Origin of the sequence: Mesorhizobium sp. CO1-1-8 (assembly GCF_020164875.1) — a bacterium.
In the GTDB taxonomy this organism is placed as follows: Bacteria; Pseudomonadota; Alphaproteobacteria; order Rhizobiales; family Rhizobiaceae; genus Mesorhizobium.
The window spans coordinates 112392-169115 of record NZ_JAIUGZ010000014.1 but is presented as its reverse complement, the minus strand read 5'-3'; the positions used below and the strand labels follow the sequence as shown (position 1 = coordinate 169115).

Sequence of the window (56724 nt, the reverse complement as noted above, 5' to 3'; positions counted from 1 at the left end):
GACCAAGACGGTGTGGATAGACACGGCCGGCAAGACCGCCAATCCCTTCGTGATCCGCTAGGGTAGGCTTCGGTGAGAGAATTATCCTTATCCGTGGCCAAGCTCGGCACACCGCTCCCTGAGACGGTGGTCGACTTACAATGATCGAGGGACTGGACATGAGACAGGCAGGCAAGGTGGCTGTTGTCACAGGCGCGGCGCGCGGCATCGGACGCGCTTGCGCGGTGCGCTTTCTGGCCGAAGGCGCGAAGCTCGTACTCGGCGATATCGATGCCGCGGGACTGAACAAATGTGCCGCTGAAATCGGCTTGGCCGACAGCGTCCTGGCCGTCGTTACGGATGTCAGCAAGAAGGACCAGGTCGATGCGTTGGTCGCGGCGGCGGTCGCCAGGTTCGGCCGTGTCGACATCATGGTCAACAATGCCGGCATCGCTCCGGTTCAAGACTTTCTCGACATCAGCGAGGCGGACTACGACAGGGTTCTCGCGGTCAATTTGAAGGGCGCGTTCATGGGCACCCAGGCAGCCGCCCGCCAGATGATCACGCAAGGTGGAGGCGGCGTCATCATCAACATGTCATCGATCAATTCGGGCCTCGCCAACCCGCGCGTTGCCACCTACGCGATCTCCAAGGGCGGCATGAATCAGGTCACCAGCACCGCGGCCGTCGCCTTCGCTCCGCACGGCATCCGTGTGGTCGGTGTCGGCCCGGGCACCATCGCCACGGACATGGTCATGGACGGGACATTCATCGATTCGGAGGAAATGCGACGCGCGGTTCTTTCGCGGACACCGCTCGGGCGCCTCGGCACGGCAGCCGAGATCGCCTCGGTCGTGGCGTTCCTGGCCAGCGACGACGCTTCCTACATCACCGGCGAGACGATCTACCCCGACGGGGGACGCCGTGTTTTGAACTATACGGTCCCGATCAAGGAGTGAGACATGGGTAATTTCGACAAGCTGCATCACATCTGCATCGTCGTGCGCGATATCGACAAGGCGCAGGCCTATTATGACTCCATCGGCATCGGCCCATGGGAGTCCTATCCGCCGCTGGCCGAATACGAAGAACTCCAGGTCCCAAGCCCGGAGGGTTTCAAGGCGATGCAATACCGGATTTGCAACCTGCCGAACACTCAACTGCAACTGTGCCAGCCGAACCACGATCCTTCACCGCAGCGGATTCATCTCGACACCAAGGGTGAAGGCGTCTTCCATATCGGCTTTGAGGTTCGTGATGCGGACGCAGCCGAAACCAAGGCGAAAACCGACGGGCTTGCCGTGCTGATGCGCGGTCGCCGGGAAAACCGTACCGGCTTCACCTATTACGACACAGCCGACAAGGCAGGGGTGATCCTGCTGACGCGGGCGACCAATCTGCCGGGCAAATGAACCAATCGCGTGAAGGGAAAGCCGATGCGGATCGAGTGGGAATGACTGGTCCGTTAGCTGCCCCGCAATTCCTGAAGCCGGTCGACCAGGAATTTGCCGCTGGTGATGATATGCATTTCCAAAAGGCCGACGGCGCGCAGCGTATCCTTGGCTTCGCACAGGTCGATGAGTTGCCAGTGGTCGCGGTCGGACTGGGCCTGGATCTCGGTGAGCGTCACCATCATGCGCGTGTAGCGTTCCAGCTGCTGGTAGATGCGCCCCACCAGTTCGATCGTCGCTTTGCGGGCGGACGGCGCGTAGAGCGCGGCGTGGAAGTTCCAGTTGAGCTGGTTCGAGTACTCGCCTGTCTTGCCCTGCTCCTGGTGCTGCTTTGCCCGTTCCCGGGCCAGAGCGAGGTCGGCCTCCGTCATCCTTGGAATGGCAAGGGCCAGTAGCCATGTTTCGATCCGGGCCCGGAGTTCGTAGAGCTCGAGGATCTCGTCCAGGGAAATGGAGGTGACGACGGCGCCCTTGTGGGAAACCAGCGTGACGAAGCCTTCCGAATGAAGCTGATGCAGCGCCTCTCGTACCGGAATTCGGCTGACGCCGAACTCGGTGGCCAGATGCTCCTGCCGCAGCTGGAAGTTGGCCTCGTATTCGCCGATCAGGATCTTCTGCCTGATGGCATCGGCGACCTGGGTCGAGATGGTTTTCTTCTGTACGAGCATGAATCAGCCTGGGGCGGCCGCCTTGTTTGTCGACTGGCGCCGTTTTGATTGAAGAAGTGGACGCATAGCACCGTTGTCACCGCGATGCCATGTCGCCCGTTTCGCTTCAGTAGACATGTTCCTCGATGGGCTGGTTGCCAGCGATCCGTTCGTAGCGGAAGGCCGACAGATCGACAGAGCGGTACTCGCCATAGGCAATGAGATCGCTGACGCCCGACCCGGTCGCCGCCGCATGCATCATGCCGTGGCCGCTAAAGCCGGTGGCCAGGACAAGGTTCGAGATCTCGGGATGCCGGCCGATGATGCCGCTGTGGTCGAAGGTGTTGTACTCGTAGAGCCCCGCCCAGGCGCGCAGCATGCGCAATTGTTCGAAGCCGGGAACACGATGGGCCAGCGCCGGCCAGATCAATTCGTCGAATAGGTCGTAGTCCACATCCAGGCCGAAATCGTCCGGGTCGTTGTCGCGCACCGGCGGAATACCGCACAGGAAGAGCTGACCTTCCGGTCGCAGCCAGAAGCCGCTTGTGTCGAAGACGAAGGGGCAGTTTTCGATCCTTGCCGGCGTTTCGAAGACGAAGACGCAGCGCTTGCTCGGGACAACCGGCAGTTCGGTACCGGCCATCCTGGAAATGCCCGCGCTCCATGGTCCGGCCGCGTTGATCACCGTGCCGGCGGCAAGCCGGTCGCCATTGTCCAGCACCACTTCACCAACCTTGCCGAGAGACGCCATGGTCAGTCCGGTCACGGTCGCGGCAAGATAGTCCACGCCCTGCGTGCGCGCCTTGCGGCGGAATGCCTGCATCAGGCCGGGGCCGTCGAACCAGCCCTCGCTGCCAAGGCCGAGCGAGCCAAGGGCGAGATCGTCCGTGTTGAGCCATGGGAAGCGTCGCGCCAGATCGGCTTGCTCGATCAGTTCGGCGTCGACGCCCATGCCGCGCTGAACGCGGTTCTTGGCACGCTGCGCTTCGGCCCGCTCAGGCGTCGCCAGCACGAGGTAACCGGGCAAATGCAGGCCGATGTCCGCCAACTCGTCGCCAATGGCAAGCCGCGTCTTTACCTGGCGCAGGAAGTCGATGCTGAACTTCGACATGGCGATGTTCGGCGCCGTGCCGAACTGCTGGCGTATGGCGCTGGTCGACAAGGAGGACGAGGAGGCCGTGTAATAGGGGTCCCGCTCGATCACGGCGATCCTGCCATCGAAATCCGGATTGGCGGACAGGAAGTAGGCGATCGAGCTGCCGACAACACCGCCGCCGACGATCACCACATCGTAGTTTGTGCTCATTCCAGTCGTGTTCCTTATCTCGAATGTTATGCGTGGTGACGAAGGATTGGATACTTTCCTCTATCGATCCACCCACAAAATGAGACATACCCCGGTCTTCGACGCAGAAAAAGGGGTTTGACGCGAAAATAAGAATACATTATCCAATTTGTAGCAGATATCAGACATACCGAGGATTGTTCCGTGGGCTTCATCGCTCCCCGTCTCGACGTCATCAAGCCAAGCCCCAGCATGGCGGTCACCGCCAGGGCAATCGAAATGCGCTCGGCCGGCATCGACGTCGTCAGCCTGAGCGCCGGCGAACCGGATTTTCCGACGCCTCCGCACATCGTCGAGGCAGCTTACGAGGCGATGCGCAGGGGTGAGACGCGCTATACGGCGGTCGACGGCACTGCAGCGCTGAAGAAGGCGGTGGCCGGAAAATTCAGGCGCGAGAACGGCCTCGACTACAAGCCTTCGCAAATCAGTGTCGCGGGCGGCGCCAAGCAGATCATCTACAACGCCCTGCTGGCGACGCTGGCCCCCGGTGACGAGGTGGTTGTCCCCGCACCCTATTGGGTTTCCTACACCGACATCGTCCTGCTCGGCGAAGGTAAGCCCGTGGTCGTTCCCTGCACGGAGGCGCAGGGCTTCAAACTGACGCCGCAAGCCCTGCGAGCCGCCATCACCTGGCGCACCAAATGGCTGCTGCTCAACACGCCTTCCAACCCGACAGGCGCCGTCTACAGCCGCGACGAACTTGCGGGACTTGCCGGGGTGCTGCTCGACCACCCGCATGTTCATGTTCTGACCGACGACATCTACGAACATATCCTGTTCGACGGACGCGTCTTCCATACCATCGCTGGCGTCGAGCCGCGGCTGAAGGACCGCACGCTGACGGTAAACGGCGTGTCGAAAGCCTATGCCATGACCGGCTGGCGGATCGGCTATGCCGGCGGGCCGGAACCGCTGATCCGCGCCATGGCGACCGTGCAGAGCCAAAGCACGTCGAACCCGTCATCCATCTCGCAGGCCGCGACCATCGCCGCACTGGAAGGCTCTCAGGACTTTCTTCGTCCGCGCGCGCTCGAATTCCAGGCCCGGCGCGACCGCGCTCTGGAGTTGCTGCGCGCCATTCCCGGCTTCACCTGCCAGACGCCCGAGGGCGCCTTCTATCTCTACCCCAATTGCTCGGCCCTGATCGGCCGTCGCCGTCCGGACGGCAAGCCTATCGGCAGCGACGACGACTTCTCGCTTTACCTGCTCGATCAGGCACGGGTCGCGGTGGTGCAGGGCTCTGCCTACGGCCTGTCGCCACATTTCCGCATTTCCATAGCCACGTCGATGGACCTGATCGAAAAAGCGATCGGGCGCATCGCCGAGGCCGTCGAAGCGCTGCGATAGGGCCGGCGATGGATCTCGATTTCGTCCAGAAGCTGATCGAATTGGTCTCGCGTTCGCCTATTGCCGAACTGGATATCGAGCGCGACGGCGTTCGCATCCGCATGTCCAGGCAGATGGCACCGGCGCAATCCGCGCCACAGGCGCAGCCTTCGCCCCAGCCGGGGCCAGCCGTCGGCACCGCCGTCTCCTCAAATCCGGCTTTGACAGCTCCGCCCATCGCGCGGCATTCAATCCGCGCGCCGCTGACCGGCGTGTTCTACCGTTCCGGCACCGAAGGCGAACCGCCGCTGGTTGCCATTGGCGATGTGGTCGCGGAGGGGCAGAAAATCGGCGTCCTCGAAGCCATGAAGACGTTCAATGTCATAGAATCCGATCGCACCGGGCGGATCGTCCAGATCGCTTTCGACGACCATGCCGCCGTGCAGTCCGGTGACGTGCTGTTCGTTCTCGAAGATCTGGGCTAGCGGCGATGTTCGATACCGTCCTTATCGCCAATCGCGGTGAAATTGCGCTACGCATCCTGCGCGCCTGCCGCGCTCTCGGATTGAAAACGGTGGCGGCGCATTCGGAGGCCGATGCGAGCCTTCGCCATGTCGCACTGGCGGACAAGGCGATCTGCATCGGGCCAGCTGCCGCGACAGAGAGCTATCTCAACATCGCCGAGATCATCGCGGCCGCGCAACTCACCGGCGCGGGCGCGATCCATCCGGGCTACGGCTTCCTTTCGGAAAACGCCGCCTTCGCAGAGGCCGTCGAAAATGCCGGCCTCATCTTCATCGGGCCGTCGGCGGCGGCGATCCGCACCATGGGCGACAAGGTCTCCGCCAAGCGCACGATGATTGCCGCCGGCGTTCCCTGCGTTGCGGGGTCGCAGGGTGCGCTGCCGCAGGATGAGCAGGAGGTGTGCGCCATTGCCGAGGCCATCGGCTATCCGGTCATCGTCAAGGCGGCGGGTGGCGGCGGCGGGCGCGGCATGCGCATCGTGCGCGAGCAGCGCGCCCTGACGGAAGCCGTTTCGATGGCGGTGAAAGAGGCGGACCGGGCCTTCGGCAACCCGCAAGTCTATCTGGAAAAATTCCTCGAGCAGCCGCGCCATATCGAGATCCAGATCCTGGCGGACAAGCACGGCAGAGCGGTCTGCCTCGGCGAGCGGGATTGCTCCATGCAGCGCCGCCACCAGAAGATCATCGAGGAGGCGCCGGCGCCCGGCATCACCCGCGAGGCGATCGCCGAGATCGGCGAGCTGTGTGCCCGCGCATGCCTGACCATCGGCTATACGGGTGCCGGCACGTTCGAATTCCTCTACGAGGACGGGCGCTTCTCTTTCATCGAGATGAACACCCGCGTGCAGGTGGAGCATCCCGTCACCGAGCTCGTCACCGGCACCGATATCGTGCGCGAGCAAATCCGCATCGCTCGGGGCGAACCCCTGTCGTTCAGCCAGGAAGACATCCGCATTCAGGGCCACGCTGTCGAATGCCGCATCAACGCTGAACATCCCTACAGCTTTCGGCCGCATCCGGGCCGGGTCGAGCGCTGGACGCCGCCCGGCGGTCCCGGCATCCGCGTCGAATCGCATCTCTACTCCGGCTACACCGTGCCGCCGCATTACGATTCGCTGGTGGCCAAGCTGCTGGCGCATGGCGCGACGCGGGCCGAGGCGATCCGGCGCATGAGCGGCGCGCTGGGCGAGATGGAGGCGGTCGGCATCGCCACCAACGCGCCGCTGCACGGCCTCCTCATGGAGGAGCCCGGCTTCGCCGCTGGCGGCTACGATATCCATCATCTCGAACATCTCATTGAAGGCGGTCTGCTCCAGGGACGAGACGGCGATGACGGTTGAGGAGATCGAAAGGCTGACCGCCTGGTGCGCAAGCGCCGGCATAGGCGAGATCGAATTGGTGGAGGCCGGCTTTTCGCTTCGCCTGCATATGCAGGCCGTTGTTGCGGCAGCACCCCTGGCTGCGGCCGGAGCGCCGAACGCTGAAACGGTCTTCAAGGGCGTGCGTGCGCCCGGCGTCGGCGTGTTCCGTCTCGATCATCCAACGACCGGCCGCCCGGTTGCCGAACCCGGCCAGACGGTTCGCAAGGGCGAGACGGTCGGCGTCCTGCAGGTCGGCCCATGCCTGAAGGCCGTGCTCGCGCCGACGGACGGCGTGCTGGGCGCGGCGCTGAGCAAGGACGGAGCGGTCGTCGGTTACGGCACGCCACTCTACGAGCTGGCGTGAGGGCACCGGCGATGGTTCCAACATTGAGGAAAGCACCATGACGGGATTGCAGGTCGATATCAATTCCGACATGGGCGAGGGTTTTGGAGCGTACAGGCTCGGCGACGACGCAGCGATCCTCGACATCGTCAGTTCCGCCAATGTCGCCTGCGGCTTTCATGCCGGCGACCCCGAGATCATGGCAGCCACGTTCTCGATGGCGCGCGAAAAGGGCGTCGCCGTTGGCGCGCATCCGAGCTTCGCCGATTTGTGGGGATTCGGACGCCGCATCATCCCGCATTCCATGGATGAGATCGAAAGGCTGGTCGCCTACCAGATCGGCGCGGCGCAGGCGCTTTCCGCCTATGCCGGCCACCCGATCCGCTACGTGAAGGCGCATGGCGCGCTGGGCAACCTTACCCAGACAGACCGGGGCGTCGCCGAAGCCGTGACGCGCGCGGTGAAGGCCGTCGATCCCCGCCTGATCTGCCTGGTCATTGCGCTCGGCTTCCAGGACAGGATCGCGCGCGACGCGGGTCTGACGGTCAGGTCCGAGATCTTCGCCGACCGCGCCTATACGGAGGAAGGCTTTCTTGTCACGCGCAAGCTGGAAGGCGCTGTCATCCACGATGCCGAAAAGGCGGCCGGACGGGTCGTGCGGATGGTCAAGCAAGGTGCCATCGAGACGCTTTCCGGGCAGCTGCTGCAGACACCGATCGATTCGATCTGCGTCCACAGCGACACGCCGGCGGCCGTCGCCATCGCCGCGCATGTCAGGAGACGGCTGGAAGCGAACGGTGTCAGGGTCCGAGCGTTCGCGGCCTGAGCACGGCCGCATCCGTTTCAGGACCAGACATCGCTGAGGCGATGTCCGCGTGGATAAGGGTCTGTCGGGTCGAGACCGTACTGGCCGATGCTGGTGATCCAGGCCTGCCCGGCAATGGTGACCACGACGGCGTCGCGGTCGCCGACGCGCGCATTGGCGATCACGCGGGAATCAAAATGAGTCCCGATGATCGACCTGTTGCGGAACAGCTCGCCCTTGGCGATCTGCCCCTTGGCCGACATCACCGCAAGCCGCCCGGTGGTGCCGGTGCCTGTCGGCGAGCGGTCGAGCCTGCCATGCAGGCACACCGTGCCGTTGACGCTTTCCACGCGCCCGTCGACGCGCTCGATCGGGCCTTCGAAAATCACGTTGGACACGTCGCGGATCTTCGCGTTCTCCGGATGCACGACTTCGAGCTGCTCGTTGACCGCTTTCTTGATGCGTTGGCCCATCAGCGACATCTGGTGGGCCTCATCGGGTGTTATGGAAAAGCCCAGTGCGCGAGCGTTCACATGCGCGAAAGTCATGCCGCCATAGGAGGTGTCGACGGTGATCGTGCCGAGCCCCTCGACTTCGACATGTGTGTCGAGGTGGAACGCGAAAGCCGGCACATTGGTGAACTCGACCTGCGTCACCTTGCCGTTCTCGCAGCGGCAGCGCACCTCGATCATGCCGGCCGGCGCTTCCATGCGCAGCCGCGTCTCGGGTTCCTTCATCGGCACCATGCCCGTCTCCAGCGCCACAGTGGCGACGCAGATGGTGTTCGAACCCGACATGGGCGGGTATTCGGTGCTTTCCATGATCACATAACCGAGATCGGCCGAGCGATCGCAGGGCGGCAGGATGATGTTGGCGTTGACGTAGGGGGCGCCGCGCGGCTCGAAGAGGACGAGCCCGCGTATGTCATCCATATGCTCTTGCAGATATTCCTTCTTTTCGAACATGGTCTTGCCGGGCACGTCCATGACGCCGCCGGTGATCACATTGCCGACTTCCCCCTCGGCGTGGCAGCCGACGACCGTGAATGTTCTTGACCAGCGCATTTTTTCTCCCTTCCCCTTGATGACCAAACCTGAGTAAGGTGGGCGGATCACCTCAAACGCCGCCGAGTCCTTCTTCAAGAAATCGATCGAGCTGTTCGATCTCCTGAGCCGAGAGGCTGATGCCGCCACTCTCCGATGCTGCTCGGGCAATGAATCGCCGCTGCGAGGGCAGGCGCGCACCCAGACCTACGATCGCCTCGAACAGGGCTTCGGCACGACCCAGCGGGTTGCCGGGACGGCCGGCGGAAAAAGCCTGCGGCGAGAAGGCGATGATCAGCTCCCCATGCGATGGATAAAGCGTCGACGTGCCGAGCAGATCGAGCGCCTCGGGGCTGGTCAAGTCGCCGATCATGATCCCGGCGAGCAGCTCGATCATCGTCGCGATGGCGGAACCCTTGTGCCCGCCGAAGGGAAGCATAGCGCCCGCCAGGGCAGCTTCCGGATCCGTCGTCGGCCTGCCGTCGACATCGATCGCCCAGCCTTCCGGCAGCTCCTTGCCGGCGCGGCGGTGCAGCTCGATCTCGCCGCGCGCGGCAACCGAGGTCGCGAAGTCGAAAACGTAGGGAGGCTGCTTTTCACGCGGCCAGCCAAAGGCAAAGGGATTGGTGCCAAGCAACGGTCCGTTGCCACCGGTCGGAGCGACCGTGGCATAGCTCGGGCACATGGCAAGGCCGGCAAGGCCTGCTTGCGTCAACGCTTCGACCTCCACCCAAAGAGCGGAAAAATGAACGGCATCGTTGATCGCAAGCGCGGCAATGCCGCAGGAGCGAGCCCGCTCGACCAGCACCGGCAGGCCCAGTTCGAAGGCCGGGTTGGCGAAGCCGCCTTTCGCATCCACTTTGATGATTGCCGGCGCGCCTTGCGGCAACAATCCAGGCACCGCGTTCGGGTTCACCTTCCCGGCCCTGATCGTCCGCAGGGCGCCTTCGATGCGGTAGACACCATGCGACTTGCAGGCATCGCGTTCCGCCGCGACGATGACCCTTGTGATGGCGCTGGCCTGGAGGGGGGTCAGTCCGGCCTTGCGGAAAATTGCATCGACGCGCTCATGCAGGGCATCGACGGTGATCGTGGTGTTGGTCATTTCTGGCCTTCGGGTTTGGCCGCGCACAAACGCTGCCTTTAAAAATCCAGACCGCCGGCAAAGGCTCTTAGATCCTCTGCAAGCAAAGCGGGCTGCTCGAGGGCTGCGAAATGACCACCGCGCGGCATCGCTGTCCACTGGCGGATGTCCTTGAAGACGCGCTCGACCCAGCTTCTTGGCGGCATCGGCAGCTCTTTGGGAAACAAAGCCACCGCAAGCGGGACATGGATCGCCGCGCCGGGCGCGAATGCAAGCGGACGGGCGCGCGTTTCCCAATAGAGCCGCATCGACGAAGCGACGGTCCGGGTGAACCAGTAGAGCGAGATGTTGGCGAGCATGTCGTCGCGCGAAAAAGCGGCGTTGGCCAGATCGCCATCGCAATCGCTCCAGTCGCGGAATTTTTCGATCATCCACGCTGCCAGTCCGACCGGCGAATCCGTCAGTCCGTAGGCAAGCGTTTGCGGGCGCGTGGCTTGAATATGAGCATAGGCGCCATGAAGATCCGCCCATCCGGCCTTCCGTTCCAGGAAGGCGCGTTCTTCCGACGTCACGTCACCGGTCTGACCCGGGTCATGTGGCGGTGAGAATGAGCCGGGGATGAAATTGAGATGCACGCCGGCGAGACTGTCTGGATGCGCATGCGCCAAACATGTCGACACGCTCGCGCCCAGATCCCCTCCCTGGGCGAGATATCGTTTGTAGCCGAGACCGCTCATCAGTTCGGCCCAAAGGTCGGCAACAGCGAACAGGTTGAGACCAGGTTTGGTCGGCCGACTCGAAAAGCCATAGCCGGGAATTGACGGAACCACGACGTTGAAGGCGTCCTCCTGTCTTCCACCGTGCGAAAGCGGGTCGGTCAGAAGCGGGATCAGCCTGTGAAATTCGAAGACGCTGCCTGGCCAGCCATGGGTGAGTATGATCGTTCTGCCGGTCGCAACAGCGGCGCGCGCATGGATGAAATGGATGGTTTGGCCGCCGATATCCGTCTGGTAGTGCGGATGGGCGCTCCAGGCGGATTCCTGCTTGCGCCAGTCGAAGCCGGTGCGCCAGTGCTGCATAAGCCGGCGCATTTCCTCGTGCTCTGTTCCCTGCGCCCAGCCTATTGCCTGCAATTGGTCCGGCTCGCGCCAGTTCGAGATGCGCTTGTTCAAGTCATCGATTTCAGACTGGGCAATCTCGATGGTGAAGGGGCGAATTTTCATGGGCCCCTCTGCTCGCCGACCATGAGGTTCCGGGCGGCGATAAAGTCGCGGCGTTGCTGCAGGTTCGTGCGAAGCGCTTCCGTCGACGCTTCGATCGAGACCGCTGAGAAACGCAGGCGCGCGCCGACAGGCGCTTGTGCGAGCCGCCACAGGTCGGCTTCGATCACCGTTGCGATCTTCGGATAACCGCCGCAAGTGTTGGCATCGGCAAGCTGGATGATCGGTTGGCCGGACGGTGGCACCTGGACAGTGCCGGGTACGATGCCGTGCGACAGCAATTCCATCGGGGAGACGAGCGAGAGCGTCTCTCCGGCAAGGCGATATCCCATCCGGTTGGCGTCGTTGGTGATGCTCCATTCGCTGCCGGTGTAGGCAGCCTGGGCCTCCGGCGTGAAGGCGTCGAACTCGGCGGCCGGCAGAACCCGCAATTCGATTGCGCAGGCCAAGCCGTCCGCCGCGCCTCGCCGCTCTTCCAGCGCCGCGCCGATCCCGCCTGCGGGAAGGCGGCATTGCGCCAGGTTGAGCGCAAGCCGGTCGCCGCGCGACAGGCCGCGTCCGCTGAGCCCACCGAAATTGCCTTTCACATCCGTCGCGCGCGATCCCATGACGGGCGGCAGATCGATCCCGCCGGCAAAGGCGATGTAGGAGCGAGCACCGGTGCGTGGTGCTTCAAGGACAAGGGTCTCGCCGGCGCGGATCGTCATGGCCCACCAGGGCGGGCAGGGCCGGTCGCCGACCCTGACGGCGCAATCCGCACCGGTGATGGCGACGGCGGTGTCGATGTGCGCGCGCAACCGGAACGGATGAAGCGCGACCTCGATCCCGGCAGCCGAGGGATCATTGCCCAGCATGAGATTGGCGATCGCCAGCGCTTGCCTGTCCATGCCGCCGCCATGGCTGACCCCCAGCGCCAGATGACCGGGCCGGCCGAGGTCCTGGACCGTGTTCAGCAGGCCGGTGGTGAGGATCTCGATCATGCCTCGATCCCTGCGATTTCGAATCGGATCTTGTCTCCAGGCCTGAGCAGCACGGGCAATTCCGCTTCGGCCTTGAACAGCTTCACGTCGGTATGGCCGATTATGTGCCATCCGGACGGCGCGGTCATCGGCATGATACCCGCCTGCGCGCCGCCAATGATCACGGCGCCCTCGGCGACTTCGAGGCGAGGCGTGCTGCGCCTTGCCCAGGCAAGTTGGGGGTCGAGACCGGACAGATAGGGAAAGCCCGGCATGGCGCCGATGGCGGCGACGGTGTAGGTGGCCGCCGCGTGGCGCCTGACGGTCTCGTCGACAGACAGGCCGCAATGCGCGGCCCAGTCGGCGAGATCCTCGCCGCGCGCGCCGCCATAGCTGACGGGAATGGTATGATGCGTGCCGGTCACCGCATGGGCATCGGTGCTGGCCCAGAGCGACATCAGCTGATCGCCGACGCTGTGGGCGTCCGTGGCGAGCGGGTCAAACACCACCAGCAAGTTGTTCATGCCGGGAACGGTCTCGCACACGCCCTCTAGGCGCAGCGCCGCATTCGCTACTGCCCAGACCAGTTCCTGGGTGGCATCATCGAAAGCCCCCTGCGCGCCGTCGAGCAGCAGCGCGCCCGATCCCGCAAGACTGATATGGGGCATACCGACAACCATGGGCGGTCAGTCCTTCACCGGCACCGTATAGTTCAGGATCAGGCGGCCGCCATCCGGATAGATGGTCTGGCCGACAATGTAGGAAGCGTCGTCGCTGGCCAGGAAGGATGCGACGCTGGCGATCTCCGAAGGTTCGCCACAGCGGCCGCTCGGCGTGCGCGACAGGATGGTCTGGCGCTGCGCTTCGCTGGCCATGACGGAACTCTTGACCATGTCGGTCAGGATGGTGCCGGGGCCTATGGCGTTGACGCGGATGTTATGCGGGATCAGTCCGACGGCCATCACCGCCGTCAGCTGCTTGATGCCACCCTTGGACACGGCATAGGCGACGGAATTGGGAATGGCCAGAATGGCGTTGATCGACGACATGTTGATGATCGAGCCGCCGCGTCCCTGCGCGATCATGGCCCTTGCCGCGGCTTGCCCAAGAAGGAAGGGCGCCTTGAGATTGACCCGCTGAACCAGGTCGAAGGCCTCCTCGGGGAAGTCGACGAAATCGTCCAGATGGATGATGCCGGCATTGTTGATGAGCACGTCGACACCGCCGAAGCTTTGCATGGCCTTGGCAATAATGCCGTCGGCCATATCCCTGTTGATTTCGGAAAGGTCAGCGGACAGCCAGACGGCGCGCTCGCCAAGACGTTCGGCATGCGCGCGCCCGCGATCGGCCTGCACGTCGACAAGCACAACCTTGGCGCCATCGGCATGAAAGCGCTCGGCGCAGGCAAGGCCCAGGCCTTGTGCCGCCCCGGTAACGATCACGACTTTTCCTGCGTGCTTCACAACCCAATCCCTTTTCACAATCATGACGTTTATGGATATGTTATCCAATCTATCTTGAATTTTGATGCCATTGCAAGCCCGGATGGGCGGAAGGTCGTGGGGCCGGTCGGCCCGCAACATGCCATTCGTAAGCTGCTTTGGCTTTTTTCCGCCGACCATCGCAAGGTCGGTTGACTCCGCCGAATTAATTGTGATTGGATACTATATTCACAAAAGCGGACGAGGGGGAGTGCAGGCGATGGCAGATGGATCACAGGAAAGCGAACTGATCGACGCGTTCCGCGCTCTTGCGACGCCATTGATCAGCGACAATCTCGCTCGTGTCCCCGGAGCTGTCGGGTTACGGCCGTTTCATCGGATGAGCGGCGTCATGGCTGGGAGGGCGCTGACGGTCAGGACCCGTCCCGGCGACAACCAGTTCATCCATCGTGCACTCGATCTGTTGCAACCCGGCGACGTCATAGTCGTCGATGGCGGTGGCTACGAGGGGCGCGCTCTGGTCGGTGAAATCATGACCAGTGTGGCGGCGTCGCGCGGCGCCGCGGGCATTGTCATCGACGGCGCCATCCGCGATGCCGGTGCCATCGGCCGCAGTCCGTTTCCATGCTTCGCGCGGTCGGCCATCCATCTCGGACCGTACAAGGATGGCCCGGGAGCCATCAATGTTCCCGTCTGCATAGCCGGCATGGTCGTCGGTCCAGGTGACATCGTCGTGGGCGACGAGGATGGTGTCGTGGCATTTCCAATCCACGGTGCCGCTGCCTTGCTGGCCGCTGTCCGGGCGCAGGAGGCCCGCGAGGCCGAGATCATGCAGAGCATCCAGGAGAACCGCTATCAGGGAGCCTATGCCCGGGCTTCCGGCGGCAGTCTCTGATCGGCGGATCAGGAGCTTGCCGGTGAGAAATCGCATGGCCGGCTGGCGATCTTGCTCAACATAACCGCTCCGCAACCAACCAAGGGGCGAAACAATGCATTTCGGGCACGCCGCCTGGATGCGCCAACAGGGGAAATGGAGAGAATGATGGTTGTTTCCTTCAAGAGGCTTGCCAAGAGGCTGGCTTGTGCGACCGCCCTTGCCGGGCTGGCTATGACCACGATGGCCGCGGCTGCCGATATCAAGATCGGTATCGTGGCCCCCATGACTGGTCAACTGGCCAGTGAAGGGCAGGATATGGAGAACGCCGTGAAGATGGCGATCGACGCCGTCAACGCCAAGGGCGGCGTCAACGGCGACAAGATCACCACCACCACCGCCGACGACGCCTGCGATCCGCAGCAGGCGGTGACCGCAGGCAGCAAGCTTGTCTCGGAAGGCGTGACCGCCATCGTCGGCGGCTACTGCTCGGGCGCCGTCTTGCCGACATTGAAGATCTACGGCGACGCCGGCATCCCGTTCGTCATCATCGGAGCGAACTCGACCAAGCTGGTCGCCGCCAATCAGGGCAATGCCTTCCTCGCCAATTCGACCGGCGACATGCAGGCGACGACAGCCGTCGAACTCTTCAAGAAGAACGGCTACAAGAAGATCGCGGTCGTGGACGAAGGCGATGCCTATTCGTCCGACCTGGCCAAGTTGACCGCCGAAGCCTTCAAGAGCGCAGGCGGCGAGATTGCCGCCAAGGAGACCACCACGGCCGGCGAGCAGGACTATTCGGCGGTCGTCACCAAGATCAAGTCAAGCGGTGCGGATGCTGTCTTCTGGACCGCCTACCATGCCGGTGGCGCCCTGCTCACCAAGCAGCTTCGGCAGGCCGGATTCCAGGGCGGCATTGTGCTGGGCGACGGCAACAATTCGCCGGAATATCTGGAAATCGCCGGCTCGGCCGGTGAGGGCGTGTTTCTCTTGTCCCCGCCCACCGTCGACCTCTTGTCCGGCGCCGCCGACTTCAAGGCCAAGTACAAGGAAACCTACGGCCGCGACGCCGGCGCCTATGCGGCGCTCTCCCATGATGTGGGCGGCCTGATCGCCGATGCGATCACGCGGGCCAAGTCGGCGGATCAGAAGGCAATCATCGAGGCGATCAAGGCGAGCGACTTCAAGGGCCTTGCCGGTGAAATCAAGTTCACCGACAAGAACACGCTCCAGACCTCGAACTTCCGCCCGGTGATTGCCAAGGGCGGCAAGTGGGTGGCAGCCGAATAACGCGAAACGGGTCGAAGCCGAGGCGGGCTTCCGGCCGCCTCGGCTTCATTGCCGATTGCCTGGCGTGCACTGACGCCGCGCCGGCCAACACTCTCTCAATTCTGCCCTCGGAGCATCAATGACGCTCGACCTGCTTATTCAGCAATTGGTGAACGGCCTTATCGTCGGCTCGTTCTATGCCCTGATCGCGCTTGGCTACAGCATGGTCTTCGGCGTCATCAAGCTCCTGAACTTCGCCCATGGCGACATCTACATGAACGGCGCTTTCGTCGGCCTCATCGTGTTTTCCTTCGTCGGCATATGGGTCGGCAATGGCTGGCTGGGCGTGGTCTGCGCCCTGCTGGTGTCGATGCTCGCTGTCGGCTTGCTCGGCGTCGTCATCGAACGCTTCGCCTATCGGCCGATGCGCAATGCGCCCCGCCTCTCCATCCTCATCACGGCGCTCGGCGCCTCAATGGTGTTGAACGGCACGGCACTCGCGCTGACAGGCGGGCGGCATTACGCCTTCAACACGGATCTCGGTTTTGCCGGTGTCGACATTTCCACCGTTCATATCACTTACACGCAGATTGTGCTGGTGGCGGCCTCCATCGCTCTTATGACCGGGATGCAGGCCTTTGTCTCACGCACCATGTACGGCAAGGCGATGCGCGCCGTGTCCATCGACATGGGGGCGAGCCGCCTGATGGGCATCGATGTCGATCGGGTGATCGCACTGACCTTCTTCATGGGATCGGCGCTCGCCGCCGGCGGCGGCGTCATGGCCGGCGCGTACTATGGCAGTGTCCATTTCTTCATGGGCTTTATCATGGGGCTCAAGGCCTTCACGGCAGCCGTCATAGGCGGCATCGGCAGCGTCCCGGGCGCCATGCTCGGCGGCTTGCTGCTCGGCCTCCTCGAGGCTTTCGGTTCGTCCTTGCCCTTCGTCGGATCGGAGTGGCGCGACGTCTTCGTTTTCGGGACCCTGATCCTGTTCCTTGTGTTCAAGCCGACCGGCCTTCTTGGCCGCTCTGTCGTGGAGCGGGTATGATGATCGACGAAGTGAGAACCATGCCGGCCGCCGGGCAACCGCAATTGATGCGCTGGTCCGCGGTGCTGCCCGGCCTGGCGGCACTCGCTGTCGCGCTGGTGTTGCCGCAATTCGCCAACGCCTATGTGACGGAGGTGGCGACCACGGCGCTGCTCTATGTCGTGCTGTGCCTCGGCCTCAACATTGTCGTCGGCTATGCGGGCCTGCTCGATCTCGGCTACGCCGCCTTCTTTGCGGTTGGCGCCTACACGTCAGGCATCCTGACCGCGGAATTCGGGTTCAATTTCTGGCTCACCATCCCGGTCGCCATGGCCGCGGCCTGCGTGGCCGGCATCATTATCGGTGCTCCGACGTTGAGGCTGCGCAGCGACTATCTGGCGATCGTCACGCTGGGCTTCGGCGAGATCGTCCGCATCATCGCCCGCAACCTCGACATCACCGGTGGCGCGAGTGGTCTCATCGGGATCGAGCGGCCGGAGATCTTCGGCTTCAGGCTGATGCAGGTGCAGCACTTCTATTATGCGTTCCTGGTGCTGGCCCTGCTCACCGCCTTCGTCTGCCTGAGCGTCGAGCGGTCACGAATGGGACGAGCCTGGTTTTATGTTCGCTATGATGAAGACGCCGCCGCCGGCATCGGCATCAACCGTGTCACGGCCAAGCTGCAGGCCTACATGATGGGCGCGGTCATCGCTTCGGTTGCCGGGTGCCTCTACGCCGCCAAGATGACGGCCATCTCGCCGGAGAGTTTCACATTCAACCAATCGCTTCTCATCCTGCTTGGCGTCGTCCTGGGCGGTATGGGCCGCATTCCCGGCGTTGTGCTCGGTGCTGTTCTCGTCGCCCTGCTTCCGGAAGTGCTGCGCGGGGCGGGCACCTATCGTCCCCTGGTGACCGCGGTTGCGCTGCTGGCAATCATGCTCTTCAGGCCGAACGGGCTGTGGCCGGACAAGCGGGTTTGACCATGGCCTTGCTGGAAGTCCGCGATCTGCGCCTCAGTTTTGGAGGACTGAAAGTCCTTCACGATATTTCGTTCTCGGTAGAGAAAGGTGCCATCAACAGTCTTATCGGGCCGAACGGCGCCGGCAAGACGTCGCTCTTCAATTGCCTGACCGGCTTCTACAAGCCGAAGGGCGGCTCGATCAGCCTGGTCGGTCGGCCAATTACCGGTTTGCCGCCGCATCGCATCACCGCGCTCGGTCTCGCCCGTACCTTTCAGAACATCCGGCTGTTCAAGGAGATGAGCGTTCTGGAAAACGCCATGTCCGGCCAGCACTGCCGCAGCCGGCACGGGATTGTGTCGGCGATCCTGCATTTGCCGGCACAGCGGCGCGAGGAGGAGGCGATTCACGCGATCGGCATGCGCTGGCTAGGCTTCGTTGGCATCGAGCAGCATGCGCATCGCCGTGCGGGTGGTCTTTCCTATGGCGATCAACGGCGGCTAGAACTCGCAAGAGCCCTGGCCTCGGCGCCCAAGCTCATCCTGCTGGACGAGCCTGCCGCCGGCCTGAACGAGCGCGAAAAGCTAGACCTTGTGCACCTGATCCGCCGCATCCGTGACGAAACCGGTATCACAGTCCTGCTGATCGAGCACGACATGGGCCTGGTGATGCAGGTGTCGGAAAAGATCGTGGTGTTCGACTATGGGCAGAAGATCGCCGACGGGCCGCCGGAGGCAGTGAGAGCGGACCCTAGGGTCATCGAAGCCTATCTGGGTACGGAGGAATGATGGACGCCGAAATCGTTCTTTCCGCGGACAGCATCGTGGCGCGCTATGACGGCATCGAAGCCCTTCATGGTATCAGCCTTTCGGTCAAGCGCGGCCAGATCGTCGCCCTGCTTGGCGCGAATGGTGCGGGCAAGAGCACCACCCTGCGCACGCTGTCCGGCCTTGTTGCCGCATCCTCCGGATGTGTCCGCTTCCTGGGCGAGGACATAACCAAAGTCCCGGCCCATCGCCTGCCGCATCGCGGGCTCGTCCACGTCCCGGAGGGAAGGCGTGTTTTCGGCGACATGACGATCAAGGAGAACCTTGACCTCGGCTCGTTTACGCTTGCCGACGACGCCGAGCGCAGGCGGCGGCTGGATCACGTTTTTGAACTCTTTCCCATCCTGGCGCGCAGAAAGAATGGCGATGCAAGGAACCTCTCTGGAGGAGAGCAGCAGATGCTCGCGATCGGCAGAGCCCTCATGGCCGCGCCCAAGGTGCTCCTGCTCGATGAGCCGTCAATGGGCCTGGCGCCGCAACTGATCAAGGAAGTCATGAATATCGTCCAGCGCCTCAATCGCGAAGGCGTGACCATCCTGCTTGTGGAGCAAAACAGCAAAGTCGCCTTGAAGTTTGCCGACTACGGCTATGTTCTCAAGGCCGGGCGTATTGTGCTTGAGGGGCCAGGCAGCGAACTCGCGAGCAATGAGGCGGTCATCAGCGCCTATTTAGGTGGCGTGGCTGCTTAGCTGGCAAAGCTGCCACCGCCCGGATTTTTACAATGATGCTGCCGCTCCTGTCCATGATTTGCCCGCCTTGCAGGAGTGGAATCAGCCACAACGAGGCGGAGCACATCGAACTCGAATACGCCGTCCCGAAGAGGGTAGTTGAAGCCGCAGAGGGAACACCGGCACCACGGGCTGCCAGGACGATCGCGAAGTGGTCTAATCAGGCAGCCGAACGGGTTGTTCAATCGCTGCAGGATGTGTCTGCCAACGAATAGGCAAGCGCCGACTTCCGATTTCCATGATCGACAAGCAGGTCGACGGGTGTCGGTAAGCTGCGGAACGAAGCTCGCCTTCCGGCAGCTTCTGCACAGACGGGAAGGGCATTGGCTAGATGGTAGTTACGCCCGCTTGTCGTCCGGATGGCCAAGCTCGCAGAACCACCCGCCCAGATACTTCACCGATGGCGCCTTGGGATCCGGAATCTGCGTCTTCGCCTCGACCGCTGCGCGGAACGACTCGGCACTATCCTGCGGAAAAAATCCCAGATGGTTGGCGCCGCTGTTGTCGACCATTTTCACCTTGTTGTCGGAAAGACCGAAGGAGATCGTGTGGCCGACGCGCGGCGCGGTGAGAGCTGCCTCGACCAGACGCACGCAGTCGGCAAAGGAGAGGTACGACCATAACATGCGGCGGTCGGCCGGTTCGGGAAAGGACGAGAAGATGCGCAGGCACGCGGTCTCGATGCCGAACTTGTCCCAATAGAGCCGGCTCAGGCTCTCGACGAAGTTCTTCGACACGCCATAGAGGCTGTCGGGGCGCACCGGCGCGTCGACGCCGATATGTGCTTCGACTTCATGGTAGCCGATGGCATGCACCGAGGAGGCATAGATGACGCGCTTCACACCGTGTTTCCGAGCGCCTTCGTAGATGTGGTAGGAGCCGCGAATGCTGGAATCCAGGATCGTCTGCCATGCGCATTCGAGTGGCGCGCCGCCGAAATGCACGATCGCGTCGCAGTCCCTAGTGGCCGCGATCGTCGCCTTCATGTCGGCGAGATCGAAGACCGCTTCTTCCTCATGAGGAGCAAGATCGCCGAACGGTTCGCGACCCGCCAGACGGATCGTTTTTGCCAGCGGCACCAGCCCCTTTCGCAGTTCCGAGCCGAGGCGGCCGGCGGCGCCGGTGATCAGGATGCGTTCGTAATGCGGCATGGTCTACTCCACTTGCGCGACGGCGGCGTTGATCCGCGCGATCGCCTCGGCAAGCACCTCCTCGCTGGTGGCGGTGGAGATGCGGAAATAAGGTGAAAGTCCATAGGCGGCGCCCGGCACCGAGGCCACGCGCCCTTCGTTCAGGAGATAATTCGCCACTGCCGTGTCATCCTCGAGCACGACGCCTTTTGGGGTCCTGCGGCCGATCAGGCTGGCGCAGCCGATATAGGCATAGAAAGCGCCTTCCGGCGGCGGAAGCGTCAGGCCGTTGATGCGCCTTATGCCATCGACGACCAGGTTCCTGCGCGCCTCGAATGCCTCGCGGAAACGGGTCACCTCGTCCTGCGGGCCGTTCAATGCGGCGACCGCTGCCGCCTGGGCAATCGAGCAGACCGAAGTGACCGACTGGCTCTGGATGGTCGACATCGCCTTGACGAGTGGTGCCGGGCCGGCTGCATAACCGACACGCCAGCCGGTCATCGCGTAGGCCTTGGCCACACCGTTGACGATAAGGCTTCGGTCCTTCAGGTCCGGGCAGGCCTTGCCGAACGACACGAATTCGCGACCATCGAAGATGATGTGTTCATAGATCTCGTCGGACAGGATGAGCACTTGCGGATGCCTGGCAAGGACAGCGCCAAGCGCCTCGAGATCGTCGGCCGAGTAAACCGCGCCGGATGGATTGCCGGGCATGTTCAGGAACAGCCACTTGGTTCTCGGCCCAATCGCCTTTTCCAAGAGCTCGGGCGTCAGCCTGAAGCCGCCGCTTTCCGGGCATTCGACCGTGACGGGCGTGCCGCCAAGCAGCTTCACCATCTCAGGATAGGAGACGAAATAGGGCGCGGGCAGGATGGCCTCGTCGCCGGGTTCCAGCGTCGCCATCAGCGCGTTGAAGATAATCTGCTTGGCGCCGTTGGCCACGACGATGTCGTCAGCGGTGTAGTCCAGTCCGTTCTCGCGCCTGAACTTCCCGGCTACCGCCTCGCGCACCTCTATTGTGCCGGCCGCGGCGGTGTAGAGGGTCTGGCCCGCTTTGGCGGCTGCATAGGCCGCTTCGATTATGTGGGCAGGCGTCGGAAAATCAGGTTCGCCAAGGCCAAGGTCGATGACGTCGACGCCTTTGGCCCTTAGCGCCTTGGCCGCCTGCGAGGCCGCCATCGAAGCCGACGGCTTGACCACGGACAGGCGCGAGGAAATGTAGCTCATCGGCTTTTCTCCGAAATATAGCCCCTGGACACGTCCTGTGCCCGCGCCTCCGTACTGCGCCTGGAGGGATCCCCATAGCCGCCACCGCCAGGAAGTTCCAGAACCAGACGACGCCCTTCGGGGACGTGCTGCCAGCCCTTGGGGCGCATCAGCGTGCCGTCGTCGAGCCTGACGATGCCGGCAATCCCGTCCTCGCCGCCATCGCGGCCCTTGGCTGGATGCCTGACCCGGTCGAACATGGCGGAGAAATCGAACTCGTGGCCTTCGGTGGCCGCGATTTCGAGGATCTGGCCGAGGCCGCCGCGAAATTCCCCGTCGCCGCCGGAATCGGGACGCAGTTCCTTGCGCCAGATGACGATCGGCCCGGTGTGCTCGGTCGCCTCGATCGGCATCGTCTGGACACCGGACGGAAAGGCGGTGGCGGACAGCCCGTCCAACGTCGGGCGCGCCCCCATGCCCCCTGAATTGAACATCAGCACCTCGGCGCGGCGCCCGTCGCCACCGGCGACCGGCCTGACCGAGATGTGGATGTTCCACAGTGCTGCCGCGCCTTCGGCAAGGATCTGGCCCGGCAGCGCCTTGGCCAGCGCGCCCAGCACCAGATCGGGCACCATATGGCCGATGACGTGCCGCAGGGAGACCGGCGCCGGCCGCGGGGCGTTCAAGATGTTGGTCGGCGACGATATGGTGAACAGAGCAAGCGAGGCCGCATTGTTCGGGATCTCCGGCGCCACCACGCACTTCAGGGCGTAGCAGGCATAGGCCTTGCTGTAGATGATCGGAACGTTGATGCCCCAGCGGCTCATCGGATCAGTGCCGGAGAAATCGACGTTCAAATGGTCGTCGCCAATCGAGACGGCGGCCGCCAGCTTGACCGGCGTGTCGTAGCCGTCGGTCACCAGTTCGTTCGTCCAGGTGCCTTTCGGCAGCGCCCCGATGCGCTCCAGCGTCGCGTCATGGGTGCGCTTGAAGATGAACTCTCCCAGCCTGTCCAGCGATGCCAGGCCGATCTCCTTCATCATGTCGACCAGGCGGCGGTGGCCGACCTCGTTGCAGGCGGCCAGCGAATAGAAGTCGCCGACGACCTGGTTCGGCTCGCGCACGTTGGCGCGCAGGATCTTCACCAGATCGAGGTTCACCTTGCCGCGCTCGGCGAACTTCATGATCGGGATCTGGATGCCTTCCTCGTAGACCGACTTGCCGTCGGCGCCGAAGCCGCGGCCGCCGACATCGACCACGTGCGCGGTGCAGGCGAAGAACGCCACCAACTCGCCATTCAGGAACGACGGCGAGACCATGGTGATGTCGTGCAGATGGCCGGTGCCTTTCCACGGATCATTGGTGACATAGGTGTCGCCTTCGTACATCTCCGCGCGCGGGATCTCGCTCATGAACTGCAGCACGGCCTCGGCCATGGTGTTCACATGCCCGGGCGTGCCGGTCACCGCTTGCGCCAGCATCTCGCCGCGCGGATTGAACACGCCGGCCGACAGGTCGCCCGATTCCCGCACCGACGTCGAAAACGCCGTGCGCAACAGGGTCAGCGCCTGCTCCTCGACCACCGAGATCAGGCGATTCCACATCACCTGCATGCGGATTTCCAAGATGTCGCTCATGCCTGGACCCCTTTGCGGATCAGGAGGATCGAACCGTCGCTCTGCAGCACGGCATCGAAGAGGGTGGTGACGACCGTCGACGTCTCACGCTCGACGATCACCACCGGGCCACTGATGCGATCTCCGGGCGAGAGGTCAGCGCGCTCGATGATGCCTGAAACCTGCATTGCTCCGGTCGCCGGATCGAAAACCCCGCGCGTCTGCGAAGCGGCAACGGTCCTTGTCCCCATGGTGATCTCGTGCCTTGCCGGGGCCGGCCGCACGTCCTGCGCCTTCACCGACCAGGTGACGATCTCGATTTCCAGCCCGTCGAGGCCATCGATGGCACGGCCGAAGAAGCGCGCGTAATTGTCCCGGAAGGCGTCCTTGACGTCGACCTCATCGCCGGGCTTGAACACCCTGTCAGGCAGCGGCACCGGGATTTCCCAACCCTGGCCTGCATAGCGCATGAAGGCGGTGATCTCGCGGGTGATGGCACCGTCGGTGCCGGCCCGCACGAAGCTCCCGGCGGTCGTCTTCAGTCCGTCGAGCAGCGCATTGACCTCGCATGCATCGAAACGCGACAGCCGCATCAGCTTGGAAGCCAGCGCCTCATAGCCGAACGGCGCCTTGAGGAAACCGATGGCCGAGCCGACGCCGGCGCCCTGCGGAACAAGGCATTGTTCGACGCCCAGCTTTTCGCACAGCCGCGCCGCATGTAGGGGTGCTGCACCACCAAAGGCGATCATGACATTGTCGGAGATGTTCTTGCCGTTCTCCACCGCGTGCACGCGGGCGGCATTGGCCATGTTCTCGTCGACGACCTCGCAAATGCCGAAGGCGGCCGATATGGAATTGAGCGAAAGCCGGCTGCCGACATCGCGTGTGATCGCCTGCTCGGACGTCCGCGTGTCGAGCCTGATGGCGCCGCCGGCGAAATTGTCGGGGTCAAGCTTGCCCAGCACCAAGTCGGCATCGGTGATGGTCGGGCGGCTGCCGCCGCGCCCGTAGCAGGCGGGCCCGGGTTCGGACCCGGCACTTTCCGGACCGGTCTGGATGCGCCCCATGGCGTCGACCCAGGCGATCGAGCCGCCGCCGGCGCCGATCTCGATCATCTCGATCACCGGGATCGAGATCGGCATGCCGGAGCCCTTGCAGAAGCGATAGGTGCGGGCAATCTCGAAGGTCCGCGCCGTGCGCGGCGAATAGTCCTCGATCAGGCAGATCTTCGCGGTCGTTCCGCCCATGTCGTAGGAGACGACGGAGTCCAGGTCGAAGCGCCGCGCCACGTCGGCCGCGAAGATCGCGCCGCCAGCCGGACCGGACTCCACCAGGCGCACTGGAAATTCTGACGCGGTTTCCACCGAGATCAGGCCACCGCCCGAGTGGATCATGAACACCGGGCAATTCGCCCCCATCTCCTTCAGCCGCACCTGGAGGCGCACCAGATAGTCCGCCATCTGCGGCCGGACATAGGCATTGGCGCAAACCGTGTTGAAGCGTTCGAACTCGCGCATCTGCGGCGAGACCTCGGCGCTGATGGAGATCGGTATGTCCAGTTTCCTGGCGAGGATCTCGCGCGCCCGCTGCTCATGCACCGGGTCCATGTAGGAATGGATGAAGCCGATGGCGACGGCGCCGAAGCCGCCGGCGGCGATGCTGTCGGCGATCTCGTCGAGCGCTGCTTCGTCCAGCGGCTGCAATTCCCGCCCATCCGCGCCGATGCGCCCCTTGACCGTATAGCGATGCTCGCGCGGGATCAGCGGCGGCGGCAGTTTCAGGTTCAGATCATACTGTTCGAACCGGTTTTCCGTGCGCATCTCGATGACATCGCGAAACCCTTCGGTGGTGACCAGCGCCGTCTTGGCGCCACGCCGTTCGATGAGCGCGTTGGTCGCCAGCGTGGTGCCGTGGATGACGATGTCGAGGTCGGCCAGCGTGATGCCGGCGTCGCGCACGACGATCTCGATGCCGTCGAGGATGGCCTGCTCGGGGGCGGCATAGTTGGTCAGGATCTTGGTCGAAAAGATCGTGCCGCGCACATCGACCACGATATCGGTGAACGTGCCGCCGATATCCGCGCCGAGACGGATGTCATTTGCCGTGCTGGTCATGCGTTGGCCTTCTGCGAAGCGAGCGCTGCGTCGCGCATTTGGGAAAGGGTCTGACGCGGCGTGAGAGCCTCAGGCGAAATATCCAGCTCCAGGACCGCGCCGGTCGCGGATGCCAGCGCCCTGCCGAAAGCACCGGCGAAATCGCTGGTCGCGCCGACCCGCTCGGCGTGGAAGCCATAGGCCCGGGCGATGCCGACGAAATCCGGGTTCTCGATGTTGGTTCCCGACACGCGCGCCGGATAATGCCGCTCCTGATGCGCGCGGATGGTGCCGTAGATCCCATTATTCAGGATGAGGACGATCGGCTGCGCCCCTGCCTGCATCGCCGTACCCAACTCCTGGCAGTTCATCTGGAAATCGCCATCGCCGGCAAAACAGACGACGGTGCGTGAGGGAAAGGCCACCTTGGCCGCTATGGCCGCCGGCAGGCCGTAGCCCATGGCGCCGGATTGCGGCGCCAGCAGCCGTGCCTTCGGCCCGAACTTGAAGAACTTGTTTGGCCAGACGGTGAAATTGCCGGCTCCGTTGGTCAGGATCACGTCGTCGGGCAGCGTCTCGCGGAGCCAGCGGCTGACCTCGACCATGTCGACCGGGCCTGGCTGGGCCGGCGCGGTGAATGTGCCCTCATAGCTTTCACGCGCCTGAGATCGCCACGCGGCCCAGTCGCCTTTGATCGACGAGAGCGCCTTGGCGAAGGCGTTCGGCCCCGCATGGATGCCAAGCGACGGCACATAAATCTTGCCGATCTCGCGATCCGAACCATGGACATGGATCAGCTTCTGCTTCGGCTCGGGCACGGATAGCAGCGTGTAGCCATCCGTGGTCATCTCGCCAAAGCGCACATTGATCGCCAGGATCACGTCGGCGTCGCGGATCAGCTTCTTGACATGCGGTACCATGCCGACACCCGCTTCGCCGACGAAGACCGGCGAACCATTGTCGAACTGATCCTGGAAGCGGAACGCCGCGACCACCGGAATGTCGGAGGTTTCGGCAAAAGCCTGGAGCGCCGCGCGCCCTTGCGCCGACCAGTTGGCGCCGCCGATCAGCACGATCGGCCTGCGGGAGGCGGCAAGCATGGACCGTGCCTCGGCCAGCGCATCGGCATCGGCCGCGGCCTCGAACACCTTGGCCGGTCCGCTGAGTGCCGCGCCATCGGTCAGCGTCGTCAGCATGTCCTCGGGCAAGGCGATCACCACCGGGCCGGGCCGCCCGGTGAGCGCCGTGGTCCAGGCCCGGGCGACGATTTCCGGCAGGCGCTCGACATCGTCGATCTCGACAGCCCATTTCGCCATGGTGCCGAACACGGCGCGGTAGTCGATTTCCTGGAACGCTTCGCGGCCACGCATGTCGGTGCCGACCTGGCCGACGAAAACGATCATCGGCGAACTGTCCTGCATTGCCGTGTGTACGCCGATGGACGCGTTGGCGACGCCCGGTCCGCGCGTCACGAAGCAGATGCCAGGCGAGCCCGTCAGCTTGCCATAGGCCGAAGCCATGAATGCCGCACCGCCTTCATTGCGGCACAGCACGTAGTCCAGCTTTCCACGAGTGTCGTGCAGCGCGTCCAGCACGGCCAGGTAGCTTTCGCCCGGCACACCGAAACTCTTGGTCGCGCCGAGCGCGATCAGGCACTCGACAAGAAGGCGACCGCCATTGCGGATCATGCTTCGACATCCTTCATTCCGGCGGCAAGCGGACCGAGCCTGCCCTTCAGATTCATACGTGCACGCTGGCGGTTCGAGACGAAACCAAGAAATGCCGTCTATTCGAAAGTTTTTCTTTACTGAGAGACGCGCACCGAGACGCCCGGGTTCATCGTGCCCAGCGGATCAAACGCAGCCTTGAGGCGCGCCATGAGCTCTCGCTCCACCAAGCCGCGATTGCGGTCGGCCATGACGACCTTTGCCCGGCCAAGCCCATGTTCGGCTGCAAAGCTGCCGCCCATCTGCGTGGCAAGAGATGACAGCGCCTCGGCGAACAGCTCGGCCTTGCCGTCGAAACCGGCACGACCTTCCGGCGGAGACAAATTGTAGTGGATGTTTCCGTCGCCGAGGTGCCCGAACGGGTTTATCCGCACGCCGGGAAGAATGCCGCCGCAGATCTTCGCGCCTGCCTCGACGAAACGGGCGATTGCACCTGATGGCACCGAGATGTCGTGCTTGAGCTGCTGGCCTTCCAGCCTCTGTCCCTCCGGTTGCTCCTCGCGCAACCGCCAGAATTGTGCCCGATGCGCACCCGTCGCCGCCAGCGCGCCATCTGAGACCAACCCCTGTTCCAAGCCCCATTCCAGCGCCGAAGCCAGGATCTCGTCCAGGGGAACGCGTGACGCCCCCGATGCCAGTTCTACCAGCAGATAGACGTCGCCCCGTGTCTCCAGTTGGTAGGCAAGGTCGGGCAAGTGCTTCAGCGCCAATTGCAGGCCGAAATCGGAGAAGAACTCGAGGCCAGTGAGGAATTCCCCGGCCTCGCCGCGCAGGAAGGTGCCGAACGAAACGGCGGCGGCAAAGCCGGGCAGGATCAGAAGGGCGCTCGCTTGCTGCCGGGGCTGGGGATACAGCCGCAGGATCGCGCGCGTCACGATGCCGAGCGTACCTTCCGCGCCGCAGAACAGCTTGCGCAACTGATAGCCGGCATTGTCCTTCTGCACAGCGCGCAGCCCGTCCCAGACCCTGCCGTCAGGCGTCACGACTTCGAGACCCAGAATGAGATCCTGCATCATGCCGTAACGGAAAGCCTGGCTGCCGCCGGCGTTGGTGCCGATCAGGCCGCCGATCCTGGCGCTGCCTTCCGCGCCCAGATGCATTGGAAACATCAAGCCATCCGGTTCCAGCGCCTCGTGCAGCGCGGCCAGCACGACGCCCGCCTCGACGACGATCGAGCCGCTGTCCAGATCCGGCTTCCCGATCGCCGTCATGCGTGAGAGCGAAACGATCACCGCATTCGACTGCTCGGCGACCGCGGCGCCGCAAAGCCCGGTGTTTCCGCCCTGCGGCACCACCGCCAGCCCTGCCTCGTGGCATAGCTTGACGACACTGGCGACCTCCGACGTAGTCGCGGGCCTGGCAACGCCAAGAGGTGCGACGCCGTAGCCATTGAGCCAATCGCGCTGGTAGGGCTCGGCATCCCGGCCCGAAAGCCAGCCTTTCGGCCCGAGAATCTCGTACAGCGCGGTAGCGGGATCGGTCATTGATTTACCCGAGTTAGCTGGGGGCGTGCCGTGCGACACGCCCCGGATCGTTGCTTCCAATCAATGACGATCCAGCACCTGCGACAGGAATTCTCGGGTGCGCTCGTTGCGGGAGGAGGTGAAGAACTCGTCCGGAGGCGCCTCTTCGAGGATCTCGCCGCCATCCATGAACATCACTCGATCGGCGACCCGGCGCGCAAAGCCCATCTCATGGGTCACGCAGATCATCGTCATGCCCTCGGAGGCGAGCGTAACCATCACGTCGAGCACTTCGGCGACCATTTCCGGATCGAGCGCCGAGGTCGGCTCGTCGAACAGCATGATCTGCGGCTGCATGCAAAGAGCGCGCGCAATCGCCACCCGCTGCTGCTGTCCGCCGGACAATTGGCTGGGGTATTTCATGGCCTGCTCGGGAATGCGCACCTTTTCGAGATAGCGCCGGGCGGTCGCCTCGGCTTGCGCCCGCGGCTGCTTGCGCACGATCATCGGAGAGATCATGCAGTTCTCCAGCACCGTCATGTGCGGGAAAAGGTTGAAGTGCTGGAACACCATCCCGACTTCACGCCTGATCTCGTCGATGTTGCCGACATCGTCGTTGAGTTCGGTGCCGAGCACAACGATGCGGCCGCCATTGTGCTGCTCGAGGCGGTTGATGCAGCGGATCATCGTCGATTTGCCGGAGCCGGAGGGTCCGCAGACGACGATTTTTTCGCCCCTTTGTACGGAAAGGTTTATCCCGCGCAGTGCTTGGAACGTGCCGTAGTATTTGTCGAGGTTTTCTATACGGAGCGCCGGCTCACCGGTCGAATTGGTCGAGATCACCTGCACGCCTCCTTACCGTTCGCTGACCGACATGCGGCGCTCGAGAAAGGCGCCGTAGCGGGACAGGCTGAAGACGAAGATGAAGTAGATGAAGGCTATGAAGGCATAGACTTCGACATAGGCGAAGCGCCATTCGCCGGTGCCATAGGCCGCGTTGCCGGAAGCAAGGATCTCGAAGAAGCCGACGATGACCACCAGCGAGGTCTCCTTGAACGAGATGACGAATTGGTTGATCGTCGCCGGCATGGCGTTGCGCATGGCCTGGGGCAGGAGGATGCGGCTGATGCGTTGCCAATAACGCATGCCAAGCGCCATGGCAGCCTCTTCCTGTCCTGTCGCAACGCCCTGCATGCCGCCTCGCACGATCTCCGCCTGATAGGCGGAGAAGAACAGAGCGGAGCCGAGGATCACGCGGTAGAGCTTGTCGCCCTGCAGCCATTGCGGCAGCGCGAACGGCAGAACCACGGCAAAGGTGAAGAGGATCGATATCAGCGGCAGCGACCGGACCCCGTCGATGATGAGGCCGGTGGTCCGCGAAATCCAGGGCAGCTCCGACCGGCGCAGCAAGGCCAGGCAGATCGCCAAGGGGAAACCGATCAGGCAGGTGGTCACGAAGATGAACAAGGTCAATGCCAGTCCGCCCCAGGCTTCCTCGCCGACATGGGCAAGGCCAAGCACGCCGCCTTTCATCAACACGTAGAAGAGGCCTGTTCCGGCTCCCCATACCAGCGCGATCCGGCGGCCCGTCCAGAATGCCGGGATACAGCTCAGCACCGTCATCACCACAACGGCGACGCAGGCCAGTGCCGAGCGCCATTGTTCTTCGTAGGGATAGAGGCCGAAGAAGATGATCCGCCATCTCGCTGCGATGACCGACCAGCAGGCTCCCGCTGCCGCCTGGCAGGCTTCCGGCCCGCCGCTGGTGGTGAAGACAGCCGAGAAGACCGCCCAATTCAGGAGCTTCCAGACCAGGAAGACCATGATCGTCAGGCAGGCTAGCGACACCACCGCCTGAAGCGGCGTCGCGAAGAAGCGTCGCCTCAGATCCTCGAGCCTGCCGGGAGCGGGTGGAGCGACAAGGACCATCTCCATCTCTCAGCCCCTCAGTTGATTGCCCTTGAGGGCAATTGCCTTGTTGATGCGGTTGAAGACGGCGGCAAGGCTGAGGTTGATGGCGAGAAAGCCGGCCATCAAGATGCCGATCGCCTCGAGGGTTTGCCCGGAATGGTTGATCGTCAGCGCCACAATCATGAAGAAGTCGGTGAAGCCCACGGCGATGCCCATCGTGGTCGCCTTCATCAGCCAGACATACTGATTGGCAAGGATCGGCAGCATGGCGCGCAGCGCCAGCGGCAGACGCACCAGTGTGAACACCCGCCAGGGGCTGAGGCCCAGGGAAAGTGCTGCCTCGACCTGACCGGTGCCGACAGCCTTGAAGCCGCCGCGCACGATCTCCGCGATGTAGGAGCCGCCATAGATGGCGATGGCGATGGCGAGGGTGGCAAATTCCGGTGGAATGCGCAGGCCGCCTCTCAGATTGAGGCCTTGCAGGGCAGGGAAGTCCAGCAGAGGCCTATCCGGCAGACGTCCGACGGCCAGAATGATGGCCGCGCAGACCAGTGCCGCTGCGGCGGCGGCAAACTGGATGGCGCGCCGCTGGCCGATTGGTTGGGCAAGGCGCGACGTTCGGCCCAGCCAGGCCGGCAGCACGATGGCCGCGATCACAGCCACTGTGGCCGCAGCAAACGCCGCACTGCCGACGTTCGGGAATGGAATGTAGAGCCCCCGGCTGGTGAGCAGGAAGCCCCAGGCTTCATGCGCGCTGCGCGGTGTCGGCAGATGCGTGATGATCGCGTACCAGAAGAAGACTTGGAGGATCAGCGGGATGTTGCGGAAGATGTCGACATAGGTGCGGCCGAGCAGCCGCGCCAGGTCGTTCGAGGACGTCCGCGCCAGACCGACGATCGTTCCCACGATCGTCGCCAGTATCAGTCCGACGCTGCCCAGGAACAGCGTGTTGATGATGCCGATGAGGAAGTACCACCAATAGGGATCATTGGCCGTGGCGGGCAGCAGCGAGAAATTCACATCCCAACCAGTCGACTTGAACAGAAAGTCGAATCCGGAGGTGATCCCCTGATCAGCCAGATTGCGGCGCGCAATCACGATGCCGGCAAGCACCATCGCGGCGATCGAGCCGACATAGAGGACCTGCAACAGCGCGTTGCGGACCTTTTGATTTCTCAGCAGGCTGACCATCCAAAGATCCTTGCCGAATTATCGCCAGCCCCGCCCGGCAGGTGCCGGGCGAGGCCTGAGCGGATACGTTAAGAAAGGATCAGTCGATCACCAGCGGGAACAGGACACCGCCATTGTTCCAAAGGTTGGTCAGCTCGCGGTCCATCTTGTAGGGCGAGTCCTTGCCGAGATCGCGCTCGAAGATTTCGCCGTAATTGCCGACGTTCTTGATCACCTTGTAGGCCCAGTCGTCATCGAGACCGAGACCCTTGCCCATGCCTGGCGTGACGCCTAGGAACTTTGCGACTTGCGGCGAGGTCGGCTTGGCCTTGATCTCGTCGACGTTCTTGGAGGTGATGCCTTCCTGCTCGGCGAAGATCAGGGTGCTCAGCGTCCAGTTGGCGATGTCGACCCAATTGTCGTCGCCTTGCCGCATGATCATGACTTCAGGTTCGACGGCGAGCACGTCGGGCAGGATGACATGGTCGTCGACCTTGCTCTTGGCGATGCGCGCAATGGCGAGCGTCGGGCCCCACTGCGCATAGAGATCGCAGCGTCCCGAGAAATAGGCCTGTTCGAGTTCCTCCGTCTTTTCGATGAGCACCGGTTCGAGCTTGATGCCAAGCTTGGCCGTATAGGCCGCGACCTGCTGCTCCTGCGACGTGCCTGCGGGAATGCAGATCGTGCCGCCGGCGGCATCCTTGAGCGATTTGAGGTTGAGCTCCTTGTGCGCCATCACCTTGGTGGTTCCGAGGTAATAGGACATGGAAAATTGCAGCCCGAGCTCGGTGTCCCGGCTGAGCGTGCCGCCCGACGCTTTGATGATGATGTCGACATCGCCCGACTGCAGGGACGGCCAGCGCTGCGCCCAGCTGATCGGAACGACCTTCAGCTTTGCCGGGTCGCCGAGCACGGCAGTGGCCACCGCCCGGCAGAGATCGATGTCCATGCCCTTCCAGTTGCCCTTGTCGTCGACTTCGGCGAAGCCGAGATAGGATCCGTCATGGCCGGTGCAATTGAGCACGCCGCGCGCCTTGACGGCTTCCAGTGTCTTGCCGCCGGCGGCTTCTGCCGGCGCCGCAAAATGCGCAAGTCCAAGGGCCATGGCTGCGGCCCCCCATTTCATCGTCTTCATGTTCCGTCTCCACTGTTGAGGTTGTTGGTTTCTTGTTGTTGGAGGTCCAAAAGTTTTCTTTCAGAGCTCGGTCTCAAAGCCGCTCCTAGTCGGAAAGCGGGGTCGGTTTCGGCACGGAGGAAATTTTCAGGTCGCTGCCCCAGTCCTGCTGGGCGAGCCATCGATGAAGGGCCGCGACCGCCTTCACGCGCAGGTGCCCGCGCGGGACGATCAGATAGAATCCGGGAACTTCTTCCGGGCGCATATCGGCAAGGGCGTCGCGGCCAACCGGTGCGACCAGCGCGCCCGACCTCAAATCTTCCTCGGCGTCGATGACGGAGACGAGACCGACGCCGATGCCTTGCAGGGTTGCACGGCGCATGGTTGCGGCATCGTCGAAGCTGATGCTTCGGTTGCCGTCCGTCTGCTCGATGGCAAGGTGGCGTAAAATGTCTGGCCAAAGGCGCTTCGACTTGACGGTGTCCAGCAACGTGAACAACGTCAGGTCCTGCGCCGACTTGATGCTTTCGCCGATGGCCGGGGTGCAGCAGATGACCTTCGGATCCGGTACCAGCAGGATGGTCTCGTAGTCCGGCCAGTTCCCGTAGCCCCACTGGACGGTCATATCGATATCGTCGCGTCCGAAATCGGGCAGGTCGACCATCGTGGTCAGGCGCAGATCCGCACCCGGCAATATCTCCCGGAACAGGGACAGACGAGGCAGCAGATAGTGGGTCGCGAAATAGGGGCTCGCATTCAGGTTGATGCGGTCCCGGTAGTTCGACTTGGTGACGCGGCGAACACCTTCGGAAAACTCGTCGAACCCGGCTTTGACATAGTGCGAGAGAAGGATAGCCGACTCGGTCAATTCGACCGACCGGCCCTTGCGCTCGAACAGCGTCACCTGAAGCGTATCCTCCAGAAGCTTGATCTGCTGTCCGACGGCCTGCGGCGTGACCAGCAATTCATCTGCCGCCTGCCGAAAGCTCTTGTGCTGCGCGACGGCGTGGAAGACGCGAAGCGCATTCAGCGAGGGAAGGCGGAGCTTGCCGGTCATCGTGATTCCACCTCCTTTCGCTTGCGTTCCCGTTGGACAATTCAGCGCCGCAGGCGCTGCGAAGATAGCTCAGGCGTATATATAACCACCTGAAACAATTACGTTTTCTCCGGTCATGTAGGTGTTCTTGGGGCCGCCCGTCATGAGCACCCACTCGGCAATCTCCGTAGGCTCGGCACCACGACCCAGCGGGCTTGCCTTGGCCAGTTCCTCGAGGAAGCCGAGGGCCTTGGCCCGCTCCGTGGCCATGCCCGCGGGGGCCACCGAATTGACCAGGATCCCGTGTTTTGCGACGTCATGGGCAAAGGAACGCGTCAGGCTGACCACGGCGGCCTTGGTCGCCGCATAGTGGGCGTTCTGCGGATGCGCTTTGAAAGCGTCGACAGAGGTCAGATTCACGATCCGCCCGCGCACATGGCTCTTCGGCTCCTGCGATTGCATGTGGCGAACGGCCGCCACCATCATGTGGTAGGTGCCCTTGATGTTGATGCCGTTGGAGGCATCCCAATCGGCGTCGCTGATCTCCAGGAGCGGGCGGCGAGGGTAGATCGCGGCGCAATTGATCAGCGTGTCGATACGCCCGATTTTCGAAACGATGGCATCGAAGGCGGCGTGGCACTGAGGGCCGACCTGGATGTCGCATAGGGCGGTCGCGGTCGGCAGGCTGTTGGCCTTTGCCGGTGCGAGAGCGGCTTCGGCGGCGTCCTGGTTGATGTCGATGATGCCGATCTTTGCAGCCCCGGCCTCTACAGCCATCCTGGCCAAAAGCGCGCCGAGGCCAGCGCCGCCGCCTACGATCAGAACGGAAAGATCCTTCATTCCAGTTTTTCCTTACTTGGTGCCGCTTGGCGAGGTTGGCCATGTCGGCATGATGTCGAAACGGGTAACGTCGGCCCATGCGGGCAGGCCGAGTACCGCGACCACCATTCTGGCGACGTCATCCGGCTGCACCACTTTGCTGGCGTACATGGCCGCGCGCGCCTTGGTGTCGAGGATGTCCTGGTAGAGCTGCGTCTCGACACGGCCGGCGACGATCTCGGTGACGCGTATACCTGATGGGGAGAGGTCGGCGCGCAGCGCGGCGGCAAAGCCCGATATCGCCGCCTTGGTGGCCGAATAGACGGCAATGTTGGAATATGCGGCGTGGCCCGCCGTGGAGCCGGTGAACAGGATGTGGCCAGACTGCCGCTCGCGCATCTGCGGAACGACGAGGCGGGTAAGCAGGATTGCCGCGCTGAGATTCACCTCCAGCGTGGTGTCGATGTCTGATATCTTCATGTCGGCGAAATTGCCCAGCGGCGGCATGATCCCGGCATTGTTGATCAGCACATCGATGGTGAGATCCGCCAGAACCGATTCCAGCGCCTCGCGGTCAGTGACATCGACGGCGATGGGCACGATGCCGGATCGTTCGGCCTGCAATTCCTTGAGCGCGGACTGGCTGCGCCCGACCGCATAGACATTGTAGCCGACGTCGCTCAGTGCGATCGCCATGGCCCGTCCTATGCCGCTCGTTGCACCTGTGATGAAGGCTGTCGTCACGTGGGCTTCCCTGATTGCCTGATTTCAGTCTGCGGCCTGGGCCGATGCCGCGAAACCAAGAAAACCAGCAAAAAGGAAAGATAAACTTTCGAAAGCCGGTTCAGCCTGCGAAACTCGCCTGGGTGCCCCGACGATCGCGGAAGCCGCAAAGCCAAGGAAACGCCGGGAAAATGGCGCTTTCCACGCGTGGGAAACCGGGCGCCGCTGGCCGGCAGACCAAAAACAAGGCTTTCGCAATGCGTGGCTGATCTGGTCCACACGCCTGTGCATACGAAGCGAAGTCGCCGGCCTTACCTGCCTGTCGGAGCAGGTCTCTTCATATCGGTAAAGAGCGAGGCCGCAGCCGCCTTCTGCTCGGCCTCCGTCGCCGCGACGCCCGAAGCCCGGGCCAAAGCGCGCACACGCCCGAGGCTGTTGTGCAGATGCTTGCGCATGGCCTGGCGAGCAGCACGACCGTCCTGCCTTTCGATGGCGTCCACGATGGTTCTGTGTTCGCTGTGAATGCGTGCGTAGTAGCTGTCCTTGAGCGCCGGCGTGACCACGTAGCCCAGTTGAAAGCGTGGAACGATCATCGGCCTGAGATAGCTCAGGAAGCCGTGGATGAATTCGTTGCCTGCTGCTTTGGCGATCGCCAAGTGGAAATCATAGTCGTAGTGGATCTGGACGACAGCGGGATCCGCTTGCTGGGCGTCGACCTGTTCCATCAAGGCTCGGATACCATCCGCCTCCGCGTCGGTGCGCCGTTCCGCGCAGAGCCCAGCGGACTCCACTTCGACACTCAATCTCAGTTCGAGCAAGGCGATGGTTTCCGGCAAGGTCCTGAGAGCCTCGTCCGGTATCGAGAAATTGCGCGGCGCCGGCGTTTCGCTGACGAACATGCCGCGTCCTTGCTGCGGTACCACCAAGCCCTCGGAGCGCAATCGCGCCACCGCTTCCCGCACCACCGTCCGGCTGACATCGTATTCGGCGCAAAGCTCCGCCTCGGTCGGCAATTGCGCGCCGGGCAGCAACTGCCCGGAGCGGATCTTTTCGGACAGGCTCTCGGCCACGACGGTGGAAAGTGGCTTGCGTTTCGTCATCAGTGTTCCCCAGTCCGATGCCAGATGCAGGATGATGCCCGAACCGGCAAGGCCATTCAAACCGCTGCGGTGACGATCAGCTCGACCAGCATTCCGGGCTTGGCCATCCGTCCCTCGCCGGAAGAGCGCGCCGGTGCGTGCTCCTTCGGCATCCATGCGTCCCAGACCGTGTTGACCTCGTCGAAATCCCTGATGTCGTCCAGCCACATCTGCACGTGAAGGATGCGGGTCTTGTCCGTGCCGGCCTTGGCAAGCAGCGCGTCGACCTTGCCGAGCGCCTCGCGCATCTGGTCGGCCGCGGATTGACCAGGCATTGCGACCTGGCCGGTGAGGTAGAGGGTGCCATTGTGGATGACCCCGTGGTGGATGCGGGTGTCGAAGTCGAAGCGCTTGATGTCACTCACTGGATTGTCCTTGTCGGATTTCCGGCCTCCGCCGGATAGGTCAGATTTCCGGCCTCCGCCGGATGGGTCAAGTTTCCGGCCGCTGCCGGATGGGGGTCAGATTGCCGGCGTCTGGCGGATGGGGTTTCCCTGCAGATATTGCGCGTAGGGCGCATGAACGAGCCAGCCGGCGTCGACGGGCAGGGTCACACCGGTTATCGATGCTGCTCGGTCGGAACAGAGGAAAAGTGCGGCCTCGGCAACGTCGCGCGGCTCGACGAAGCGGCGCAGCGCGGTGGTTGCCTGGATGGCTTCGGGGTTGCGCTCTCCCTTGGCGATCCTGGCTTTCAGACCGTCCGAAAGCGTGTAGCCGGGTGCCACCGCATTGACGCGTACGCCGTGCGGACCGAGCTCGGCGGCCAGGATCTGGGTCAAGGCCAGAACGGCATGCTTTCCGGGCGTGTAGGCAGGCAGAGACAGCGGCGCGAAAGAGGCGAGCGAGCCGACATTCAGGATCGCGCCTCGCCCGGCAGCCGACATCAGCCGGCCGAACACCTGGCAACCCAGCAAGGTGCCGCGATAATTCACCCGCCACATCCTCTCGTCTTCGTCCAGATCCTGGTCGAGGACGTGCTTGCCGCTCTGCAGGATGCCGGCGCAATTGACGACGATTTGCGGCGTGCCGAACGCCGCGCTGACGGCCTGTGCCAGCGCTTCCACCGAGCCGGGATCGGCGACATCGGTCTGGACAAACAGCGCGCGCGGCGCGCCCGCCGCCGCGCAGGCGCCAACAGCCTCATTGCCCCGCGCCGCATCCCGGCCGGCGACGACCACATGGTAGCCGTCCTCGGCGAAGCGCAGCGCTATCGCGCGTCCGATACCGGAAGTGCCGCCGATGACGACAGCCGTCAATGTCTCAGCCATTGCCGCGGCCCTTGCCTTCGATGTCGAAGAATTCGGACATGGCCCGGACCTGGAAATCCATCATCGGGCGCCCCGGCTGAATGCGGCAGCCGATCTGCTCCGCCGCCTTCAGCAGGGCGGTCTCGGCGGGCTCCATGATGATGTCGACGACCGTCATGTCCGGGGTGAGCCGGCTCACATCCAGCGGCAGTGGGTCGCCGGCGTGCATGCCGACCGGTGTGGCGTTGATGGCCATATGCATGCCGGTAGGATCGGCCTCGCCGACCTGGATGCGGCATTTCGGGAAGACCTGCACGACCAACGCAGCCAGTTTTTCGGCGCGGCCGGTATCGATGTCGGCGAGGCGGATCTCTTCGGCGCCGGCTTCCGCGAGACAATAGGCCAGCGACGCGCCGGCGCCACCGGCGCCGACCTGGAGGATGCGGCGGCCGGCAATCTTATGCCCGCCTGCGTTGAGGCCGTCGATAAAGCCGACGCCGTCGAAATTGTCGGCGTACCAGCTGCCATCGGGCAGCCGGCGCACGGAATTGGCGCTTTGCACCCGCGCGGCACGGTCGTGAGCGGCAGAGCATTTGTGATAGACCGCGACCTTGTAGGGCACCGAGATGATGACGCCCCTTATGTTCTCGGCCGCCGTGATGCCGGCCCAGAAGGTCTCGAAATCCTCCGGTCGGCAGCTCAGCGGCACCATGAGGCTGTCGAGCCCCTTTTGCTCGAAGATCTCGTTGAATATGCCGGGGCTCTTGGCATGTGCCACGGGATGGGCCAGCATCACGAAGATGTCGGCCTTGCCGGTTCCGCGCATCGGTTCACTCCTTTTCTTTTGACAGTTCATGGGCGCTGAGGATCTCCAGCGCCTTGACGAGGGACGAGTGGTCGGCCTCCGCGCCGCCCGGTCGGGCTGAGCAGGCGCTCATCAGTTGCTGCGCCATCGCGGTGTTCGGCAGCGAGACGCCAAGCGTGCGAGCGCTTTCGAGCGCGAGGTTGAGATCCTTCTGGTGAAGCCGCATGCGAAAGCCCGGGGCGAACGCACGGGCGATCATGCGCTCGCCATGCACCTCCAACACGCGGGACGAGGCAAAGCCGCCCATCAGCGCGGCGCGCACCTTTGCCGGGTCGCAGCCGGCCTTGCTGGCAAAGACGAGCGCTTCCGCCACGGCCTCTATGTTGAGCGCGACGATGATCTGATTTGCGATCTTGCAGGTCTGGCCGGCGCCATTGTGCTCGCCGATCAAGGTGATGTTCTTGCCCAGCGACCGAAAGATCGGCAGCGCGCGCTCGAACTCTGCGGTTGGCCCGCCGACCATGATGGTGAGGCTCGCCGCCTTGGCTCCGACCTCACCGCCGGAGACCGGGGCGTCGAGGTAGCCGGCTCCCGCTTGCCGCAGTTTCGCTGCGAATTCCGCGGTGGCGATAGGGCTGATCGAACTCATGTCGATGACCAGCTTGCTGGCCGACAGCCCCTCCAGGACGCCGTTTGCTCCAAGCAGGACGCGCTCCACATCTGGCGTGTCGGGCAGCATGGTGACGATGATCTCGGACATCCGCGCCACATCGCCAGGAGAGGCGACGACCGATGCCTTGAGGTCCTTCGGCAGAGGGGAGCGGTTCAGGACCGTGAATATCTCATGTCCCGCGTCGACGAGATGGTGCGCCATCGGTGCTCCCATCACACCAAGCCCGATGAACCCGATCTTCATTCTCAAACCCCTGTACGAAGGTTGGTGCGCATTGCATATTGCAGCAAATTGCTGCCGTATGATATAGGACATCATACAAATTTCAACGTCCTTTCGCTCATCGGAGACTGACCGCAAAATGCAAGAGCGCCTCAACACGCTGAAGGCTGCCGTGTCGGCTGGCCGGGCCCATATAGGCATCTGGTGCTCGCTGGCTTCGTCCCTCACCACAGAGATCGTCGCGGGCTCCGGAGCCGGCTGGGTGCTGATCGATGGCGAGCATAGCCCCAACCATCTGCGCAGCATCATGGCCCAGTTGCAGGTCATGGGCGGCTTCGACAGCGAGGCCGTCGTCAGGCTACCTTCCGACGATCCCAATCTGATCAAGCAGGCCCTGGATATCGGTGCGCGCAGCCTGATGATCCCCAATGTGCGGACGGCCGATCAGGCCCGCGCCATTGTGGCGGCCATGACCTATGCGCCTGGCGGATTTCGCGGCTTCTCGGTCGGTCACCGTGCCAACGGCTTCGGCCGCATCGCCGGTTACCACGCCAAGGCGCGTGAGCAGCAGCTTCTCGCCGTGCAGATCGAGGATGAACTAGGCGTCGCCAATTCCGCCGAGATCGCGGCGGTAGACGGCGTCGACGTGCTGTTCGTCGGGCCCGGCGACCTTTCCACGAATATGGGCGCGATGGGCAATCCCGGGGCTGCACACGTTCAAGAAGCGATCGCCTCGGTGCGCAAGGCAGCAACAGCGGCAGGCAAGGCCAGCGGGATCCTGGCTCCCGCAAAGACCGATGCTGACCGCTACCTCGCCGACGGCTTCACCATGGTTGCCGTTGGTTCCGACCTCGGCCTGCTGGCGCGGGGCTCGGATGCCTTGGTCGCTTCGTTCAATCAGTAGACCGGAGATACAGCCATGCCGATCCCCCCGTATAAAGCGCCATCGCGCCCCGCCTACGACATCGTCATCGTCGGCGGCGCCGTCGTCGGTTCGTCGACCGCCTACTGGCTGAGCCAGGCGCTGGGCAGCGGCGCCTCGATCCTCGTGGTCGAACGCGACTCGAGCTATGAATTCTCGTCGACGGCGCTCTCCACCAGCGCGATCCGGCAACAATACTCTAATCCGATCAATGTGAAGATCAGCCAGTTCGGCATCGAGATCATCCGCGGATTCCAGGAGCGTATGGCACCTTTCTACAAGGACGAACCGGCGCCCGACCTCGGCTTCAAGGAGCATGGATATCTCTACTGCTGTTCACCTGATGGCGTCGAGGCGGCGCGCGAGCGCGTCGACCTGCAGCGCAGTTTCGGGGCTCACACGGTGTTCCTTGAGCCGGGCCTGCTGAAGGATCGCTTCCCCTGGCTCAATGTCGAAGATCTCGGCGGCGGTTCCTGGGGGGCTCGGGAAGAGGGCTGGTTCGATTCCGTGGGGCTGATGAATGGTTTCCGCCGGGCTGCCCGCGCCAGTGGCGTCGAGTATATCGACAATGCCGTGACAGGGCTGGATGTCGCCAAGGGGCGGGTCGTCTCGGTGCGCCTCGCGACCGGACAGACGGTTGCCTGCGGAACATTGGTCAACGCCGCGGGCCCGCGCGCGCAGCAGGTCGCCGCCATGGCCGGCCTGTCGATCCCGGTCGCGCCCTACAAGCGCTACAGCTTCGTCTTTGCCAGCGCCAACCCGATCCCCGGTCGAATGCCCAATGTCATTGACCTTTCCGGAACATTCGTGCGTCCCGAAAGCGAACTTTTTCTCACGGGCAACACGCCGCAAGGCGACGGGCCGGCCGACTACGACGACTTTGAAATGCACCATGAAGAGTTCGACGACTACATCTGGCCGGCGCTCTGGCACCGCATTCCGTCCTTCGATGCGCTCAAGGTCCAGACCAGTTGGACCGGCCACTACGAGTACAACATGCTCGACCACAACGGCATCGTCGGCTTCCACCCCGAGATAAAGAACTTCATGTTCGCCAACGGCTTCTCGGGGCACGGGTTGCAACAGTCGCCAGCCGTGGGTCGGGCCGTTTCAGAACTCATCGTCCACGGGGCTTTCCAGACGCTCGATCTGTCGCCGTTCTGTTACGAGCGCATAGATCGCAACGAGCCGTTTCTCGAGGAAGCAGTGATCTAAAGCGAGAGATCGACCCCCATTTTATCTCCGGTATTCAGCCCGTCCAATGAAATTGCATTTTAGTGGGAGAGGTCGTGAAAACTGCTCGCCAAGTTCAGGATATGACAGATCGGATGATTGAGGTTGGTTCGTTGGAGAAGACAACAACGATTGGGAAACCACTGCCCAAAGATCGTCAAGGGCCGGCCAGTTCTTCCTGGGCCACCGTTATTCTGGAGATCGGACGGAAACTCCTCGGAAAATAACAGCAGGGGCTGTTTCGACCTATGGCTGGGAGCCTTTGCGCTTGGCACCATAAAAACGTTGGAGCCGCGCACGCGGAGGCCCCGAGTCGAGCGCGGCGTGTTGGTACTGCTACTCAATTCGAACGACATGCTGGCCGTGCTGACAAGGATGCGAAAGCTCAGGAAGGCAAGCCGCTTTATCGCACCAGCGCGGACTCGGCCGCCACTGGTCGTTTCGGCTTTCCAATCGACGAGCCACGAACGTTCGCCAAGAATCTGTACCATTTCGGACCAAGTCGCCTGCTCTGTCATTTCTTAGTGACTCAAGGTGCAGGCGGAGTCATGCTCCAGCATCCAATGCACTTATGAGGGAGAAGGAAGCCATGTTGTTTCCTGGTCAAGTCGTCCTGCCCGACGAACTGGAGATGCTCGCGCGCGTGTGCCGGACCGCCTGCAAGGAGGAGGATATTCCGCTTAACAGCCGGCAGGCACAGACACTCGCTTCCCATGTCCTGAAGCTTTTCCTGAACGGCCTTACGGGCGAGGAAGAGTTGCTAAGCGCCGAGCGAAACCGCATGAAAAGGCAAGCTCACGTCGACGCCTTGAAACAGCCGCCTGCGCTCCAGGCAGCTTGATGGCAGACAGCACCGGCGCTGTGCCGGCCCCCCTCCCGGCAAGGACAGCATTGGCCGCCCAGCTTGTGTAGGCCGGGACTTTCTGCGACCTGGAATGTTGCAGGTGTGATGCTGATGGCCATGGGCAATCTGCGCCAGGCCCAACCTCTTCGATCGCGGCCGCAATCCTGCTGGTCGGCATAGCCGTCGCGCTCGTGCTGCTTAGGCCGGTTCTGGGCCTAGCCGGGTTGTCGGTGCTGGCCGGCTTGATGGCCTCGTTTGCGGTAGCGCTCGAGCGTTACCGCCTTTCCCCCACCGAATAGCTGGCCAAGTCAGGCTTTGCTGCTACGGCTGAGCACCTAGCCAAGCCGCTTGAATGGTTGAAGCACCTGGCTGGCGCGTGCGGCAAGATTGGCAACGACGTGCAATGGCAGATTTTGAACACGACATCCCTGGCTCAACTCGCCGGACGGAAGGGCTTTGCAAGAGATGCCGGGAAATGCAGCGCCAGCATCTGGCGGTTCCGCGAGATGAGCACCAACACGATGATGGTCGCCAGGTAGGGCAGCGCCGACAGCAGCTCCGAGGGGACTTCCAGTCCCAAAGCCTGCCCCTGCAGCTGCAGGATTGTCATGCCGCCGAACAGCCAGGCGCCAAGCAGAATGCGCAGCGGCCGCCATGTGGCGAAGACCACCAGCGCCAGCGCGATCCAGCCCTTACCGGCGGTCATGTTCTCGACCCACAGCGGCGTGTAGGCGACCGACAGGTAGGCGCCCGCCAGCCCCGCCATCAGCCCGCCAAACAGCACAGCCATATAGCGGATCCTGATCACCGGATAGCCGATCGCATGTGACGTCTGTGGCGACTCGCCGATCGTGCGCAGAACCAGCCCGGCTTTGGTCCTGTAGAGAAACCAGCTGATGGCGACGAACATCAAAAAGCCGAGGTAGACCATCGGGTCGAAGCGGAACAGCAGCGGGCCAATCACGGGCAAATCGGACAAGACAGGTATGTTGACGCGATGCAATGCCTCGATCGGATCGCTGCCGAAACCGCGCCCGAGGAACGCCGAAACCCCTGAACCGAAGATCGCCAGCGCCAGGCCGGCGGCATATTGATTGGTCAGGAAGGTCAGCGCCAGAACGCCGAACAGCAGGGATGCGGCGGCACCCGCCAGCGCGCCGGCCATGATCGCGACAGGCATGGAAAAACCTGCCGTGACCGCCCAGAATGCAAGAGCCGCCCCCATCAGCATCATGCCTTCGATGCCAAGATTGAGAACTCCGGATTTCTCCACCACGAGTTCGCCGAGTGCCGCGAAGATTAGGGGCGTCGCGGCAATGATGGTGCCCGTGAATATGGCAATGAACAGATCCATCAGGCTCTCTCCCGAACCAGGCGAATGCGATAGAAAATGAAGAAGTCGGCGGCGAGCAGGAAGAACAGCAGGATGCCCTGGAAAATCCGCGTCAGCGCCGAGGGCAGGCCCAACGTCATCTGCACGCCTTCGCCGCCGAGAAACAGCAGCGACATCAACAGCCCGCCGAGCACGATGCCGAACGCGTTCAGCCGTCCGATGAAGGCGACAATGATGGCCGCAAAACCATAGCCTGGCGATATTTGCGGCGAGAGCTGGCCGAGTGGTCCAGCGGCTTCCGCCATCCCCGCGATCCCGGCTGCCGCGCCGCCGGCCAGCAGGCCGATCCAGACCGCGGCCGACTCGCGAAAACCCGCATAGCGAGCGGCGAGAGGGGCGGCACCGCTCACCGACATCTTGTAGCCAAGAAAGCTGCGGTCGGTGAACAGCCACATCGCGATGACGGCGACGACGGTGATGAAGATCGAGGAATTGAGCCGGTAGGCCGGATCAAAGGATTGCAGCAGCGCTGCGGCGGGCAAGAGAGCTGTCTGAGGATAGTTGAACCCGGCCGGATCGCGCCACGGTCCATGCACGAGATAGGACAGGAACAGCGTGGCGATGTACGTCATCATCAGCGTGACAAGGATTTCGTTGGTATTCATGCGGGCGCGCAGGAAGGCGGGGATCGCGGCCCATGCCATGCCGGCGCCCATGCCGGCCAAGAACATCAGAGGCAATAGCAGCACGCTCTCGGGATCTGGCCAGAATAGGCCGACGCCGCTGGCGGCAATCGCACCCATCGTGAACTGGCCCTCGGCGCCGATGTTCCAGACATTGGCGCGAAAGCCGACCGCCAGCCCGCAAGCGATGAGGATCAGCGGCGAGGCCTTGAGCAGCCACTCAGACAGCCCGTTCATCGAGCTGAGCGGCTCGATGAAGAACGCATGAAGCGTGGCCAGCGGATCATGCCCGAGGGAAGCGAAGAAGATCGAGCCAACGATGACCGTCAGTGCCGTCGCCAAAACCGGCGCGGCGACGCGCATCGGCGCGGAGGGTTCCGGTCTTTGTTCAATCCTGAAATGCAACGCTGCCACCTCTGTTCGCCGATACGCCTTCGCCCATGCCTTGGCCAGTCATCAGAAGCCCGATTTCCTCGCGGTCGGCGGTCGTGCGGACAAGTGGCGGAGACACCTTCCCCTGGCAGATGACCAGCAGCCGGTCGCAGATCTCGAACAGCTCGTCGAGTTCCTCGGAGACGACAAACACGGCCGCTCCGGCGCGGCTGAGATCGATGATGGTCTGGCGGATGAAAGCGGATGCGCCGACATCGACCCCCCAGGTCGGCTGCGAAACCAGGAACAGCTTCGGCGTGAGCGCGATCTCGCGTCCGACGATAAACTTCTGCAGATTGCCACCCGACAGGCTTTGCGCGGTCGCTTGCGCTCCGCTGGCCTTGACCTTGAACCTGTCGATGATGCCGGTGGCGAAAGCCTTCGCCTTGCGACGGTCGACCAACCCCTTACGCACTGTGCCGAAGCGATGCGCCGTCAGCACGGTATTCTCCCACAGCGTGTGCGATGGCACGGCACCGCGTCCGAGCCGTTCTTCGGGAACGAAGGCGACGCCGAGTTTGCGGCGTTCCTGGGGGCGCAGGCGGGCGACGTCGGTTCCGCGAATCCTGATCGCATCAGCGCGCTCATGAGTGCGTTCGCCGCTGAGCAGGGCGATCAGCTCGGCCTGGCCATTTCCGGAAACGCCGGCAAGGCCGACGATCTCCCCGCCATGCACATTGAACGAAACGTCCTTCAGGTCGACGCCGAAATGATCCCGGGCCTTGACCGAGAGGCCCTTGACCTCAAGCACCGGACTGTCGCTCGGGACCGGCGGGCTGACTTGCATTTCAGGCAGTCTGGAGCCGACCATCATGCGGGCGAGCTCCAGCGATGTCGTCTCCTTGGGGCGGGCGGTGCCGGTGACCTTGCCGTTGCGCAGCACCGTTGCGGTGTCGCAGAGCTCCTGCACTTCGTCGAGCTTGTGGCTGATATAGACGATGCTGCAGCCTTCGGCGGCCAATTGCCGGAGCGTCTCGAACAGCTTGACCACCGCCTGCGGCGTCAACACGGAAGTTGGTTCGTCGAGGATCAAGAGTTTCGGCGCCTGCAGCAGGCAGCGCACGATCTCGACGCGCTGGCGCTCGCCGACCGACAGGTCGTGCACCTGGCGATGCGGATCGATGGGCATGCCGTAGCGGAGCGAGAGGTCGCGGATCTTTTCGGCAAGCGAGGGAAGATGAAATCCGCTGCTTGCCGACAGCGCAATGTTTTCGACCACGGAGACGGATTCAAACAATGCGAAGTGCTGGTAGACCATCTCGATACCGAGCGCGCGCGACACCGCCGGGTTGTGGGCGACGATCGCATTGCCATCGCTGTAGATATCTCCGGAATCGGCCTGCGCCGCACCGTAGATGATCTTCATCAGCGTGGATTTGCCGGCGCCGTTCTCGCCGAGCACGGCGTGGATCTCGCCGGGCTGGATCGACAGTGAAACGTCGTCATTGGCGACGACGCCCGGATAGCGTTTGCAGATGTTGCAGAGTTTTAGACGCGGGTGCATGGCGGTCCTGCCGTGGCGTGAAGCGAGGTTGGACGAGGCGCAAGCCGGCTGTCGCCGAAGCATCTGGGCTTCGGCGCCGGCGGATCTTTGATGGACGATCAGCTCAGCTTGCCGATCATGCCCTTCACGAACCAGTTCATACCGCGGATGTCGTCATCGGCCAGAACAGAACCGGCGGCGACCTTGACGTTGCCGTCCTGGTCCTTCAATTCGCCGGCATAGGGGTGAACCTTGCCGCTGCCGATGTCGGCCTCAAGCTGTTTCAGCTTGGCCCGGGAATCGGCGGGAATGCCTTCATTGTAGGGCGCCATCTTGACCACTCCGCCCGCCAGCCCGTCCCAACGTACTTCCGGCTTCCAGGTGCCGGCAGCGACAGCCTTGGCTGCGCCGACATAATCGCTGGTCCAGTCGAGGACGAACGAAGTCAGCTGCTTGCCGGAGCCGAACTTCGCCATGTCGCTGGCATAGCCGATCGACCAGGCGCCGCCTTCGCCGGCGACCTGGACGCCGGTTGCAGTGTCGGTCATCGAGCAGATGACGTCGCAGCCTTGAGAGAGCAGCGTCTTGGCGGCCTCCTTCTCCTTGCCTGGATCGAACCAGGAATTCAGGAAGATGGCGTTACAGGTGGCGTTCGGGTTGACGCTTTGCGCACCGAGCAGCAGCGCGTTGGCCGGGCCGACGATATCCGGGATCGGAAAGCCGCCGATAAAGCCGATCTTGCCCGATTTCGACATGTGGCCGCCGGCCGCGCCAGCGACGAACGTTCCTTCGTAATATTTGGCTTCGAAGGTGCCGAGATTGGCGAGGTGGACGATGCCGGAGCAATGTTCGAAAGCAACCTTGGGGTACCGCGGCGCCACTTTCTGCATCGGTGTGCCGTGCGAGAAGCTGGTGCCGAAGATCAGCTTGTTGCCGGCGCTGGCCAGTTCGCGAAAAATGCGCTCCGCATCCTGCGGCATGAAGATGTTGTCGATGACGGTAAGCTCGACCTTGTCGCCGAACTCGGCCTTGATGGCCTCGACGCCGAGGCTGTGCTGCTTGGTCCAGCCGATCTCGGCGACCGGCGAGACATAGACGGCGCCGATCTTCAGCACCTCCTGGGCGCGCGCGATCGTTGTCAGTCCTCCGGTGCCGAACGCAGCGCCGAGCGCGCCGCTGTGTTTGAGGAAATTGCGTCTTGTCAGATCGTTCATGATGGTAACCCTCTGTTGGTTTTTTTTGTTGATGCCCGGCTTGTCGGTGCCCGGTCTATTTTGGGGAGATGGACGTGCACGTGCGCCGCGCTACCGCCATTCCCTGATGTGTTGGCTGATTTCCTTGGCGCAACCGGCACGGTTGCGCCGTCGGTCTTGTCGTCGAGATAAGGCGCCAGCGCTTCGGCTGGCGTCATCTCCGGAAACACTTCGCGATCCATGATGTAGCCGCGCACCACCGCGCGATGATGGGTGTCTATCAGGTCCATGGCCTGTTTCAGGCGGCCCTTTTCCAGGAGATCGACGACCCGCGAGTGATCGTCGAGCAGGTTGCAATAGTCGAAATCGGCGGTAATGAGCGACCGCAGCAGCGTCGTGCGGCGCACAAGCTGCGCGTGGATTTCCTGCATCACCTTGTTGCGGCTGAGACGCACGAAGACGGTATGGAATTCCTGACCGAGCACGTCGGCCAGCGCATCGTTGCCAGCAGCGACAGCCTGGCGCTGGCGTTCGACATGGTGGCGCAGTTCGGCCCAGCCGGCAGGGCCGAGGCGGTCGCTCAACTGAGCTGCTACGCCCTGTTCGACCAGGGTCAGCGCGTCGTAGATCTCCAGCGCTTCCTGCATGCTGGGCCGGGCGACGAAGGCGCCGCGGTTACGCTCGATCTGGGCCAGGCCGTCATCGGCGAGGCGGATCAGCGCCTGTCGCACAACGATGCGGCTGACGTCGAATATCTCGGCAAGTTCGCGTTCGCCGAGTTTGCAGCCTGGTACGAGCCGATGATCAATGATCGCGCGCGTCAGTGTTTCCGCGATCGTTTGGGAGCGACCGCTCACGACATGGCTCTCCGCCGTTTGCAAGACATGATTGTGATATCGTCCATATCGAACACATGCCCTCGGGCTGCAACATATCTCGAATTCAGAATTCCATATATGGGAATGCAATCATTGCAATCTGTCAACAAAAAATCGTAATTTGCCACGCAAAAACTTATTGATTGATATCCAATCTTGTGGTTCTTTGATTTCGAAACGCTGAGCTAGGTTCATGGTGAAGGGCTAGCCGAGTGAGAGGGGATGCCGATGGCAACCCGTTGCAATGACCGCGAGCTTTTGAACGACTGGCATATCGTTGCCGACCGCGCGGCACTGGCCGGCGATACACCGTTCCCGACCCGCTTGCTCGGGGTCGATCTTGCCATCGATTGCAGGGATTTTCGCAAGATAGAGGTTGTACGAACGGATACCGGAGCGACGCTCAAGAGCGCCGAGCGATACGGCTTCGTCTGGGCGTGCCTCGATACACCCTGGCGCGACATCATCTATATTCCGGAGGCCAACGAGGCGGATCGTCATCTGGTCAGTGGCGGCTCCATAGCGGTCAAGGTGTCCGGTCTGCGCGCCGTCGAGAATTTCCTGGACATGGGGCATTTCCCCTTCATCCACACTGGCTGGCTCGGCGAGGAGCCGCATACCGAGGTGGCGCCCTACAAGGTGGAAATCACTGACAAGGGCGAGGTTCTGGCGACGGAATGCAAATTCTATCAGCCTGTGGCTTCGCCGACCGCCAGGCACGGGTTTGTCGTCGACTACATCTACAAGGTCATACGGCCCTATACGGTGGCGCTCTACAAGAGCAACCCGATCCAGAAGGAGCGCCTCGACGTGATCACCTTGTTCGTGCAGCCGGTCGACGAGGAAAATTGCATCGCCCATCCTTATCTTTGTTATCTCAAGGAGGGCATGGAGGCGGCGACCGTGCGCAGCTTCATGCAGTTGATCTTCGGCCAGGACAAACCGATCCTGGAGAACCAGGTGCCCAAGCGCCTGCCGCTCGACCCGCGTGCTGAAACGCCGATCCGAGCCGACGCCGTCTCGGTCTACTACCGGCGTTGGCTGCGCGACCGGGCTGTCACCTACGGCGCCATACCGGCGCAATCCTGATTTCGGCAACGACGGTCCCGACGCAGTGAAGGATAGAACGATGGCAAAATGCACGGATACGGTAATCCTGAATCTCTGGCATCCGATCGGCGCGATTGCCGAGACGTCTCCGTTCGCCGTCGAGGAGACGGTGTTGCTTGAGGAGCGTGTCAGTTTTGCCGTCAGCGAGAAGGGCGAACCCGTCGTGTGGCGGTCGCAGCCGGGTTTGCGGCCGGGAGACCGGGCGCCGGTCGTCGACATCGATGAAAGGCTGCCGGCAAAGAGCGCTTATGGCTATGTCTGGACCTCGCTCGGGTCGCCGCCCGAGGATCTGTTTCCGATCCCGGAATACGCGGAAGCGGATCGACGCAAGCTCAACGCCGCGACTTTCGGCGTGAATGTTTCAGCGCCGCGCGCCATCGAGAACTTTCTCGACATGGGCCATTTTCCATACGTCCATACCGACATTCTCGGCGTCGAACCGCACACCGAGGTCAAGGAATATGATGTCGAGATTTCCGCCGACCGCGACGAGATCCTGGCGACGCGCTGCCGTTTCTTCCAGCCGATGGCTTCGACCACCTCGGACGGCGGCGCGGATGTGGACTATGTCTATCGCGTGCCGCATCCCTATTGCTCGGTGCTCTATAAATCGAGCCCCCTCGATGAAACGCGGCGCGATGTCATCGCCGTCTTTCTGCAACCGGTCGACCAGGAGCACGTGCGGGCTCACATGCTGCTGTGTGTGCTCGACGAGGACAATGAAGATAAGGTAATCAAGCGATTTCAGCAGACCATCTTCGGCCAGGACAAGCCGATCCTTGAGAACCAGGTGCCGAAGCGTCTCCCGCTCGATCCTCGCGCGGAAACACCTATACGGGCCGACAAGTCGGCTATCGCCTACCGGCGCTGGCTCAGCCAGAAGGGCGTCACTTACGGCGTCATTCCAGTAGCGGCCTGACAAGATTTTTGGAGACGATGAATGTTGGAAGAAGCCAGGAACAAGTGGCATCCGATCGCCGCTGCCTATGATTTGCCGTACCGTCACGTCTTCCATGGCCAGTTGCTCGGCCGGGAGTTTGCCGTCTGGCGCGCCGATGACGGTTACGTCAACATCTGGGAAAACCGTTGCCTGCATCGTGGCGTCAGGCTGTCGATCGGCATCAATGATGGTCGCGAGCTGAAGTGCCAGTACCATGGGTGGCGCTATTCCAACCGCACCGCCGGCTGCACCTATATTCCGGCCCATCCGGCCGACGCGCCGGCCCGCACCATCACCAACCGCACCTTTCCAGCCGTGGAACGCTATGGCCTTGTCTGGTCGTCCGAAGAGCCACGAGGCGAGGTTCCGGACGTCTCCGGCTTGCCGGAGGGCAAGTTGCTCGTGCTGCGTGGCCTCCCCGTCAACGCGCCGGCCGGCAAGGTCATCGAGAGACTGAAGGCCTATCGTTTCCAGCCCAGCGCCAGGATCGACGGTGACAGCGCCGAGATCCAGGTTGAAGCCGTGCAAGATTTCGCCGTGACGCTGCGCTCAGTGGACGGCAGCGCGAGGACACAGGGCGTCTTCTTCGTCCAGCCGGTCGATTCCAACCGTTCGGTCATTCGTGGCGTGCTGGATCAAGACGCCGATGGGGCTGAGCGGATCGCCATCTTGCGCCATCACAATGAGCTTCTGTCGAAGCTGCGCGACCAGGCGGAGGTGGAGGCTGCGAGCGAATCGGCGCCTGCGCCGATCGAGCCGATCTACGAAAAGGTGTCAGCTGAACTCGCGGAGATGCCGGAATTGATGACGCATGGCCGCAAGGCCGCACTGCGTGTCACGGTGGCGAGGAAATGGCAAGCGGCCGACGGCATAGCCGGATTTGAGCTTCGCCCGATCAAGGGCCTCCTGCCGACCTTCCAGCCAGGCGCTCATATCGATATCCACATGCCCAACGGCGAGATCCGGCAATATTCGATTACCAACGGGCCGGGAGAAACCGACTGCTTTGTCATCGGCGTGAAGCTGGAAAGGGATTCGAAGGGCGGTTCGAAATGCATGCACGAGACCGTGCGTGAGGGCGACGTGCTGGCGATTTCGGAGCCGCGCAACAACTTCCCGCTGCGCCGCGACGCGATCAAGACGCTGTTCATCGCCGGCGGCATTGGCATCACGCCGCTGCTGGCCATGGCACAGGCCCTGAAGAACCAGGAGCTGACGCACGAACTTCACTATTTCGCTCAAGGAAAAGAGCATCTCGCCTTCTCCGATCGCCTGCAGCGCCTCGGTGGTTCGCTCGTGCCGCACCTCGGCCTGACACCGGAGCAGACAGGCGCCAAATTGCGCCAGCTGCTTTCCCCATACCAGAACGGCATGCATGTCTATATCTGCGGCCCCGGCCCGATGCTGGAAGCTGCCCGAAGGACCGCGGCAGAGCAGGGCTGGCCGGATGCCGCCGTGCATTTCGAGTATTTCAAGAACACCAACAAGATCGACGACAGTTCCAGCTTCGAAGTCGCGCTGGCGCGTTCGTGCGTCACGCTGAAGGTGCCCGCGGGCAAGACGATCATGCAGGTCATGCGCGAGAACGGTATCGACGTGCCATCGTCGTGCGAGCAAGGCGCCTGCGGCACCTGCATGGCGACTGTGATCGAAGGGGAGCCGGACCACCAGGACGTCTACCTGAACGATGCCGAGAGAAAGGCCGGGACCAGGATCATGACCTGTGTGTCGCGCGCCAAATCGGCACGCCTCGTGCTGGACATATAGGAGCTGCCGATGATCACGCTTTACGATTACGAACTGTCGGGCAATTGCTACAAGTTGCGCTTGCTGATGAGTTTCCTCGGCGTCGACTACAAAACCGTGCCCATCGACTTCTATCCCGGCCGCGAACACAAATCGGAATGGTTCCTGAAGCTCAATCCGCTTGGGCAGCTGCCGGTCATCGACGATGGCGGGCTGATCCTGCGCGATGCCCAGGCGATCCTGGTCTACCTCGCGTCGAAATTCGATCCGTCGGGCACTTGGTATCCCAGGGACAATCCAGCCCTACTCGGCGAGGTCAGCCAGTGGCTGGCGTTCGCCGACGGCATCACCGCAACCTCGTCGGCGGCTCGCCTGCACGACGCGCTGTTCTACGATTTCGATGTCGATGCGGCACGTGCGGGCGCGCACCGGCTGTTTCGCATTTTCGACGAGCATCTGTGGTTCGGCGAACAGCAAGGCCGCGACTGGATCTGTTCTTCCAGCCACCCGACCATCGCCGACATCGCCTGCTTTCCCTACATCATCCTGTCGGAGGAGGGCGGAATACCCCGCCAGGACTATCCGGCCATCCGGCGCTGGTGCGATCGGGTCAAGCGCATCAAGGGCTTCACTGTCATGTCGGGCGTGTTCCCGGCAGGACCGGCCAAGGTCGCGGCCTAGTCAGTTTCAATCACAAGCGAGGCCACGTCTCGCAAACGAAATTTTGGGGAGTAGAAAGAATGAAAACCCGCGCCGCTGTCGCAGTCGCCGCCGGAAAGCCGCTGGAGATCATGGAGGTCGACCTCGACGGGCCGCGTGAGGGGGAAGTTCTGGTCGAGATCAAGGCGACGGGCATCTGCCACACCGACGAATTCACGCTGTCGGGCGCCGATCCCGAAGGTCTGTTTCCGGCGATTCTGGGCCATGAGGGCGCCGGCGTCGTCGTCGATATCGGCAAGGGTGTCACCTCGCTCAAGAAGGGCGACCATGTCATCCCGCTCTACACGCCCGAATGCCGCCAGTGCCCTTCCTGCCTGTCCAGAAAGACCAATCTGTGCACGGCCATCCGCGCCACCCAGGGCCAAGGCCTGATGCCCGATGGTTCATCGCGCTTCTCGATCGGCAAGGACAAGATCTTTCACTACATGGGCTGCTCGACTTTCTCCAACTTCACCGTGCTGCCCGAGATAGCACTTGCCAAGGTCAACCCCGACGCGCCCTTTGACAAGATCTGCTACATCGGCTGCGGCGTCACCACCGGCATCGGTGCTGTGATCAACACCGCCAAGGTCGAGATCGGCGCCACCGCGGCCGTCTTCGGCCTCGGTGGCATCGGCCTCAATGTCATTCAGGGCCTGAAACTTGCCGGCGCCGACATGATCATCGGCGTCGATTTGAACAACGACAAGAAGGAGTGGGGCGAGCGGTTCGGCATGACGCATTTCGTCAATCCGAAGGAGATCGACGGCGACATCGTCCCGCACCTCGTCAACATGACCAAGCGCGGCGCCGACCAGATCGGTGGCGCCGACTACACATTCGACTGCACCGGCAGCACCAAGGTGATGCGTCAGGCGCTCGAAGCCTCGCATCGCGGCTGGGGCAAGTCGGTCGTCATCGGCGTCGCGGGTGCCGGCCAGGAGATCTCGACGCGGCCGTTCCAGCTGGTCACCGGCCGCACCTGGATGGGGACCGCGTTCGGTGGCGCGCGCGGCCGCACCGACGTGCCGAAGATCGTCGACTGGTACATGGACGGCAAGATCCAGATCGACCCTATGATCACCCATACGCTGAAGCTCGAGGACATCAACAAGGGTTTCGATCTCATGCATGAGGGTAAATCGATCAGAAGCGTCGTGGTTTACTAAAAGACAGCCACACGCCGCCAGCCAACCGGCCGGCGACCTCTGTGGTGAAAACATGGGAGGAAGTAAGAATGGCGGAGAAACTGCATCCGAAAATCGACAATGGGCTGCCCAGGGAAAGCGCGAGCTTTGCCGGCGGCACGCTGGTCTGCGCCTGCACCAGCAAGCCGGTGAAGGTGAAGGTCAAGGGCCAGATCGCCCACAACCACGCCTGCGGCTGCACCAAATGCTGGAAGCCTGAAGGCGCGGTATTCTCGGTGGTGGCGGTTGCCGGCACCGGCGATGTCACCGTCACTGAGAACGGCGACAAGCTGAAAGTGGTCGACCCCTCAGCGCTGATCCAGCGTCATGCCTGCACCCAATGCGGCGTCCACATGCACGGACCGGTCGAGCGCGACCATCCGTTCAAGGGCCTATCCTTCATCCACCCCGAGCGCTTCGAGGAAGACGGCTGGTCGCCGCCGGGCTTCACCGCCTTTGTCTCGTCGATCATAGAATCGGGCGTCGATCCGAGCCGCATGGACGGCATTCGGGGCAGGCTGAGGATGATCGGCCTGGAGCCCTATGACTGCCTCAACCCGGGCCTGATGGACTACATCGCCACCTGGACGGCTAAGAAGTCCGGCGCCCTGCCGGCCTAAAATGGCCGGCCACGGAACGTCTGGCTTTTCGTTGGCCTCCAGCCTCCCGGCCAGGTCAGCGTGTTCCCAAAGCCTGGCGTCTACCGGCGGCGTTATCGGGGTGCACCTCGATAACGCCGCCGGGACTGTTTGTGCGGCGCGAGGTTGCGAGCGATGCATCCGGCCGTTATGCCGGCCGGGATTTCAACAGCAAGCAACTGGCAGCAGGGCGATGGATCCGGCATGCGTGGTGGAACCCACGAACAGCACGTGAAAGCTGGCGAACAAAGCCACAAAAACCGCTGATCGCGGGTGATTTCAGCAGACCCACCCCGAAGTTTCGGGGTGGGTCTGATTGCAAAGGGGGTATCGACGACGCCACGTCGCTAAAGTCGCCCGGCGGCTTGGCGCCGGGGCTGCGCCCGGTCAGGACGTCCAGTCAGGCAGCTTGCTCCAGGGCGCGCTCATTGACGCCGCCTTCGCCCAACCCGGAAAGCGCTTCGTCCGTCGCGACCTCCTCTTTCAATGTCTCGTTGAGGAGCTTGACCACGTCGCTCTTGCCAAGCTGTTCAGCCCACGCGACCAACGTGCCATAGCGCGCGATTTCATAATGTTCGACGGCCTGTGCCGCGCCGACCAGCCCTGCATCCAGCGCTGGGTCACCCTTGTATTCGTCGAGGATTTCCGACCCTTCCTCAAGAATGCCGTCGATCGCCGGACAGGTCTTGCCGCGGGCCGGTTTATCCATAAGTTCGAACACTTGCTCGAGCCGATCGACCTGGCCTTCGGTTTCCATGCGATGTTTCTCAAAGGCTGCGGCCACCTCCTCGGATTCGGCGCCCTTTGCCATCTTCGGCAAGGCTTTGAGTATCTTCTTTTCGGCGTAGTAGATATCCTTCAGCCCATCGAGGAACAAAGCCTCCAGTCCCTTTGTCGTCGCTCTTTTTGCAGTCGCCATGATTTGTCTCCCTTGGATTATCGTGAAAGCTCACCGGCGGTGTAGCCATGGACTAACTTTCCATGGAAGCAGTTGTTCCCTGGGGGCGACGTGAAAGGGCAGCACTTCAAACACTGCTTTTGTCGAGAGCCGATCGATATCAAAAGGCGATGGCGATGACGGTGTGAGAGCCGCAGGCAGGGGGCGAAGAGCATCGGGTTTCGTCGCGCCATATGGAGCAAAGAAACACTTCCGATGGGTTCATATACAAAATCATATTTACATATAAAACAAATCATGATGATCTTGCAGTCGTGCAACGGCGGCTAAGGTGGCCGGTTCCGGGACCCGTCGCCGAGCCTGAATGCCGGCAGATGGTCGTGCGCAATGAAACAACATGATGTCGCGGTCGAGTAAGCCGTGCATTGGTCGGATCCAGGGAGTGCGGCATGCCCTTTGATGTCATCGTTGTGGGAGCCGGCGCAGCCGGGGCTGTTCTTGCCGCCCGGCTCACCGAAGATGCGGCCACGAACGTGCTTTTGCTGGAAGCGGGGCCGGACTACCGGAGCGGCGAGCAACCTGCCGAGATGGCGAGTCCAAATCCCTTCAACCTGCTGCTTCCCGATCATTTTCAGCAACAATACATGTATCCCGACCTGATGGCTCGCCGCACCAAGCGGCAGGAACACCGGGTCTACTGGCGCGGCAAAGGGCTTGGCGGTTCGACGGCCGTCAATGGGCAGATTGCCATTCGCGGCGTGCTCCACGCCTTCGACCGCTGGGAGGAAATCGGATGCAAGGGCTGGTCGGGAGCCGACGTGCTGCCCTTCTTCTGCCGCCTGGAAGACGACCCGATCGCGGCCAATTTTCACGGCAGCGATGGGCCGATTCCGATCTACCGCGCGCCTGTCGAAAGCTGGGGAAGCGTCGACAAGGCCATGCGCCAAAGCGCGATGGCTCTTGGCCATCCCTGGCATGACGATCTCAATGCTCCGGATGCCGAAGGGGCTTGCACCTATCCCATCAACAGTCGAGCCGGCAGGCGCGTGTCAGTCAATGACGGCTATCTGGAAGCTGCCCGCGACCGGCCCAACCTCACCATCATCGGCCAGGCGACGGTGGACAAGGTGCTTTTCGATGGCAAGAAAGCGATCGGCGTTTTGGCCATCGTGGCCGGTCAGGTTCGCAAATTCGA

General features: G+C 62.8%; 56 protein-coding genes (2 of these 56 running past the window's edge). 24 read left to right on the top strand and 32 right to left on the bottom strand.

Translation table 11 applies throughout. From position 1 onward, the window contains the following. From LB558_RS25175 to LB558_RS25165, 3 genes are all read left to right on the top strand, one after another. Window positions 1–61, top strand: the 3' end of a protein-coding gene (locus tag LB558_RS25175) for an aldehyde dehydrogenase (RefSeq protein WP_224700030.1). The gene continues 1418 nt to the left of window position 1, outside the view; 61 of the gene's 1479 nt are visible here — the last part of the coding sequence; its start codon lies beyond the left edge, outside the window; its stop codon occupies window positions 59–61. 97 nt (window positions 62–158) lie between these two features. Continuing rightward, entirely contained in the window at window positions 159–938 is a 780-nt protein-coding gene (locus LB558_RS25170) for an SDR family NAD(P)-dependent oxidoreductase (protein ID WP_224700029.1), read from the top strand. A gap of 3 nt (window positions 939–941) precedes the next feature. Next, window positions 942–1391, top strand: coding sequence for a VOC family protein (locus LB558_RS25165; RefSeq protein ID WP_224700028.1), 450 nt, complete (start codon window positions 942–944; stop codon window positions 1389–1391). Between the two features lie 53 nt (window positions 1392–1444). Here LB558_RS25165 and LB558_RS25160 read toward each other — a convergent pair whose 3' ends face one another. Further along, complete coding sequence (locus LB558_RS25160) at window positions 1445–2098, bottom strand: GntR family transcriptional regulator (RefSeq protein ID WP_224700027.1); 654 nt, start codon at window positions 2096–2098, stop codon at window positions 1445–1447. Window positions 2099–2204: 106 nt separating this feature from the next. Next, window positions 2205–3383 (bottom strand): NAD(P)/FAD-dependent oxidoreductase, encoded by a 1179-nt coding sequence (locus LB558_RS25155; RefSeq protein WP_224700026.1) that lies wholly within the window; start codon window positions 3381–3383, stop codon window positions 2205–2207. 183 nt (window positions 3384–3566) lie between these two features. Between LB558_RS25155 and LB558_RS25150 the strand changes: the two genes are divergently transcribed. The 5 genes from LB558_RS25150 to LB558_RS25130 are packed head-to-tail and all read left to right on the top strand — an operon-like array spanning window position 3567 to window position 7802. After that, complete coding sequence (locus LB558_RS25150; RefSeq protein WP_224700025.1) at window positions 3567–4769, top strand: pyridoxal phosphate-dependent aminotransferase; 1203 nt, start codon at window positions 3567–3569, stop codon at window positions 4767–4769. 8 nt (window positions 4770–4777) lie between these two features. Continuing rightward, window positions 4778–5233, top strand: coding sequence for an acetyl-CoA carboxylase biotin carboxyl carrier protein (locus LB558_RS25145; protein WP_224700024.1), 456 nt, complete (start codon window positions 4778–4780; stop codon window positions 5231–5233). Window positions 5234–5238: 5 nt separating this feature from the next. Next, the gene (gene accC, locus LB558_RS25140) at window positions 5239–6612 is read left to right on the top strand and encodes an acetyl-CoA carboxylase biotin carboxylase subunit (protein ID WP_224700023.1); all 1374 of its coding nucleotides are present in this window, start codon (window positions 5239–5241) and stop codon (window positions 6610–6612) included. Next, window positions 6602–6997 (top strand): biotin attachment protein, encoded by a 396-nt coding sequence (locus LB558_RS25135; protein WP_224700022.1) that lies wholly within the window; start codon window positions 6602–6604, stop codon window positions 6995–6997. Before accC ends, LB558_RS25135 begins: the two co-directional genes overlap by 11 nt. A 37-nt stretch (window positions 6998–7034) precedes the next feature. Next, a complete protein-coding gene (locus LB558_RS25130; protein ID WP_224700021.1) occupies window positions 7035–7802 on the top strand; it encodes a LamB/YcsF family protein in 768 nt (255 codons plus the stop codon). A gap of 17 nt (window positions 7803–7819) precedes the next feature. Here the strand turns inward: LB558_RS25130 and LB558_RS25125 are convergent, their stop codons facing one another. From LB558_RS25125 to LB558_RS25100, 6 genes are read right to left on the bottom strand one after another with little or no spacing between them, the layout of a single operon-like run. Beyond that, the gene (locus LB558_RS25125) at window positions 7820–8845 is read right to left on the bottom strand and encodes a proline racemase family protein (RefSeq protein WP_224700020.1); all 1026 of its coding nucleotides are present in this window, start codon (window positions 8843–8845) and stop codon (window positions 7820–7822) included. A gap of 52 nt (window positions 8846–8897) precedes the next feature. Beyond that, window positions 8898–9929, bottom strand: a complete 1032-nt coding sequence (locus tag LB558_RS25120; RefSeq protein WP_224700019.1) for an Ldh family oxidoreductase — start codon at window positions 9927–9929, stop codon at window positions 8898–8900. Window positions 9930–9967: 38 nt separating this feature from the next. Continuing rightward, window positions 9968–11131 carry an epoxide hydrolase family protein gene (locus tag LB558_RS25115; RefSeq protein WP_224700018.1) on the bottom strand — a complete coding sequence of 388 codons (1164 nt, stop codon included), beginning with the start codon at window positions 11129–11131 and terminating at the stop codon, window positions 9968–9970. Further along, window positions 11128–12108, bottom strand: coding sequence for a biotin-dependent carboxyltransferase family protein (locus LB558_RS25110; RefSeq protein WP_224700017.1), 981 nt, complete (start codon window positions 12106–12108; stop codon window positions 11128–11130). Before LB558_RS25110 ends, LB558_RS25115 begins: the two co-directional genes overlap by 4 nt. Continuing rightward, window positions 12105–12767 (bottom strand): 5-oxoprolinase subunit PxpB, encoded by a 663-nt coding sequence (pxpB, locus tag LB558_RS25105; protein WP_224700016.1) that lies wholly within the window; start codon window positions 12765–12767, stop codon window positions 12105–12107. The genes LB558_RS25110 and pxpB overlap by 4 nt, the downstream gene beginning before the upstream one ends. 6 nt (window positions 12768–12773) lie before the next feature. Then, window positions 12774–13550, bottom strand: a complete 777-nt coding sequence (locus tag LB558_RS25100; RefSeq protein ID WP_183449670.1) for an SDR family NAD(P)-dependent oxidoreductase — start codon at window positions 13548–13550, stop codon at window positions 12774–12776. Between the two features lie 238 nt (window positions 13551–13788). Between LB558_RS25100 and LB558_RS25095 the strand changes: the two genes are divergently transcribed. The 6 genes from LB558_RS25095 (at window position 13789) to LB558_RS25070 (ending at window position 19177) form a co-directional block, all read left to right on the top strand. Continuing rightward, entirely contained in the window at window positions 13789–14424 is a 636-nt protein-coding gene (locus LB558_RS25095; RefSeq protein WP_224700015.1) for an RraA family protein, read from the top strand. Window positions 14425–14568: 144 nt separating this feature from the next. Then, window positions 14569–15693 (top strand): branched-chain amino acid ABC transporter substrate-binding protein, encoded by a 1125-nt coding sequence (locus LB558_RS25090; protein WP_224700014.1) that lies wholly within the window; start codon window positions 14569–14571, stop codon window positions 15691–15693. Window positions 15694–15811: 118 nt separating this feature from the next. Further along, window positions 15812–16723: a branched-chain amino acid ABC transporter permease gene (locus LB558_RS25085; RefSeq protein WP_224700013.1), complete on the top strand. Its 912-nt coding sequence runs from the start codon at window positions 15812–15814 to the stop codon at window positions 16721–16723. Further along, window positions 16720–17682: a branched-chain amino acid ABC transporter permease gene (locus LB558_RS25080; RefSeq protein WP_224700012.1), complete on the top strand. Its 963-nt coding sequence runs from the start codon at window positions 16720–16722 to the stop codon at window positions 17680–17682. Before LB558_RS25085 ends, LB558_RS25080 begins: the two co-directional genes overlap by 4 nt. A gap of 2 nt (window positions 17683–17684) precedes the next feature. Beyond that, window positions 17685–18449, top strand: coding sequence for an ABC transporter ATP-binding protein (locus LB558_RS25075; protein WP_224700011.1), 765 nt, complete (start codon window positions 17685–17687; stop codon window positions 18447–18449). After that, window positions 18449–19177, top strand: a complete 729-nt coding sequence (locus LB558_RS25070; protein WP_224700010.1) for an ABC transporter ATP-binding protein — start codon at window positions 18449–18451, stop codon at window positions 19175–19177. Before LB558_RS25075 ends, LB558_RS25070 begins: the two co-directional genes overlap by 1 nt. 377 nt (window positions 19178–19554) lie before the next feature. Here the strand turns inward: LB558_RS25070 and LB558_RS25065 are convergent, their stop codons facing one another. The 18 genes from LB558_RS25065 to LB558_RS24980 form a co-directional block, all read right to left on the bottom strand. After that, window positions 19555–20367 carry an NAD-dependent epimerase/dehydratase family protein gene (locus LB558_RS25065; protein ID WP_224700009.1) on the bottom strand — a complete coding sequence of 271 codons (813 nt, stop codon included), beginning with the start codon at window positions 20365–20367 and terminating at the stop codon, window positions 19555–19557. Between the two features lie 3 nt (window positions 20368–20370). Beyond that, entirely contained in the window at window positions 20371–21573 is a 1203-nt protein-coding gene (locus LB558_RS25060; RefSeq protein ID WP_224700008.1) for a pyridoxal phosphate-dependent aminotransferase, read from the bottom strand. Then, a complete protein-coding gene (locus tag LB558_RS25055) occupies window positions 21570–23189 on the bottom strand; it encodes a hydantoinase B/oxoprolinase family protein (protein ID WP_224700007.1) in 1620 nt (539 codons plus the stop codon). The genes LB558_RS25060 and LB558_RS25055 overlap by 4 nt, the downstream gene beginning before the upstream one ends. Further along, window positions 23186–25282, bottom strand: a complete 2097-nt coding sequence (locus LB558_RS25050) for a hydantoinase/oxoprolinase family protein (RefSeq protein WP_224700006.1) — start codon at window positions 25280–25282, stop codon at window positions 23186–23188. The genes LB558_RS25055 and LB558_RS25050 overlap by 4 nt, the downstream gene beginning before the upstream one ends. Then, window positions 25279–26949, bottom strand: coding sequence for a thiamine pyrophosphate-binding protein (locus tag LB558_RS25045; protein WP_224700005.1), 1671 nt, complete (start codon window positions 26947–26949; stop codon window positions 25279–25281). Before LB558_RS25045 ends, LB558_RS25050 begins: the two co-directional genes overlap by 4 nt. A 116-nt stretch (window positions 26950–27065) precedes the next feature. Beyond that, entirely contained in the window at window positions 27066–28472 is a 1407-nt protein-coding gene (locus LB558_RS25040; RefSeq protein ID WP_224700004.1) for an FAD-binding oxidoreductase, read from the bottom strand. 60 nt (window positions 28473–28532) lie between these two features. Then, window positions 28533–29294 (bottom strand): amino acid ABC transporter ATP-binding protein, encoded by a 762-nt coding sequence (locus tag LB558_RS25035; protein ID WP_224700003.1) that lies wholly within the window; start codon window positions 29292–29294, stop codon window positions 28533–28535. A 12-nt stretch (window positions 29295–29306) separates the two neighbouring features. Further along, window positions 29307–30386 (bottom strand): amino acid ABC transporter permease, encoded by a 1080-nt coding sequence (locus tag LB558_RS25030; RefSeq protein ID WP_224700002.1) that lies wholly within the window; start codon window positions 30384–30386, stop codon window positions 29307–29309. A 3-nt stretch (window positions 30387–30389) separates the two neighbouring features. Continuing rightward, on the bottom strand, window positions 30390–31553 hold the full coding sequence (locus LB558_RS25025) for an ABC transporter permease subunit (RefSeq protein WP_224700001.1): 1164 nt from the start codon (window positions 31551–31553) through the stop codon (window positions 30390–30392). A 79-nt stretch (window positions 31554–31632) separates the two neighbouring features. Continuing rightward, window positions 31633–32667, bottom strand: a complete 1035-nt coding sequence (locus tag LB558_RS25020; RefSeq protein WP_224700000.1) for an amino acid ABC transporter substrate-binding protein — start codon at window positions 32665–32667, stop codon at window positions 31633–31635. A gap of 85 nt (window positions 32668–32752) precedes the next feature. Further along, complete coding sequence (locus LB558_RS25015; protein WP_013530401.1) at window positions 32753–33703, bottom strand: LysR substrate-binding domain-containing protein; 951 nt, start codon at window positions 33701–33703, stop codon at window positions 32753–32755. A 69-nt stretch (window positions 33704–33772) separates the two neighbouring features. Next, window positions 33773–34522, bottom strand: coding sequence for an SDR family NAD(P)-dependent oxidoreductase (locus LB558_RS25010; RefSeq protein ID WP_224699999.1), 750 nt, complete (start codon window positions 34520–34522; stop codon window positions 33773–33775). A 12-nt stretch (window positions 34523–34534) separates the two neighbouring features. Continuing rightward, the gene (locus LB558_RS25005; protein WP_224699998.1) at window positions 34535–35245 is read right to left on the bottom strand and encodes an SDR family oxidoreductase; all 711 of its coding nucleotides are present in this window, start codon (window positions 35243–35245) and stop codon (window positions 34535–34537) included. Window positions 35246–35535: 290 nt separating this feature from the next. Next, entirely contained in the window at window positions 35536–36324 is a 789-nt protein-coding gene (locus LB558_RS25000; RefSeq protein WP_224699997.1) for a FadR/GntR family transcriptional regulator, read from the bottom strand. A 56-nt stretch (window positions 36325–36380) separates the two neighbouring features. Continuing rightward, window positions 36381–36728: a RidA family protein gene (locus tag LB558_RS24995; RefSeq protein WP_224699996.1), complete on the bottom strand. Its 348-nt coding sequence runs from the start codon at window positions 36726–36728 to the stop codon at window positions 36381–36383. A 96-nt stretch (window positions 36729–36824) separates the two neighbouring features. Continuing rightward, window positions 36825–37631, bottom strand: a complete 807-nt coding sequence (locus LB558_RS24990; RefSeq protein WP_224699995.1) for an SDR family NAD(P)-dependent oxidoreductase — start codon at window positions 37629–37631, stop codon at window positions 36825–36827. Then, complete coding sequence (locus tag LB558_RS24985) at window positions 37624–38436, bottom strand: shikimate dehydrogenase family protein (protein ID WP_224699994.1); 813 nt, start codon at window positions 38434–38436, stop codon at window positions 37624–37626. The genes LB558_RS24990 and LB558_RS24985 overlap by 8 nt, the downstream gene beginning before the upstream one ends. 4 nt (window positions 38437–38440) lie before the next feature. Further along, entirely contained in the window at window positions 38441–39331 is an 891-nt protein-coding gene (locus LB558_RS24980) for a 2-hydroxy-3-oxopropionate reductase (protein ID WP_224699993.1), read from the bottom strand. A gap of 118 nt (window positions 39332–39449) precedes the next feature. On the opposite strand from LB558_RS24980, the gene LB558_RS24975 reads away from it, so the two are divergent. The 3 genes from LB558_RS24975 to LB558_RS24965 all read left to right on the top strand — a co-directional run bounded on the left by LB558_RS24975 (window position 39450) and on the right by LB558_RS24965 (window position 42306). Beyond that, window positions 39450–40214 carry an HpcH/HpaI aldolase family protein gene (locus LB558_RS24975; protein ID WP_224699992.1) on the top strand — a complete coding sequence of 255 codons (765 nt, stop codon included), beginning with the start codon at window positions 39450–39452 and terminating at the stop codon, window positions 40212–40214. Between the two features lie 15 nt (window positions 40215–40229). Beyond that, a complete protein-coding gene (locus LB558_RS24970) occupies window positions 40230–41447 on the top strand; it encodes an NAD(P)/FAD-dependent oxidoreductase (protein ID WP_224699991.1) in 1218 nt (405 codons plus the stop codon). Window positions 41448–42054: 607 nt separating this feature from the next. Next, window positions 42055–42306, top strand: a complete 252-nt coding sequence (locus LB558_RS24965) for a hypothetical protein (RefSeq protein WP_224699990.1) — start codon at window positions 42055–42057, stop codon at window positions 42304–42306. 436 nt (window positions 42307–42742) lie between these two features. On the opposite strand, the gene LB558_RS24960 is transcribed toward LB558_RS24965, so the two are convergent. The 5 genes from LB558_RS24960 to LB558_RS24940 all read right to left on the bottom strand — a co-directional run bounded on the left by LB558_RS24960 (window position 42743) and on the right by LB558_RS24940 (window position 48290). Continuing rightward, window positions 42743–43663 carry an ABC transporter permease gene (locus LB558_RS24960; protein ID WP_224699989.1) on the bottom strand — a complete coding sequence of 307 codons (921 nt, stop codon included), beginning with the start codon at window positions 43661–43663 and terminating at the stop codon, window positions 42743–42745. Next, on the bottom strand, window positions 43663–44730 hold the full coding sequence (locus tag LB558_RS24955; protein ID WP_224699988.1) for an ABC transporter permease: 1068 nt from the start codon (window positions 44728–44730) through the stop codon (window positions 43663–43665). The genes LB558_RS24960 and LB558_RS24955 overlap by 1 nt, the downstream gene beginning before the upstream one ends. Continuing rightward, window positions 44714–46261, bottom strand: coding sequence for an ABC transporter ATP-binding protein (locus LB558_RS24950; RefSeq protein ID WP_224699987.1), 1548 nt, complete (start codon window positions 46259–46261; stop codon window positions 44714–44716). The genes LB558_RS24955 and LB558_RS24950 overlap by 17 nt, the downstream gene beginning before the upstream one ends. Before the next feature lie 98 nt (window positions 46262–46359). Beyond that, the gene (locus tag LB558_RS24945; RefSeq protein ID WP_224699986.1) at window positions 46360–47454 is read right to left on the bottom strand and encodes a BMP family ABC transporter substrate-binding protein; all 1095 of its coding nucleotides are present in this window, start codon (window positions 47452–47454) and stop codon (window positions 46360–46362) included. Continuing rightward, the gene (locus tag LB558_RS24940; protein ID WP_224699985.1) at window positions 47451–48290 is read right to left on the bottom strand and encodes a GntR family transcriptional regulator; all 840 of its coding nucleotides are present in this window, start codon (window positions 48288–48290) and stop codon (window positions 47451–47453) included. Before LB558_RS24940 ends, LB558_RS24945 begins: the two co-directional genes overlap by 4 nt. Window positions 48291–48539: 249 nt before the next feature. Here LB558_RS24940 and LB558_RS24935 point away from each other — a divergent pair, with 249 nt between their 5' ends. From LB558_RS24935 to gfa, 6 genes are all read left to right on the top strand, one after another. Continuing rightward, window positions 48540–49400, top strand: a complete 861-nt coding sequence (locus LB558_RS24935; RefSeq protein ID WP_224699984.1) for an aromatic ring-hydroxylating oxygenase subunit alpha — start codon at window positions 48540–48542, stop codon at window positions 49398–49400. 40 nt (window positions 49401–49440) lie between these two features. After that, on the top strand, window positions 49441–50340 hold the full coding sequence (locus LB558_RS24930; protein WP_224699983.1) for an aromatic ring-hydroxylating oxygenase subunit alpha: 900 nt from the start codon (window positions 49441–49443) through the stop codon (window positions 50338–50340). A 21-nt stretch (window positions 50341–50361) separates the two neighbouring features. Continuing rightward, entirely contained in the window at window positions 50362–52128 is a 1767-nt protein-coding gene (locus tag LB558_RS24925) for a 2Fe-2S iron-sulfur cluster-binding protein (protein WP_224699982.1), read from the top strand. A gap of 9 nt (window positions 52129–52137) precedes the next feature. Next, window positions 52138–52788 (top strand): glutathione S-transferase family protein, encoded by a 651-nt coding sequence (locus tag LB558_RS24920; protein WP_224699981.1) that lies wholly within the window; start codon window positions 52138–52140, stop codon window positions 52786–52788. A gap of 59 nt (window positions 52789–52847) precedes the next feature. Beyond that, entirely contained in the window at window positions 52848–53975 is a 1128-nt protein-coding gene (locus tag LB558_RS24915; protein ID WP_224699980.1) for an S-(hydroxymethyl)glutathione dehydrogenase/class III alcohol dehydrogenase, read from the top strand. A 68-nt stretch (window positions 53976–54043) separates the two neighbouring features. Further along, window positions 54044–54613 carry an S-(hydroxymethyl)glutathione synthase gene (gene gfa, locus LB558_RS24910; protein ID WP_224699979.1) on the top strand — a complete coding sequence of 190 codons (570 nt, stop codon included), beginning with the start codon at window positions 54044–54046 and terminating at the stop codon, window positions 54611–54613. A 418-nt stretch (window positions 54614–55031) separates the two neighbouring features. Here gfa and LB558_RS24905 read toward each other — a convergent pair whose 3' ends face one another. Further along, on the bottom strand, window positions 55032–55550 hold the full coding sequence (locus tag LB558_RS24905) for a ferritin-like domain-containing protein (protein ID WP_013530428.1): 519 nt from the start codon (window positions 55548–55550) through the stop codon (window positions 55032–55034). Window positions 55551–55978: 428 nt separating this feature from the next. Between LB558_RS24905 and LB558_RS24900 the strand changes: the two genes are divergently transcribed. Next, window positions 55979–56724 carry the beginning of a GMC family oxidoreductase gene (locus LB558_RS24900; protein ID WP_224699978.1) on the top strand. It continues 817 nt past the right edge of the window, so only the first 746 of its 1563 coding nucleotides appear in the window; it begins with the start codon at window positions 55979–55981; its stop codon lies beyond the right edge, outside the window.

Excerpts from the sequence above, each read along its gene's own strand:
- LB558_RS25170 (WP_224700029.1), top strand. The coding sequence starts at position 159 with ATGAGACAGGCAGGCAAGGTGGCTGTTGTCACAGGCGCGGCGCGCGGC.
- LB558_RS25165 (WP_224700028.1), top strand. The coding sequence starts at position 942 with ATGGGTAATTTCGACAAGCTGCATCACATCTGCATCGTCGTGCGCGAT.
- LB558_RS25160 (WP_224700027.1), bottom strand. The coding sequence starts at position 2,098 with ATGCTCGTACAGAAGAAAACCATCTCGACCCAGGTCGCCGATGCCATC.
- LB558_RS25155 (WP_224700026.1), bottom strand. The coding sequence starts at position 3,383 with ATGAGCACAAACTACGATGTGGTGATCGTCGGCGGCGGTGTTGTCGGC.
- LB558_RS25145 (WP_224700024.1), top strand. The coding sequence starts at position 4,778 with ATGGATCTCGATTTCGTCCAGAAGCTGATCGAATTGGTCTCGCGTTCG.
- accC (WP_224700023.1), top strand. The coding sequence starts at position 5,239 with ATGTTCGATACCGTCCTTATCGCCAATCGCGGTGAAATTGCGCTACGC.
- LB558_RS25135 (WP_224700022.1), top strand. The coding sequence starts at position 6,602 with ATGACGGTTGAGGAGATCGAAAGGCTGACCGCCTGGTGCGCAAGCGCC.
- LB558_RS25130 (WP_224700021.1), top strand. The coding sequence starts at position 7,035 with ATGACGGGATTGCAGGTCGATATCAATTCCGACATGGGCGAGGGTTTT.
- LB558_RS25125 (WP_224700020.1), bottom strand. The coding sequence starts at position 8,845 with ATGCGCTGGTCAAGAACATTCACGGTCGTCGGCTGCCACGCCGAGGGG.
- LB558_RS25120 (WP_224700019.1), bottom strand. The coding sequence starts at position 9,929 with ATGACCAACACCACGATCACCGTCGATGCCCTGCATGAGCGCGTCGAT.
- LB558_RS25115 (WP_224700018.1), bottom strand. The coding sequence starts at position 11,131 with ATGAAAATTCGCCCCTTCACCATCGAGATTGCCCAGTCTGAAATCGAT.
- LB558_RS25110 (WP_224700017.1), bottom strand. The coding sequence starts at position 12,108 with ATGATCGAGATCCTCACCACCGGCCTGCTGAACACGGTCCAGGACCTC.
- pxpB (WP_224700016.1), bottom strand. The coding sequence starts at position 12,767 with ATGGTTGTCGGTATGCCCCATATCAGTCTTGCGGGATCGGGCGCGCTG.
- LB558_RS25095 (WP_224700015.1), top strand. The coding sequence starts at position 13,789 with ATGGCAGATGGATCACAGGAAAGCGAACTGATCGACGCGTTCCGCGCT.
- LB558_RS25090 (WP_224700014.1), top strand. The coding sequence starts at position 14,569 with ATGATGGTTGTTTCCTTCAAGAGGCTTGCCAAGAGGCTGGCTTGTGCG.
- LB558_RS25085 (WP_224700013.1), top strand. The coding sequence starts at position 15,812 with ATGACGCTCGACCTGCTTATTCAGCAATTGGTGAACGGCCTTATCGTC.
- LB558_RS25080 (WP_224700012.1), top strand. The coding sequence starts at position 16,720 with ATGATGATCGACGAAGTGAGAACCATGCCGGCCGCCGGGCAACCGCAA.
- LB558_RS25075 (WP_224700011.1), top strand. The coding sequence starts at position 17,685 with ATGGCCTTGCTGGAAGTCCGCGATCTGCGCCTCAGTTTTGGAGGACTG.
- LB558_RS25070 (WP_224700010.1), top strand. The coding sequence starts at position 18,449 with ATGGACGCCGAAATCGTTCTTTCCGCGGACAGCATCGTGGCGCGCTAT.
- LB558_RS25065 (WP_224700009.1), bottom strand. The coding sequence starts at position 20,367 with ATGCCGCATTACGAACGCATCCTGATCACCGGCGCCGCCGGCCGCCTC.
- LB558_RS25060 (WP_224700008.1), bottom strand. The coding sequence starts at position 21,573 with ATGAGCTACATTTCCTCGCGCCTGTCCGTGGTCAAGCCGTCGGCTTCG.
- LB558_RS25055 (WP_224700007.1), bottom strand. The coding sequence starts at position 23,189 with ATGAGCGACATCTTGGAAATCCGCATGCAGGTGATGTGGAATCGCCTG.
- LB558_RS25050 (WP_224700006.1), bottom strand. The coding sequence starts at position 25,282 with ATGACCAGCACGGCAAATGACATCCGTCTCGGCGCGGATATCGGCGGC.
- LB558_RS25045 (WP_224700005.1), bottom strand. The coding sequence starts at position 26,949 with ATGATCCGCAATGGCGGTCGCCTTCTTGTCGAGTGCCTGATCGCGCTC.
- LB558_RS25040 (WP_224700004.1), bottom strand. The coding sequence starts at position 28,472 with ATGACCGATCCCGCTACCGCGCTGTACGAGATTCTCGGGCCGAAAGGC.
- LB558_RS25030 (WP_224700002.1), bottom strand. The coding sequence starts at position 30,386 with ATGGAGATGGTCCTTGTCGCTCCACCCGCTCCCGGCAGGCTCGAGGAT.
- LB558_RS25025 (WP_224700001.1), bottom strand. The coding sequence starts at position 31,553 with ATGGTCAGCCTGCTGAGAAATCAAAAGGTCCGCAACGCGCTGTTGCAG.
- LB558_RS25020 (WP_224700000.1), bottom strand. The coding sequence starts at position 32,667 with ATGAAGACGATGAAATGGGGGGCCGCAGCCATGGCCCTTGGACTTGCG.
- LB558_RS25015 (WP_013530401.1), bottom strand. The coding sequence starts at position 33,703 with ATGACCGGCAAGCTCCGCCTTCCCTCGCTGAATGCGCTTCGCGTCTTC.
- LB558_RS25010 (WP_224699999.1), bottom strand. The coding sequence starts at position 34,522 with ATGAAGGATCTTTCCGTTCTGATCGTAGGCGGCGGCGCTGGCCTCGGC.
- LB558_RS25000 (WP_224699997.1), bottom strand. The coding sequence starts at position 36,324 with ATGACGAAACGCAAGCCACTTTCCACCGTCGTGGCCGAGAGCCTGTCC.
- LB558_RS24990 (WP_224699995.1), bottom strand. The coding sequence starts at position 37,631 with ATGGCTGAGACATTGACGGCTGTCGTCATCGGCGGCACTTCCGGTATC.
- LB558_RS24985 (WP_224699994.1), bottom strand. The coding sequence starts at position 38,436 with ATGCGCGGAACCGGCAAGGCCGACATCTTCGTGATGCTGGCCCATCCC.
- LB558_RS24980 (WP_224699993.1), bottom strand. The coding sequence starts at position 39,331 with ATGAAGATCGGGTTCATCGGGCTTGGTGTGATGGGAGCACCGATGGCG.
- LB558_RS24975 (WP_224699992.1), top strand. The coding sequence starts at position 39,450 with ATGCAAGAGCGCCTCAACACGCTGAAGGCTGCCGTGTCGGCTGGCCGG.
- LB558_RS24970 (WP_224699991.1), top strand. The coding sequence starts at position 40,230 with ATGCCGATCCCCCCGTATAAAGCGCCATCGCGCCCCGCCTACGACATC.
- LB558_RS24965 (WP_224699990.1), top strand. The coding sequence starts at position 42,055 with ATGTTGTTTCCTGGTCAAGTCGTCCTGCCCGACGAACTGGAGATGCTC.
- LB558_RS24960 (WP_224699989.1), bottom strand. The coding sequence starts at position 43,663 with ATGGATCTGTTCATTGCCATATTCACGGGCACCATCATTGCCGCGACG.
- LB558_RS24950 (WP_224699987.1), bottom strand. The coding sequence starts at position 46,261 with ATGCACCCGCGTCTAAAACTCTGCAACATCTGCAAACGCTATCCGGGC.
- LB558_RS24945 (WP_224699986.1), bottom strand. The coding sequence starts at position 47,454 with ATGAACGATCTGACAAGACGCAATTTCCTCAAACACAGCGGCGCGCTC.
- LB558_RS24935 (WP_224699984.1), top strand. The coding sequence starts at position 48,540 with ATGGCAACCCGTTGCAATGACCGCGAGCTTTTGAACGACTGGCATATC.
- LB558_RS24930 (WP_224699983.1), top strand. The coding sequence starts at position 49,441 with ATGGCAAAATGCACGGATACGGTAATCCTGAATCTCTGGCATCCGATC.
- LB558_RS24925 (WP_224699982.1), top strand. The coding sequence starts at position 50,362 with ATGTTGGAAGAAGCCAGGAACAAGTGGCATCCGATCGCCGCTGCCTAT.
- LB558_RS24920 (WP_224699981.1), top strand. The coding sequence starts at position 52,138 with ATGATCACGCTTTACGATTACGAACTGTCGGGCAATTGCTACAAGTTG.
- LB558_RS24915 (WP_224699980.1), top strand. The coding sequence starts at position 52,848 with ATGAAAACCCGCGCCGCTGTCGCAGTCGCCGCCGGAAAGCCGCTGGAG.
- gfa (WP_224699979.1), top strand. The coding sequence starts at position 54,044 with ATGGCGGAGAAACTGCATCCGAAAATCGACAATGGGCTGCCCAGGGAA.
- LB558_RS24905 (WP_013530428.1), bottom strand. The coding sequence starts at position 55,550 with ATGGCGACTGCAAAAAGAGCGACGACAAAGGGACTGGAGGCTTTGTTC.